Origin of the sequence: Micromonospora sp. NPDC047812, assembly GCF_040704175.1 — a bacterium.
In the GTDB taxonomy this organism is placed as follows: Bacteria; Actinomycetota; Actinomycetes; order Mycobacteriales; family Micromonosporaceae; genus Micromonospora.
Genome location: NZ_JBEYRY010000001.1, coordinates 401,346 through 456,983 on the forward strand (window position 1 = coordinate 401,346; position 55,638 = coordinate 456,983).

Consider the following 55,638-nt stretch of genomic DNA (forward strand, 5'->3'; position numbering starts at 1 on the left):
CAACGAGTGCGGCGAGCTGTTGTGCGTGCCCGGAGGGAACAGGCTCGTCGCGCTCGACCCGGCGACCGGCGCGCTCCGGTGGGTCGGCGAGCAGTGGCTCGGGGTGCTGTCGGCGCGGGGCGGCCAACTCCTGGCGATCGCGCCCGGTGGCGGCGGCGAACGGTTGGGCGTGCTCGACGCGGTGACCGGTCGGGAAGTGGCCGACCTGGGCACCTGGCAGCTGATGCCCTGGTACGCCGACGAACGGCTCCTGGCCGTGCGACCGGCCGTCGCCGGTGGCGGGCTGGTGGTGGCCGAGCTGGACCTCGCCGCGGGTCGGGCCAGGGTGCTGGACGTGCTCCGCGACGTCTCCGGGGACTGCCGCAGCCGGGCCGACACGGTGGTGTGCCGGCTGCGCACCGGCGAGTTCGGCGTCTGGCGCTACCGCGACTGAGCCCGCCGCGTGGCGACCGGTGCCGGGCGCGCCGCCGGGGTCACCAGTTGGGCTGCTCCGGCGCCGGGGGGAGCGGCACGCCGGGCGGCCGGAGCACGTACGCCACCCCGCCGCTGCCACCCTGCCAGGCGGCCTCGAACCGGTCCCGGTCGACGGTCCGGCGCACCGCGTCGTCGTCGGGGGCGTACGGGTCGTTGAGCACCGGCGCGCCCGTGGCGGTGAAGCCCACCAGCACCATCAGGTGCCCGGCGGTGTCGTAGTCCAACCCGGGCACCTCGCCCTTCCGGAACGCGGCGGAGACGATCAACGGGATGCCGGCGGCCACGAACGCCTCCGCCTCGGTCAGTGACCGCAGCCGGGTGACGAAGGCGTCCACACCGTGCAGGCCCGCGTACGCGGTGTTGAACGGCCAGTTGCCGGCCCCGGCGAAGGCGTGGTCGTAGCAGTTCCGTGCGGCGTGCACCACCACCGGGCGGGGGCCGGCCGGGTCCACCCAGGCGTACCGGGCCGGGGCCGGGGCGGCGTCCCAGAAGGCCAACACCATCGAGGTGCAGGTGGGGCTGCACCACGAGTCCCCGCCGCCGCCCCACTGCGGGTGGGCGCCGGCGTGCAGCCGCTGCGAGTAACGCGGCACCTCCAGCACCGTGCCCCAGGCGACCGGGGTCGTCGCGGCGGAGCCGCCGCCAGGCGTCGGGACCGGCGCGCGGGACCCGGGCGCGGCCACCGGGGCGGGCCCGGCCCCTACCGTCGGGGCGCCCTCTGCGGTGGGCCGGGACGGCCCGGCCGCGGCCGTCGGGCGCGGGCCCGCGGCGACCGCCCCGACCGCGCGCAGCACCGGGGTCGCGTCGGCGTCCTCCGGCCGGAGCAGGGTCACCCGGACCTGCCAGCCGGTGACGGTCGCCCCCGTGACCACCAGCGTGTCCGTGTCCACCCGGGCGTCGGCGTCGCGCTGCCCGGGCACGGACGTCCGGCGGATCGCGTGGTCGTCGGCCGCCCAGTCGGCGAGGACGTACCACCCGGTGGCCGGTGCGTCGTCGCGCCAGCCCCGCAACTCCACCCGCAGCCAGCAGCCGTCGGGGGTGTCCCCGTTCCACGAGGGCACCACGTCGCGCACGGCGAAGTCGACCGGCACGGGCGGGGACGTCCAGCTGCCGGCCGCGTACCGGCGGGTGCGGCCGTCGGCGTCGGTGCGGTCGAGCCGGTCGACCGGGTCGGCCAGTTCGAGGCCCCGCCCGCCCGCGCGCAGCCCGGACAGGCTGCCCAGCCCGGCGTCGCCGGGGAGGCGGAAGCCCCGGTAGGTGACGTCCCGCCGGATCGTCGGCGCCGCGTCGGTCATGCGTCTTCCCGTCCGTCGTGAAGGTTGCCGCCAAGAGCATCGCGTACGACGAAGGTTTTCTGCAACGGGGTCGGACCGGGACGGCGGGTGCGGCCCGGTTTGGCCGCCGGCACTAGGTTGTGGGTGGTCAGGGGCGCGAGGAGGCCGGGATGCGGGTACTGGTGGTCGAGGACGAGCGCAACCTCGCCGACGCGATCGCGCGGGGGCTGCGCAAGCGGGGCATGGCGGTGGACGTCGCCTACGACGGCGACAGCGGCCACGAGATGGCGTTCGTCACCCGGTACGACGTGGTGGTGCTGGACCGGGACCTGCCCGGCATGCACGGTGACCAGATCTGCGCCGAGCTGGCCGCCTCCGGCACGCTCACCCGGGTGCTGATGCTGACCGCCAGCGGCACCGTCGCCGACCGGGTGGAGGGGTTGCAGCTCGGCGCGGACGACTACCTGCCGAAGCCGTTCGCCTTCGACGAGCTGGTCGCCCGGGTGCAGGCGCTCGGCCGCCGGGCCACCCCTGCCGCGCCGCCGGTGCTCGAACTCGCCGATCTGGTCCTCGACCCGGCCCGCCGGGTGGCCACCCGGGGCGGCCAGCCGGTCGACCTGACCAACAAGGAGTTCGGCGTGCTCTGCGAGCTGCTCAAGGCGCGTGGCGCGGTGGTCTCCAGCGAGGAGCTGCTGGAACGCGTCTGGGACGCCAACACCGATCCGTTCACCACGATCGTCCGGGTCACCGTGATGACGCTACGCAAGAAGCTCGGCGACCCGCCGCTGATCGAGACGGTGGTCGGAGCGGGCTACCGCACGGCGGAGGCGTCGGCATGAGCGCGAGGAGTGAGCCGGTTCTGCGAGCCCCGCAGTCGCGAATGAAGGTGGCGCGGTGAGCGCGAGGAGTGAGCCGGTCGTGCGAGCCCCGCAGTCGCGGACGAAGGCCGGCGCCGCGACCCGGCGGGCCCGGCTGCGGCCCACGCTGCGGCTGCGGTTGACCCTGCTCAACGGGGTGCTGCTGGTCGGCGCGGGCGCGATCCTGGTGCTGCTGGCCTGGCTGCTGGTCCGCGACGCGCTGCGCCCGACCGACGAGCTGCTGCCCGGCACCACGGTGGTGCTGGCCGACGGCCGGTCGCTGGACGCCGCGCAGTGGCAGCGCCAACTGGTCGACGCCGCCAGCGCGGAGCTGCTGGCCAAGGGCCTGGTGGCGCTGCTGGCGATCAGCGTCGTCGGGGTGGCCGGCGCGTACGCGGTCGCCGGTCGGGCGCTGCGCCCGCTGCACCAGGTCACCGCCACCGCCCGCCGGTTGGGCGAGACCACCCTGGACCAGCGGATCGGCTACTCGGGCGCCGACGACGAGGTGGCCGAACTGGCGGAGACCTTCGACGAGATGCTGGACCGCATCGCCGCCGCGTTCGAGGCGCAGAAGCGCTTCGTGGCCAACGCCTCGCACGAGCTGCGGACCCCCCTCGCGGTGATGCGTACCGAGATCGACGTGACGCTCAGCGACGACGAGGCGGACGCCGCCGAGTACCGCCGGATGGCCACCGTGGTCCGGGACGCCTCCGAGCGGGCCAACGGGCTGGTCGACGCCCTGCTGGTGCTCGCCCGCAGCGAGGCCCAGGCGGGCCGCCGGCTGGGCCGCCGCACCGAGTGCGACCTCGCCGCCGGCACCGCCAACGCCCTGTCGGCGGTACGCCGGGAGGTGGAACGGATCAAGCTGCGGGTGCAGACCTCGCTGGAGTCCGCGCCGGTCGTCGGCGATCCCGGGCTGCTCGACCGGCTGGCCGGCAACCTGATCGAGAACGCGATCCGCTACAACCACCTGCACGGCCGGCTCTGGGTGCGCACCGGTTCGGACGGGTGCCGGTCGTGGCTGGTGGTGGGCAACACCGGCTTCGAGGTGGACCAGGCCGACGTGCCCGGCCTGTTCGAGCCGTTCCGGCGCGGCGGCCGGGAGCGTACCGGCGCGCGTGGCTCGGGCCTCGGGCTCTCCATCGTCCGGGCGGTCTGCGACGCGCATGGCGGCACCGTGAAGGTGATCGCCCAGCCCGGTGGCGGGCTGGAGGTCACGGTGACTTTGCCGGCGGCGGAGGCCGCCCCGGCCGTCACCGCCCAGGAGCCGGTCGCCCGGCGGTGACGGGCCACCCCGGGGGTTGCGGGGAGGGCGGGCCGGGTGGAAGGATCATCGCGTCAGCTCGAGGACCGGAGGGGGGTGCGTCGATGTTCACCGTCATGATCTCCGCGCCCCGTCTCGCCCGCTGACTCTCCCGTAAACGGGGCGCCTCCATCCTCAGCGGAGGAACCTGTGTATCCACGGATCCACCACGTCAGTTTCGACTGTCACGACACCCATGCCCTCGCCGGCTTCCGGCCGGCGGTGCCCGGGCACGCCCCCGGCGACCCGGCGGTGCTGCCGCCGCCGGGCGGTACCACCCCGAACGTCTTCTTCCCGCAGGTGACCGAGGCCAGGGCGGTCAGGAACCGGGTGCACGCCCGCCCCGGACCGGCCGGCCGTAACCGGAAGCGGGAGGTCGCGCGGGTGCTCGGCCTCGCCGCGGCGGACCGGGCGGGTACGACCATCGAGGAGGTACACCCGTGAGCGTACGGATCCACAACATCAGCATCGACTGCCGCGACACGTACGCGCTGTCCGGCTTCTGGGGGCAGGTCTTCGGCTGCTCCCGCCAGCCGGACGACTTTCCCGGCGACCCGGAGGCCATGCTGCTGCCCCCGGGTGGCCCGGAGGTGCTCTTCGTTGCGGTGCCCGAGGGCAAGGAGGTGAAGAACCGCCTCCACCTCGACGTGGAGCCCACGGACCGGACCCGGGACGAGGAGGTCGCGCGCCTGGTGGCCCTCGGTGCCACCCAGGTCGCCGACCAGCGCCGCGCCGACGGCTCGGGCTGGGTGGTGCTCGCCGACCCGGAGGGCAACGAGTTCTGCGTGCTGCGCAGCGCCGCCGAGCGGGCCGCCACGGCAGGCTGACGCGAAAGGGGCCCGTCCACCGTCGTGGGCGGGCCCCCGGTCGCTGCCGTACGGGTCAGGACCTCTGCTCGACCTGCCCCCGGATGGTGGCGAACTCGGCGTGGGCCTGCTGGCCCGACTTGAAGTAGATGATGACCATGCCGACGCTGCCCTTGTCGCTCCACACGCAGACGCCGAGCGGCACGTCCTGCGCCTTGGCGTCGCCGCACTTGGCCTCGCCGCCGAGCGGGCCCGGGTCCACGGACCTCATCTCGCCCAGCCGCACGTCGCTGGTGCGCGCGCCCCTGATGGTGTCCTCTAGCGTCCTGGCCGGGTCCGGGTTGAAGCCGGACGCGGCGGCGATCATCACGAGGTCCTTGTCGGCGAGGGTGCCGTAGAACCCGCCGACGGTGCTGCTCGCGTCGGGGATCGTCTTGTTGAGTTCCGCCTCGAGCTGCCGGGCGCCGGCCTGGAGGGCCGGGTCGGTCGCCTTGGGCCGCCCGGCGAGGGTCGCCGGGGCGACGACCCGGATCCGGGTGGCGTCGACGGTCTCCTTGACCTCGTCCTTGACGGCGAAGGCGACGATCGCCGCGCCGCCCAGGCAGAGCACCAGCACCACGGCGAGCGAGATCAGCACTATCTTGCCGGCGTTCGACTTCCGCGCGGCCGGCGGGCCGCCGTAGGGCGCCCCCGCAACGCCCCCGGGCGGCGGCTGGGCGAACCCACCGGCCTGCGGCGGGTACCCGCCGGGTGGGGGCCCGTACGCGCCGGACTGCTGCGGCGGTCCGTACCCGCCGGGTTGCTGCGGCGGTCCGTACCCGCCCGGCTGCGGGGGCAGCGGGTCGTACCCGCCGGCCTGCGGCGGTGGCCCGTACCCGCCCGGTTGCTGGGGCGGGTACGAGCCGTACGGACCGCCCCCGCCGTCCGGCGGCGGGTAGGAGTTGGCGGGTGGGTAGGACATCGGTCAGCTCCGGGTCTGCGCGAGGGGATCGGTGGTCCGTGCGGCTCCGCCCGACGTGCCGCGTCCACTGTGGGCGGCGGCGCGCACCGGGCGGATGCCGGTCAGTACTTCTGCTCGATCTGGCCGCGGATGGCGACGAACTCCGCCGCCGCGGCTGCCGACGAGGAGAAGAACATCACGATGAGCCCGACGCTGCCGTGGTCGGCCCACGCGCAGACGCCCAGCGGCACGCCGGCGGACTCGCCGTCGCCGCACTTGGCCAGGCCGCCCTGCGGTCCGGGGGCGATCGCGGTCAGCCGCTTGACCGCCAGGTCCTTCGAGATGCCCTTGAACGCGTCGTCGAGCTCCCCTTCCGGGTTGAGCACGAAGGAGGAGGCGGCGATCACCATGACCATGTTCCGCTCCTCCGCGCTGCCGTAGAAGGCGCCGGCGACGCCGGTCTCACCGTGCACCGAGGACCGCAGCTCGCGGACCATGTCGTCGGCGGCCTTGCGCAGGGTCGGTTCGGTGCTCTTCGGGCGGCTGCCGAGGCTCTCCGGCGTGACGACCCGGATCTGCGGGGCGTCGCTGGACTCCGGCGACGGGGCGGGCTCGGACGACGTGGGGGCGCTCGGCGTGGCGCTCGACGCCGTCCCGGTCGGGGACGCGGTCGGGGTGGGCCGGGGGTCGGCCCCCTGGTCGCCCTCGTAGGCGAGGTAGGCGATGCCGCCCCCGCCGAGGCAGAGCACCAGCAGCCCGACCAGGCCCAGGGTCAGCACCAACTGGTGGGGCCTCGCCGGTCGACCCGCGCCGGGAGCGGGCGGCGGGTAGCCGGCGTACGGGCTGGTGGGGAACCCCGCCTGCGGCGTGACGGGATAGCCGCCGTAGGGCTGGGTGGGGTACGGCTGACCCGACGTGGGCCCGGGGTGCGGCTGACCCGACGTGGGGCCGGGGTACGGCTGGCCCGATGTGGGGCCGGGGTACGACTGGCCCTGCGGGGGCCCGGGGTGCGGCTGGGCCGACGTGGGGCCGGGGTACGGCTGGGCCTGCGGAGGGCCGGGGTGCGGTGTGGTGGGCCAGCCGCCGCCCGCCGGGGGCTGGCCGCCCGGCGAGGATCCCCAGCCGTCGGCGGGCGGTGCCGGGTAGCCGTCCGGCCGCGGCGGGTGGAAGTCGTAGTGCGTGTCGTGCTCCGGCTGCCCGGACCAGGGATCGACCGGCGGTTGGGACATGATCAGCTCCAGGCGAGGGTGCGAACGGGTGATCGTAGCCAGCCACGGCACGGTACCGCTGTCCCGACCCCGACCGTATCGGCCGCAACGACGAACGCGGTGGCCACCTCCATCCAAGCTGGACGGGGCAACCACCGCGAACGCGGGGGGCGGTGTGGATCAGGCGGGCAGGCTGGCCACCCCGTGCGGCAGGAACCGCCGGCCGGTGACCCGCTCCGAGGTGCCGGTCCGGTCCAGGTACGGCGTGATGCCGCCCAGGTGGAACGGCCAACCCGCGCCGAGGATCATGCACAGGTCGATGTCCTGCGCCTCGGCGACGACGCCCTCGTCGAGCATGAGCCGGATCTCCTGCGCCAGCGCGTCGAGCGCGTTCTGACGCACCTGCTCGGCGGTGAGCGGCTGGTCGCCGACCACGAGCAGCTTGGCGACCTCGTCGTTGACCTGGTCGTCGACGACGATCGGCTGACCGGAGTCGGCGATCCGCTTGAGGTTCTCGCTGACGCCGAAGCGGTCCGGGAACGCGGCGTGCAGGGTGCCGCCCACGTGGTACGCGACGGCCGGCCCGACGAGCTGGAGCAGGGCCAGCGGGCGCATCGGCAGGCCCAGCGGGTCCAGCGCGCTGTTCGCCACGTCCAGCGGGGTGCCCGCGTCGACGGCGGCGAAGACGGTGCCGAGGAAGCGGGTGAGCAGCCGGTTGACCACGAACGCCGGGGCGTCGGAGACCAGCACGGAGGACTTCTTCAGCTGCTTGCCGACCGCGAACGCGGTGGCGAGCGTGGCGTCGTCCGTCCGCTCGCCCCGGACGATCTCCAGCAGCGGCAGCACCGCGACGGGGTTGAAGAAGTGGAAGCCGACCACCCGCTCGGGGTGCTCCAGCTCCTCGGCCATCGCCGTGATCGACAGGCTGGAGGTGTTGGTCGCCAGCACCGCCTCCGGCTTGACGATCTTCTCCAGCTCGGCCCAGACCTGCTTCTTGACGGCCAGGTCCTCGAAGACGGCCTCGATGACGAAGTCGGCGTCAGCGAAGACGCCCTTGTCGACCGAGCCGCTGACCAGGCCGTACAGCTTGGCGGCCGTGCCCTTGTCCATCCGGCCCTTGCTGACGGCCTTCTCGATCTGGGTGTGCACGTAGCCGACGCCCTTGTCCACCCGGGCCTGGTCCAGGTCGGTCATGACGACCGGCACCTGGAGGCGGCGGGCGAAGAGCAGGGCGAGCTGGCTGGCCATCAGGCCGGCGCCGACGATGCCCACCTTGGTGACCGGGCGGGCCAGCCCCTTGTCCGGCGCGCCGGCCGGCCGCTTGGCCCGCCGCTGCGCCAGGTCGAACGCGTAGAGGCCGCTGCGCAGCTCCTCGGAGAAGACCAGGTCGGCGAGGGCCTCGTCCTCGGCGGCGGTGCCGGTGGCGAAGTCGGCGTCCTTCGCGGTCTCCAACAGGTCCAGCGCCTTGTAGGCGGCCGGAACCGCGCCGTGCAGCCGCTGGTCGAGGGTCTGCCGGGCGAAGTAGAGCACGCCCGCCCACATGTCCCTGTCGACCTCGGGCCGGGTCACGGTGACCTCGCCCCGGACGACGCCGGCGGCCCACTCCAGGGACCGCTCCAGGAAGTCCGCCGGCTCCAGCAGCACGTCCGCGATGCCCATCTCGGCGGCCTGCTTCGGCTTGAGCATCTTGTTCTGCATGAGCGGGTTCTGGATGATCACCTGGGTCGCCGCCGGGATGCCGATCAGGTTCGGCAGCAGCTGGGTGCCACCCCAGCCGGGGACCAGGCCGAGGAAGACCTCGGGCAGCGCCAGCGCCGCCGCGCCGCCGGAGAGCGTCCGGTAGTGGCAGTGCAGCGCCAGCTCCAGGCCGCCGCCCATCGCCGCGCCGTTGACGAAGGCGAAGGTCGGGACCTCGCTGTCCTTGAGCCGGGCGAAGACCCGGTGGCCGAGCCGCCCGATCTCCAGCGCCTGCTCGCGGTCGGCGAGCTGCGGGAGGCTGGTGATGTCCGCGCCCACGCAGAAGACGTACGGCTTGCCGGTGACCGCGACGAAGGCCGGGTCGGCCGCCAGCGCGGCGGTGATCGCCTCGTCCAGGCTGGTCAGGCCGCCCGGGCCGAAGCTGTTGGGCTTGGTGTGGTCGAAGCCGTTGTCCAGGGTGATCAGGGCGGCCGGCCGGTCCAGCCCCGGCACGTTCACCTGGCGCAGCAGCGCCCTGGTGACGACCTCGTTCGGTGCGGCGAGCGCGCTCACTTGTCTCCCTCCCCCTGAGCCGGCCTGCCGGACTCCGTCCAGTGTGGGTTCTCCCAGATGACCGTGCCGCCCATGCCGATGCCGATGCACATGGCGGTGACGCCGTAGCGCACCTCGGGGTGCTCGGCGAACTGCCGCGCCAGCTGGGTCATCAGCCGGACGCCCGAGGAGGCGAGCGGGTGACCGATGGCGATCGCGCCGCCCCACGGGTTGACCCGCGGGTCGTCGTCGGCGATGCCGAAGTGGTCGAGGAAGGCGAGCACCTGCACGGCGAACGCCTCGTTCAGCTCGAACAGGCCGATGTCGTCGATGGTCAGGCCGGCGAGGCGCAGCGCCTTCTCGGTCGACGGGATCGGGCCGACGCCCATCACCTCGGGCTCGACGCCGACGAAGCCGAACGACACCAGCCGCATGGCGACGGGCAGGCCCAGCTCGCGGGCGACGTCCTCGGAGGCGAGCAGGCTGGCGGTGGCGCCGTCGTTCAGGCCGGCCGCGTTGCCCGCGGTGACCTTGCCGTGCGGGCGGAACGGGGTCTTCAGGGTGGCGAGCTTCTCCAGCGAGGTGTCCCGGGGGGCCTCGTCGACCGTGGCCAGGCCCCAGGCGTTCTCCTCGTCGCGGACCGCCACGGACACCAGGTCGTCCTGGAGCTTGCCGTTGGCGTACGCCTTGGCGGTCTTCTGCTGCGACGCGAGCGCGAACGCGTCGGTGCGCTCCTTGGTGATGTGCGGGACCCGGTCGTGCAGGTTCTCCGCGGTCGCGCCCATGACCAGCGCGGACGGGTCGACCAGCTTCTCGGCGACGATCCGCGGGTTGGGGTCGACGCCCTCGCCCATCGGGTGGCGGCCCATGTGCTCGACGCCGCCGGCGATGGCGACGTCGTAGGCGCCCATGGCGATGCCGCTGGCGACGGTGGTCACCGCGGTCATGGCGCCGGCGCACATCCGGTCGATCGCGAAGCCGGGGACGGTCTTGGGCAGGCCCGCCAGCAGGGCGGCGGTCCGGCCGATGGTCAGGCCCTGGTCGCCGATCTGGGTGGTGGCGGCGATGGCGACCTCCTCGACCCGCTCCGGCGGCAGCTGCGGGTTACGGCGCAGCAGCTCGCGGATGCAGCGGATCACCAGGTCGTCGGCGCGGGTGTTGGCGTACATGCCACCCGCCTTGCCGAACGGGGTACGGACGCCGTCGACGAAGACGACATCCCGAACTTCACGGGGCACTTGAGCCTCCTCTTCGACCTGACCCGGCCTCGGCGCCGGCAGGCGGCACTACGGACCGGACGAAGGTCGCCGGCACGGGCGTGTTCCTCCGGATGCTACTCGCCAGTAACCATCGCTGGCACCCGCTCCCGTGTGGCCCACCCCACACCGCCGGGTCAGGGGACGGGGGCTGGATCGGTGAGGGCCTCCGTGAGGTCGGCAAGGAGCAGGGTGATCTGCCACTCGCGGGCGTTGAAGCCCCGGAGGGTCTCCGCGACGGCCGCCTCCGTGACCTCCTCCGGGGGTACCCAGGCCAGCCGGCGGATCGAGTCGGGGGCGATCAGGTTCTCCGGCGGCAGCTGGTGCGCGCCGGCGATGCGGACCACCACCTCCCGGCAGCGGGCCAGCCGGGCCGCCGCCACCGGGTCCCGTTCCGCCCAGCGGTGCGGCGGCGGGGGACCCTCGACCGTCGGGGCGACCGGCAGCGCGTCCTCGGGCAGCTGCCGCGCGTCGTCGAGCGCGGCCAGCCAGGTGCGGGCCAGCCGGCGCACCGAGCGGCCACCGAAGCCGGGCAGGGTGAGCAGGGTCTTCTCGTCCTTCGGATCCAGCTCCGCCGCCGCGACGATGGCCGAGTCCGGCAGCACCCGCCCCGGGGCGGCGTCCCGCCGGGCGGCGATCTGGTCCCGCGCGTACCAGAGGGAACGGACCCGGGCCTGGGCCCGCGCCCCGCGCACCCGGTGGATGCCCGACGTGCGGCGCCACGGCTCGGCACGCGCCTTCGGGGGCCGGGCGCCGGTGCGGACCAGCGCGGCGAACTCCTCCGCCGCCCACGCGGACTTGCCCTGCCGGGTCAGCTCCTCGTCGAGCGCGTCGCGCAGGTCGACCAGCATCTCCACGTCGAGCGCGGCGTAGGTCAGCCAGGACTCCGGCAGCGGGCGGCTCGACCAGTCGGCCGCCGAGTGGTGCTTCTCCAGGCTGTAGCCGAGTAGCTGCTCGGTCAGCGCGGCCAGGCCGACCCGCTCGAATCCGGCCAGCCGGGCGGCCAGTTCGGTGTCGAACAGCCGGCGCGGGCGCAGACCCAGCTCGGCCAGGCAGGGCAGGTCCTGGCTGGCGGCGTGCAGCACCCACTCGGCCTCGCCGATCACCGTGTCGAGGGCGCTCAGGTCGGGCAGCGGCAGCGGGTCGATCAGCGCCGTGCCGGAACCGGCCCGGCGCAGCTGCACCAGATAGGCCCGCTGGCTGTAGCGGTAGCCCGAGGCGCGCTCGGCGTCGAGGGCGACGGGGCCGGTGCCTGCGGCGAAGCGGGCCACCACGTCGGCCAGCTCGCCGGGTGTGGCCGCCGGCTGGGGTGTGCCCTCGCGCGGGGCGGTCAGCGGAACGGGCCCGTCGGCGGTCGGTTCGGTCCCCGCGGCCTCCGGCTCCGGTCGGGCCGACGGCGGGTGGTGCGCATCGTTTCCCGTACGGCTTTCGGCGGGCCGACGGCGCAGGGGTGGTTCGTCGGTCACCTGACAACCCTAGTGCGCGACGCGACGCGGTGGGTGAAGCCGGTCCGGTGTGTGTCGCCGGGCGACCGCCGGATGTCCCTCCGGAGGCCGGACATAGGGGAAGACAAAGCCCGTTGACGCAGGTACGGTCCATCGGGCCGTTGCGCGGGTACGGCATCATCAGGGTCCCGTGAACGGAGCGGGGCGTATACGGGGAGGGCAAGGCGATCATGACTGCTGGCTACGGGTCGGCGGACAGGGGCCCGGCGGGACAGGGCGACGGCGGGTTCCCGCCGGGGACGGCCCGTCCCGGGCCACTGCCGCCCCGGATCGAGCCGGCCGGCTCCGCGTACCTGCCGCCGGGCGCCCCCGGGCAGCCCGCGGCCGCCCCGTCCCCCCGTCCCGCCTGGTCGCCGCCGGCGCAGCCGGGCCAGTGGGGCGCGGCCCCCGCCAACGCCCCGGCCGCCGCGCCCGCCGCCGGCGGCTGGGGGCACGGCGGCGCGCCGTCCACCGCCCCGGGCCCGTCGACGCCGCCGTCCGGTGCCACCCCGGGGCCCGGCTGGCCCCCCGCGTCCGGCTCGACGCCGCCGGGCGTCCCCGGCCAGCCGCCCGCCCACGGCCACCCGCAGGGCGCCGGGCCGGGCCAGCCGTACCCCGCCGGGCCCGCCCCGGCGACGAAGGGGCGCGGGCTCACCATCACCGCGCTCGTGCTCGCCGGCCTGCTGGCCGTCGTGACGGGCGTGCAGGCGTACCAGATCAACCGGCTCTCGAACCGGCTGGGCGACACCGACAGCAGGATGGCGGCGGCGCAGGCGGCCGACGGCACCCGGCTCGACGGCCTGGAGTCCCGGGCGGGGGCGCTGGAGAAGCAGGCCGGCGCCGCGTTCAACCCGGAGGCCGTGGCCAGCGCCGCGCTGCCCAGCGTGTTCCGGGTCCGGGCCGGCAACTCCACCGGCACCGCGTTCGCGATCGGCAAGCCGGCCGCGGGCGGGGGCACCAACCTGTTCACCAACTACCACGTCGTGGACGCGCTCTGGCAGACCGGCGAGCGGGAGGTCTTCCTGGAGCGCACCGACCAGCGCTTCCCGGCGACCATCGTGCGCGTCGACGAGGCCAACGACGTCGCCCACCTGCGGACCAACGGCAAGTTCACCGGCCTGGTCGCCGCGCCCGCCGCCGTGAAGTCCGGGCAGCAGATCGTGGTCGTCGGCGCGCCGCTCGGCCTGGAGGACAGCGTCACCACCGGCGTGGTGAGCGCCTTCCGCGAGGCCGGCGGTGGCGAGGGCCCGGTCATCCAGTTCGACGCCCCGATCAACCCCGGCAACTCGGGCGGCCCGGTCATCAACGGCAGCAAGCAGGTCGTCGGCATCGCCACCGCCAAGGCCCGCAACGCCGAGGGGATCGGTCTCGCCGTACCGATCAAGGTCGCCTGCGACGGTTTCAAGATCTGCTGACCCCGTCAGCGCCCAACCCCCCTCGGCCCGGCGGAGCATGCCGCGCGGACCAGTACACGTGGAGGAAGAACGACATGTCCCAGCCACCGACCGGGCCGGAGGGCTACCCGCCGTACCCGCCGGCCGCGCCCGGTCAGCCGCCGTCGGGCGGCGCCCCGCACGGCACCACCTACGGCAGCCCGCGCCCGTACACGCCCGAACAGCCGGACGCCGGCCAGCAGTACTCCCCGGCGCCGCAGCAGTACAACCCGGCCCCGTCCGGCGGCTACCCCCAGTCCGCCCCGCCGGCGTCGCCCGGCTACACCCCGGGCAGCGCGTCGCCGCACGCCGGCCAGGTCTCCGGCGGGCCGGCCTTCGGGCAGCCGATGTCCGTGCCCCCGGCCTCCGGGCCGGCGTACGGGCAGCCGTTGTCCGCCCCGCCCGGCTCCGCCCCGCCCTTCGGCGCCCCCGCGCCGGGCGGCCCCGGCAAGAGCCACAAGGTGCTGATCCTGGCCGTCGTGGCCGGGCTGCTCTTCGTCCTGGGCGGGGTGATGACCGGCCTGTTCGTCTCGACCACCAACGAGCTGGACCGGACCGAGAAGAAGATGGCCAGCGAGGTCAGCCAGCGCGACGGCACCATCGCGGCGAACGGCAAGGAGATCGAGAAGCTCAAGACCGACCTCCAGGCGGTCCGGGACAAGCTCGGCGACACCGAGCAGGACCTCACCGGCACCCGTAACGACCGGGACGAGCAGGCCCGGCAGAAGAAGGTCATCGCCAGCTGCCTCGACAAGCTCACCACCGCGCTCGCCGCGGCGGCGAACGGCAACAAGGCGGCCTACGACAAGGCCATCCAGGGCATGGACAAGGTCTGCAACGAGGCCGAGAAGTATCTGTGAGGTGATCCGTCGCGGGGTCAGGCCGCGCCGGCGGGGCGACGCTCCGGCAGCGCGGTCACCCCGGGTGGGGGAAGCCCGGCGGTCGAGGCCAGCAGCGCGCACCAGGCCAGCAGGTGCGGGGCGAGGTCGTCGTCGACCGGCGTCCAGGAGGCGCGGATCTCGATGTCGGCGGCGGCGGGCGGCCCGGCCAGGTCACCGAACCGGGTCGACATGGTCTGGGTGATCGTGCCGCCGATCGCCCGGTGCTCCGCGTCCTGCGCCTCCAGCGCGTCGGTCAGCCACGTCCAGCCCACCCCCGGCAGCAGCGGGTCGGCGGCCAGGTCGACCTCCAGCTCCGCCGTCACGTAGGTGACCAGCCGCAGGGTGCCCTGCCACGCCTCGTGGCCGGCCGGGTCGTGCAGCAGGATCAGCCGCCCGGAGGCCACCTCCTCGCCGTCGCGCAGGACGGTGGCGGAGAGCGCGAAGGCGTACGGGGCGAGTCGCTGCGGCGCGCCGACCTCCTCCAGCACGATCTCCGACCGGGGCGCCGCGGACCGCAGCCCGGTGACCGCGCGGGCGAAGGTCTCCGGGAGCGCGATCGGGGGGGCCATGCCGGCAGCCTATGCCGCCGGTCGGCCGGCCGCCCGAGAGGCGCGCCGATGCCGGCCACGCGGCGGCCGTGGCACGGCCCCGGACGACGCTCCGCGGGCGCCCGCCTCCCGCCGGGCCGACCGGGTCACAAAAGGCGGCGCTGCCCGCTGCCGCCCGTGTCCCGCGTGGCACGATGGCCGCGATGACCACCACGACGACGGGCGCCGACGCCCGAGACGAAGACCCCCGCCGCGGCGGACCGGCCGACTCGCCCTTCGTCCGGGCCTGCCGGCGCCAGCCCGGCCCGCACACCCCCGTCTGGTTCATGCGCCAGGCCGGCCGGTCGCTGCCGGAGTACCGCGAGATCCGGGCCAACGTGGCGATGCTGGAGTCCTGCCGCCGCCCCGACCTGGTCACCGAGATCACCCTCCAGCCGGTACGCCGGCACGGGGTGGACGCCGCGATCCTGTTCAGCGACATCGTGGTGCCGGTCGCCGCCGCCGGGGTGGACCTGGACATCGTGCCCGGCACCGGCCCGGTGGTCGCCGAGCCCGTACGCACCCTGACCGACGTGGAGCGCATCCGGCCGATCACCCGCGACGACGTCTCCTACGTGGACGAGGCGGTCCGGATGCTCGTCGCCGAGCTGGGCGACACCCCGCTGATCGGCTTCGCCGGCGCGCCGTTCACCCTGGCCAGCTACCTGGTCGAGGGTGGTCCGTCGCGGACCCACGCGAAAACCAAGGCGATGATGTACGGCCAGCCGGAGCTGTGGCACGCGCTCTGCGGCCGGCTGGCCGAGGTGACGCTCGCGTTCCTGCGGGTCCAGGTGGCCGCCGGGGTGTCCGCGGTGCAGCTCTTCGACTCGTGGGCCGGGGCGCTGTCGGAGGCCGACTACCGCCGCTTCGTGCTGCCGCACTCGGCGGGCGTGCTGGCCGGGCTGGCCGACGCGGGCGTGCCCCGGATCCACTTCGGGGTGGGCACCGGCGAGCTGCTCGGCGCGATGGGCGAGGCCGGCGCCGACGTGGTCGGCGTCGACTGGCGTACGCCGCTGGACGCGGCGACCCGGCGGATCGGGCCGGACCGGGCGGTGCAGGGCAACCTCGACCCGTGCGTGCTGTTCGCGCCGTGGCCGGTGATCGAGGGCGAGGTGCGGCGGATCCTGGAGCAGGGCCGGGCCGCGCCCGGGCACGTGTTCAACCTGGGGCACGGCGTGCTGCCGGAGACCGACCCCGACGTGCTGACCCGGGTGGTGGCCCTGGTGCACGAGCTGTCCGCCCAGCCGGCCGACCGGGGCTGAGCGGCATGCGGGCGCCGTGGCGGGTGGCGGTGGTCGGCGGCGGGATCGCCGGGCTGGCCGCCGCGGTCCGGTTGCGCGACCGCGCCCCCGCCGGCACCGAGATCACCGTGTACGAGCAGTCCGGCGCGCTCGGCGGCAAGCTGCGCACCGGGGAGCTGGCCGGCTCGGCGGTGGAGTTCGGCGCCGAGTCGTTCCTGATGCGCGACCCGGCCGGGGGCGAGTCCGCCGCCGTGGCCCTGGTCCGCCGGCTCGGCCTGGGCGAGCGGATCGTGCACCCCACCGTCGGGCAGGCCGCGCTGGTCGTCGACGGGGGGCTGCGCCCGATCCCGGGCGGCACGCTGGTCGGCGTACCCGGGGACCTGGAGCGGGTGGCCACGGTCGCGCGGCCGGCGGCGGACGCCGACGTCGACGCCGGTCGTCCGCTGCTCGGCGTGGACGACGACGTCTCCGTCGGCGCGCTGGTCCGGGCCCGGTTCGGCGACGAGGTGGTCGACCGGCTGGTCGACCCGATGCTCGGCGGCGTCTACGCCGGCCGGGCCGACGACCTCTCCCTGACCACCACCATGCCCGCGCTGGCCCGGGCCGCCCGGGTGGAGCACACCCTGGTGGGCGCGGTGCGCGCCGCGCAGGCCGCGGCCCCCCGCGCGCCGGGGGCGCCGGTCTTCGGCACCCTGGCCGGCGGGCTCAGCACGCTGGTCGAGGCCGCGGCGGCGGCCAGCGGGGCGACGATCCGGCGGGGCGCGGCGGTGCGCGAGCTGACCCCGGCCGGGGCCGGGTGGCGGCTGACCGTCGGCCCCACCCGGGATCCGGAGTCGGTCGACGTCGACGCCGTGGTGCTGGCCGTGCCGGCCCGCCCGGCGGCCCGGCTGCTCGCCGGCTGGGCCCCGCAGGTGGCCGGGGGCGTCGGTGGGTTGGACTACGCCAGCGTCGCGCTGGTCACCCTGGCGCTGCCCGAGCCGGAGCTGCCGGAGCTGTCCGGTTTCCTGGTGCCGAGCACCGAGGGCCTGCTCATCAAGGCGTCGACCTTCTTCACCACCAAGTGGGGTCACCTGCGCCGCACCGACGGGCTGGCGCTCGTCCGCGCCTCCGTGGGCCGCTACGGCGAGGAACGGCAGGTGCAGCGCACCGACGAGGACCTGGCCGCCACCGTGCACCGGGAGCTGTCGGCGGTGCTCGGCGTGCCGCTGCCCGCACCGGTCGCCGGCCACGTGCAGCGCTGGGGCGGGTCCCTGCCGCAGTACACCCCGGGTCACTCCGACCGGGTGTCCGCCGCGCGGGCGGTCCTGCGGGCGAGCCATCCGACGCTGGTCCTGGCCGGCGCCGGGTACGACGGGGTCGGCATCCCGGTCTGCGTCCGTTCCGGCGAGACGGCGGCCGAGGAGATCATCACAGCACTGGGAGGATCGGGGACATGACCGAGCAGACCAACGCGGCCCGGCTGCGGGAGCTCAACGACAGCATCCGCTACACGATGTGGTCGGTGTACCGGGCCACCAGCCCGCTGCCGTCGCTGCGCGAGAACGTCACCGGCGAGGTCGAGGCGCTCTTCGCGGAGCTGGCCGGCAAGGACGTGGTCGTCCGCGGCACGTACGACGTCTCGGGGCTGCGCGCCGACGCCGACCTGATGATCTGGTGGCACTCCGCCTCCAGCGACGACCTCCAGGACGCGTACCTGCGGTTCCGCCGCACCACGCTGGGCCGGGCGCTCACCCCGGTCTGGTCGCAGATGGCGCTGCACCGGCCGGCGGAGTTCAACAAGAGCCACATCCCGGCGTTCCTGGCCGGCGAGGAGGCCCGCCCGTACGTCTGCGTCTACCCGTTCGTCCGCTCCTACGAGTGGTACCTGCTGCCGGACGCCGAGCGGCGCGAGCTGCTCGCCGAGCACGGCAAGATGGCGCGCGGCTACCCGGACGTGCGGGCCAACACGGTCGCCTCGTTCGCGCTCGGCGACTACGAGTGGATGCTCGCGTTCGAGGCCGACGAGCTGCACCGCATCGTCGACCTGATGCGCGACCTGCGGGGCTCGGGCGCCCGCCGGCACGTCCGGGAGGAGATCCCGTTCTACACCGGTCGTCGCCGCTCGGTCGCCGACATCGTCAACTGCCTCGTCTGACGCCCGGCCGCCCGCCGGCCGCCGCCCGCCGCACGCCGTCGGCGTGGGACGGGGCGGTGGTGGTCGGCGTTCCGGCCTGTCGAGCTGCCCCGTGGGGTGGGGCAGCGGCCCGGCCGGCGGCGGCCCGCCCGGTGGTGGGGCCCACCGGTGGGGCAGCTCGACAGCGACGTGACGGTGCCGGGGCGCGGGCCGGCCGGGGGCGCGCCCCGGAGGGAGTGGGACGCGACCCCGGCCGGGGTTCCGGTGCGGATCAGACGACGGTGGTGCAGGTGAGCGTCGGCGTGCTGTTGGTGCCGGACCACGAGCCGAGGAAGCCGAACGTGGTGCTCGCCCCGGGGGCCAGTGCTCCGTTGTGGGCCGCGTTGCGGGCGACGACCCACGTTCCGCTGGTGGTCAGGGTCGCGTTCCACATCGACGTGACCTGCTGGCCGTCGGCGTAGGTCCAGTTCACGGACCAGCCCTTGACGGCCCCGCCGCCGGCGGTCACCGTCACCTCACCCTGGAAGCCTCCACCCCACTGCCCGGTGATCCGGTAGGCGGCCGTGCAGGCCCCGGCCGGCGGCGGAGTCGTCGTCGGCGGCGGGGTCGTCGGGGGCGGCGTGGTGGGCGGCGGGGTCGTGGGCGGGGGAGTGGTCGGCGGCGGCGTCGTCGGCGGCGGGTTGGTCGGCCCGCCGGAGAAGTCGACGTCGCTGCACAGGTAGTACGACTGGTCCAGGTGGCTGGCCTGCCAGATGGTGTAGACGACGTGCCGCCCGGTCCGGCCCGGCGCGCTCGCCGGGATCTCGATGGACACGCCGGTGGGCTCCGGCTTCCACCCCGACGCCGGGGTGTTGCCGATCTGGCCGACCAGTTCCAGGTCGTCCCAGCCCAACGGCTCGGTGAGCGCGTCGAACCCCTGCTTCGTCACGTACACCCGGATGTAGTCCGCGCCGTGACTGGCCTGGTCGTACAGGCGGACCCGGAAGTTGCTGGAGACCGGGGCGGTCTTCCAGGCGCCGACCGTGTCGAGGGCGTTGTAGCGACCGCCCTCGGTCCGGCCGCCGGAGCAGAGCTGGCCGTCGGGGATGGCGGCCTGGTGGTTGCCGGCGACGCCCTCGCGGAACAGGCCGTTCCAGTTCCACATGGCGTTGGGGTTGGCCTGCCAGGCCTGCCAGCACATCGGGTCCTCGGTGGCCATCCGGGGATTCTGGAAGTCGCTGCCCCAGCGCTGCCAGCAGCCGTAGTTGCGTGACGCCGGGTCCACCACGGAGCCGTGCGCCGACACGGGGTTGGCCAGGGCCGTGGTCAGCAGCAGCACGGCGGTCGCCGCGACGGCGAGCAGCCATGCCAGGCGGGAGGATCGAAGTTGAGTGGACATGGAGCCCCCGGGGGGAGAGGTCGGACGACGACGCCCGGACGGCCCGGGAGTTGCCCCTCCCGTGCGCGCTGCGTGGCTTCCGCGACGGCTCTGCCCGGAGGCTGTCACATTTATCGGCCTTCGTCAATGCCTTTCCGGCGCATCGGGGTGTGCGGGATGCCGTCCTCGACGTACTCCGGGCCGGCGACGGCGAAGCCGTGGCGGGCGTAGAGGCCGACCAGGTGGGACTGGGCCTCCAGCACGCAGGGGCGGTCGCCGACCAGCTCCAGCGCCGCGGCCATCAGCCGGCCCGCGTGCCCGCCGCCGCGCGCCTCCGGTGCCACCACCACCCGACCGATCCGCGCCACGCCGCCCGGGTCGGCGAGGATCCGCAGGTACGCCAGGGGAGCGCCCCCGTCGTCGAGCCAGAGGTGCCGGGTGCCGGGCTCGACGTCGCGCCCGTCGAGTTCCGGGTACGGGCACGACTGCTCCACCACGAACACGTCGATGCGCAGCCGGAGCAGGTCGTGGAAGGTGCGGGCGTCGAGGTCGGCGAACGGGGCGGTCCTCGTCACGGGGATCTGCGGCACTCCGCGATGGTAGGCCGCGCCCGACGCCCCGCCGGCCGTCGCCCCGCCGGGCGTCCGGTCCGGTGGCCGGCCTCAGGCGGGGCGGGCGCCGACCGCGTCGCGGATCTCGGCGCCCCGGGTGCCCTCCTCCGCGCGGGCGCAGTGCGCGCAGCAGAAGAACCGGCCGGACACCTCCACCCCGTGCCCGACGATCTTGACCTCGCAGTGCTCGCAGATCGGCGCCAGCTTGTGCGCGGCGCACTCGAAGCAGTCGAAGGTGTGCACGTCGCCGCTGACGGTCCGCACCTCGAACGCCATCCAGTAGTCGTTACCGCAGACCTCGCACGTCGCCACGACAGAACCCCCCGAACGCCGACACGGTTTCCCCGAGCGTGCGGCAGCCGAACCGTGCCGGGCGGGCGGAACGGCCCGGGTCACTCCGGGGTGGCGGCGTGTCGCCCCCGGCGTGTCGGGCGTTGTACCGGGTGACCGCGCACGACCCCGGAGGAACACGACATGATCAAGCGGAACAAGCTCTTCGGCAACCAGGTACGGGTCACCTTCAGCCTGCCCCGCGACACCCCGCCCGGCGCGGTCAGCGTGGTCGGCTCCTTCAACGGCTGGGAACCGGGGCGGCACGAACTCGTGCCGCGCCGCGACGGCACCCGGACGGTCACGGTGCGACTCGGCCCGGGGGAGTACCGCTTCCGCTACCTCGCCACCGGCGGCGTCTGGCTGGACGACGAGTCCGCCGACCGGGTGGACGAGCGGGGCAGCCTGTTGCTGCTCTGACGGTCACCCTGCGTACTCGGGCCGATCGATGATTTTATCGACAGGAGTCTTTACTGTTAACAAGCTTTAATTTATGTTGAAGGGCACCTCACCAGGCCGAAGTCCGAAGGAGCTGCCATCATGCGCCGAAGAATCACGATCCCACTCGTGGCGACGGGCGCCGTCGTCTCCGCACTCGCCGTCGCGGCGCCCGCCCAGGCCCACGGCTACGTCTCCGGCCCGCCGAGCCGCCAGGCGCTCTGCGCCCAGGGGCGGGTCCCCGACTGCGGGCAGATCAAGTACGAGCCGCAGAGCGTCGAGGGGCCGAAGGGGCTGCGCAGCTGCCACGCGGGGATCGCCCAGTTCGCCGTCCTGAACGACGACAGCCGGGGCTGGCCCGCCACCTCCGTCGGCAGCTCCGTCACCTTCACCTGGACCAACACCGCCCGGCACGCCACCAGCAACTGGGAGTACTTCATCGGCGGCACCCGGGTGGCCGTCTTCAACGGCGGCGGGCAGCAGCCCGGCGCCACCGTCTCGCACACCGTCGACCTGGGCGGCTACCCGGGACGGCAGAAGGTCCTCGCCGTGTGGAACATCGCGGACACCGCCAACGCGTTCTACTCCTGCGTGGACCTCCAGGTCGGCGGGGGCGGCAACCCGTCGCCCACCCCGAGCCCGACGCGGCCGGCCCCGTCGCCGACCCCGACCCCCACCGCCGCCCCGACCACCCCGCCCGCGCCCGGCGGCAGCTGGACGGCGGGCCGGGCCTACCAGGCCGGCGACCAGGTCACCTACGGCGGGCTGACGTACCGCTGCCGGCAGGCGCACACGGCGATCCCCGGCTGGGAGCCGCCACACGTGCCGGCGCTCTGGTCGCAGGTCTGACCGGACGGGTGCGGCCCGCCGCCCGGCGTCCGCCGCACCCGTCACCCCTCCCCGGATCGGAGTACGCCATGCGACGGCTGCCCACGGTCGCCCTGCTCGCTGCCCTGCTGATCGTCCCCGGCTGCGCCGCGCAGACCACCCCGGCGTCGCCTGCCCCCGCCCCGCCGGGGACGGCCGCGACCAGCGGGACGGGGATGAACGGCCTGGACGTGGTCTTCCTGGCCACGCTGGCGGCACACACCGAGCAGACGCTGGAGATGGTGCGGGTCAGCCGCGACCGGGTGACCGACCCGAAGCTGCGCACCCTCGTCGCGGCCATCGAGGTCACCGAGACCGACGAACTCGCCACCATGCGCGGCTGGCTGACGGATGCCGGGCCGGCCGCCGCCGAGGCCGCCCGCCGGCACGACCACGGGCACCACGGGACCGCCGCCGAGGACATGGCACGCCTGCGGGCCGCCCCGGACGGCGAGGTCGACCGCGTCCTGCTCGACCTGCTCGCCCCGCACCAGGACGCGGCGGCCGACCTGGCCCGGGCGCACCAGACGGTCGGCGCCGACCCGCGCGTACGCGACTTCGCCGGGCGCGTCGAGCGGTCGCGTACGGCCCAGGTCTCGCTGATGGCCGGCCTGGCGCCGGGCCGGCGGGCCTGACCCTCCGGGGGCGCCGGCGCCGGCGTCGGCCGAGACCGTGCCGGCGCCCCCGAGGGTCCGCCGGCCGCCGTCGTCATCGGAGCCGGGGCGACTCAGGCGTCGGCGCGCGGCTCCAGCCGGATGGAGACGGAGTTGACGCAGTGCCGGGTGTCCTTCGGGGTGAAGCCCTCGCCCCGGAAGACGTGACCCAGGTGGCTGTCGCACCGGGCGCAGCGGATCTCGGTGCGGCTCATTCCCAGGCTGCGGTCCTCGATCTCCTTGACCGCGCCGGGGATCGCGTCGTCGAAGCTGGGCCACCCGCAGTGCGAGTCGAACTTCGTGTCGCTGGGGTAGAGCTGCGCGCCGCAGGCCCGGCAGTGGTAGGTCCCGGGCGTCTTCGTGTCGACGTACTCGCCGGTCCACGGGCGCTCGGTGCCGGCCTCCCGCAGCACCCGGAACTCCTCCGGGCTGAGCCGGACCCGCCACTCTTCCTCGGTACGGGGCAGTTCACTCTCCACGGTCATGCCTCCAGAGCCACTCACAGATGCGGATGAAAGTACCCGCACTGAACAGGAACAGGCCGCGCGGCGTGGGAATTCCGGGTACGGCGGGGGCGGCACCGCCACCTCCGGTCGCCCCGCCTTCTGCCGGAAGCCGTCTCCCGGACCGGGCTCGTCACCGACGTGCCGGGGTCGGATGCCTAGGAGGCAGACCGGCTCAGCGCGCGGGAACGACCGTACTCGGCGAGGGCGTGAAATGCGGCCTTGGGCGTCCACGAGCCGTCCGGCAGCACTCGCACGATCCCACGTGCCGCCAGGTCGTAGTCGTGCTCAGGATCGCCGGTGGTCGGTAGGTGCCGGTTCGCGAAGGTGTACACGAACGCCGCCTCCACCCCGCCGGCCTCGTAGTCGCGCAGCAGGTCGACGACGTAGCGCGCTTGGCCTTCCTCGTCGCGCTCCAGCTCCGCAGTCAGCTTCACGGCGCGGCCGTGCTCGTCGTACGTCACCGGTTCTGCCCCGCCGGCCACGTCGGCCGCGCCGCGGAACGTGCAGCAGCCGAATTCGGTCGCGGCGTACGGCTTGCCCTGACCCACCGCCGCCGCCAGGCTCTGGGGGAACACCGTGGAGTTGGTCGCGTCGCGGTAGCCGGCGTCGCTGGCGATGATGTCGAACGGCGCCCAGTCGACGTCCTCGAGCGGGATCGAGGCGTATCCGACGAGGCCACCGAACCGCTCGCGCACCGCGGGTACCGCCTCGGCGAGGAAGTCGTGCACCGCGGCCCGGGCGGCCGGGACCGCCTCCCTCATCCGCATCGGATCGGTGAACAGCGCCATCCGCTCCGCCAGGTCACGACCGGGCAGGAAGCCGTCGGTGAACATCGAGATCTCGGAACCGGTGAGATACACGACCGAGGCGCCGCCGCGCCGCAGCCGTTCGGCCCGCTCGGCGCCGTCGAGCACGAACGCCATGAGCCCGTCGCGGTCGAGGCCGTTGGTGAACGGGCAGTACCACACCTCGAGCCCGGCCTCGGCCGCGAGCCGCGCGGTCAGCTCCAGCCGGTCCTGGACACCGCCGGTGATACGGACCGCGTCGCAGTGCAACTCCTCGCGGATGACACGCAGGTCGTTCCGGACGGTCGCGGGGTCGAACGGCTCGTGAGTGGTGGATCCGGCGCTCACGAAGCCGGTGTCGTAGTTCATGCCGAAGACGCGCATCAAGAGTTCCCCTCCCTCTTACGGTACGTCGCGTACCCTATAAGGTACGTCCAGTACCCTACAAGCCATGGGTACGAGGCGCCGGGGCGAGGAGTTGGAGCAGGCGATCCTGCGGGCTGCGGCGGACGAACTGCGCGAGTCCGGGTACGCGGGGATGACGATGGACCGGGTCGCCGCCCGCGCCGGGACCAACAAGAATGCGATCTACCGCCGATGGCCGCGTCGGGCGGCCCTGGGCATCGCGGCGTATCGCCACCTGACCGACGCCGCCATGCCGAACCCCGACACGGGCAGCCTGCGAGGCGACGCACTCGAGATGCTCCGACAGGCCAACGAGACGTGGTCGTCGCCGCACGGAGCAGTCCTGCGCGGTCTGCTGGCCGCCGCAGCCGACGACCCGGAGCTACTCACCCTCATGCGCGAACGCTCCGGCGCAGACACCATGGACCGCGCCTGGCTCGGGATGCTCGAACGGGCCGCCGCCCGGGGCGAGGCGCCGGCGGCGGCCACCCATCACCGGGTGGCGACGACACCGATGATGCTGCTACGCGCCGAGTACGCGATGCGCGGCATCCCCTCGGTCCCCGACGAGGTGCTGGTCGAGATCGTGGACGAGGTGTTCCTGCCCCTGGTGCGCGGTCGCGGCTGACGCGGCACCGACCGGATCGTCCGCACGGCACCGACCGGATCGTCGGCACGGCGACGGGCGGATCGGATGTCGCCAACGTCGCACTGATGCTCAGCGACACGAGCTCCGCACCGGACAGGCGGCGCCGGAGCGACATCTGACGCCAGGACCCGCCGGCAAGGTCGACCGGCCGGGCCGGCAACGCCACACGCGGGACCCGACGGGGAGGTGTCGGTGACCCTTTCGGGCGGGACTCGCCCGCCAACGGTACGCCGGACGTCGGGGGTGTGGCATATGGTCGCGCAATGGGTGGTACGAAGGCCGCGGCCGAACAGATCGAGGTGGCCGGGCGCGACGTCCGGCTGACCAGTCCCGACCGGGTGATCTTCCCGCAGCGCGGCTTCACCAAGGCCGACGTCTTCCACTACTACCTCGCGGTGGGCGACGGCATCATGCGCGCCCTGCGCGAGCGCCCCACCACGTTGCAGCGCTTCCCGGAGGGCGTCGAGGGGGAGGCGTTCTTCCAGAAGCGGGTGCCCGCGCGGGGCGTGCCGCCGTGGGTGCAGACGGCCACGATCAGCTTCCCCAGCGGGCGGAGCGCGGCCGAGCTCTGCCCGGCCGACCTGGCCCACGTGGCGTGGGCCGCCCAGATGGGCACCATCGTGTTCCATCCGTGGCCGGTGCGTGCCGCCGACGTCGACCGCCCCGACGAGCTGCGCATCGACCTCGACCCGCAGCCCGGCACCGACTTCGCCGACGCGGCCTCCGCCGCCGGCGAGCTGCGCGGGCTCCTCGACGAGCTGGGCGTCACCGGCTGGCCGAAGACCTCCGGCGGCCGTGGCGTGCACGTCTACCTGCGGATCGCGCCCCGTTGGACGTTCACCGAGGTGCGTCGGGCCACCATCGCGCTGGCCCGCGAGCTGGAGCGGCGGCGGCCGGAGCTGGTGACCACCGCCTGGTGGAAGGAGCAGCGGGGCGAGCGCGTCTTCGTCGACTACAACCAGATGGCCCGCGACCGCACGATCGCCTGCGCGTACTCGCTGCGGGCCAACGCCCGGGCCACCGTGTCCACCCCGGTCACCTGGGACGAGCTGCCCGACGTCGACCCCGACGACTTCGACCTGCGCACCGTCCCGGCCCGGCTGGCCGAGCGCGGCGACCCGCACGCCGGCATCGACGACACCGCGTGGGACATCACCCCGCTGCTGGAGTGGGCCGACCGGGACGCCACGGCCGGCCAGGGCGACATGCCCTACCCGCCGGATCACCCGAAGATGCCCGGCGAGCCGAAGCGCGTGCAGCCCTCCAAGGACCGCGACCGCCCCCGCTGACCGTCCCGCGCCGTCACCGCCGGTCGCCGTACGCCTCCACCGCCTCCTTGGCCGAGCGTAGGTCCGCGCCGGTCGCCTTCCGGTACGCGGCGATCGCCTTGATCTTGTCGCCCCGGGCCAGGTGCCGGTCCACCTCCGGCGGCACGGGCGAGGCGTCCACCACGCCCAGGTGGTCCATCACCAGCCGGAGCCGGCGCTCGATCTCGGCGAGCCGGTACGCGGTGCGCGCCTGCTCGGCCCTGCCCGGCAACTGGGCGGCGAGCAGCGCGACGACGGCCACCATCAGGGCGGTGAGGGCGATCTCCATCCGGTGATCGAATCACATCCGCGCACCGCGCACCGCGCACCGCGCACCGCGCACCGTGCTCCCCGCTCGCCGGGTCGGCGACCGGCCGGCGCCTCCGGATAACGATCAAGTAACGGGCGCGAACCTTTCCCGGTCCGTCGCCGCTCTCCCTGATCGTCGGCCCGACAGCGGGCCAGGGGAGGGCGTCGGATGAAGCTGGTGTGGAGGCGGGCCCGCGAGGCGCGGGGGCTGCTGCTCGCCGCGGTGGTCGCGGCCCTGGTGGCGGTCGCGTTGGTCACCGGGCTGTCCGACTACAACCGGCGGGCCGTCGAGGCGGGCCAGCGCGCGCTGCTCAGCGGGGCGTCGTTCGAGGAGCGCAGCGTCCTGGTGAGCGGCGCGGCTGGCCGGGACGCGGCCGAGTTCGCCACCCGGGACCGGGCCGTCCGGGACGGGTTCGCCGCCGGCCTCGGCGGCGCGCCGGTGACCGTCGACTCCGCCCGGTACGGCGGTGGCCGGGAGCTGACCGGTGACCTCGGCACCGTGGTCCGCGACGACGATGACCCGGTCTTCGCCACCCTGGCGGCCCTCGACGACCTGCCCCGCCACGCCGAGCTGAGCAGCGGCGCCTGGCCCGCCCCGGGAGCCTCGCCGTTGCAGGTCACGCTGCCGGAGAAGGTCGCCGGCCTGCTCGGGATGACCGTCGGCGACCGGGTGCCGATGCTGGACCGTCGGTCCGACGAGGCCAGCACCGTGGTGCTCGTCGGGACGTGGCGGCCCCGCGACCCGGCCGACCCGTACTGGCGGCTGGCACCCGGGGTCGGGGCCGGTAGCGCCGCGGACGCCGGCACCTCGTACGGGCCGTTCGTGCTGGACCCGGCGGACTTCGTCGCCACCTACCCGGGCTCGGTGTCGGCGTCCTGGGTCGTCGAGCCGGACCTCGCGGCGGCGGCCGGCGCGGGTCGCCTGCCCGACGTGCGGCAGGCGCTCACCGCGGCCCTCGCCGAGGTGCCCGAGGCGGCCGGGCTGGGCGCCTCCGGCCAGACCGTCACGGCGATCGACCGCCTCCTCGACCGCGTCACCCGGGCCGACCTGGTGGGCCGTTCCTCGCTGGCCACCCCGCTGCTGCTGATCGTCGTCCTCGGCGGGTACGCGCTGGTGCTCGTCGCCGCCCTGCTGCACGAGGACCGGCGCGGCCAGACCGCGCTGCTGAGGGCCCGGGGTGCCGCACGGCGGCAACTGGCCGGCCTGGCGGCCCGGGAGGCGGCCCTGGTCGTCCTGCCCGCCGGCGTGCTGGGGCCCCTGATCGCCGGCGAGGCGCTGCGGCACGTGGGCACCGGCGGCGCCACCCCGCTGACGCTCGCCGCCGGCAACACCACGCTGGTCTGGGCCGCCGCGGCCGCCACCGCCGCCGGCTGCCTCGTCGCGATGGTCGTCCCGACGTTGCGGGGCGCCGGCACCTACGTCGCCGACATGGCGGCCCGGTCCCGGCCCACCCGCGCCGCGAGCGTCCAACGGGCCAGCCTCGACCTGGTGCTGGTCGGCTTCGCGGTGCTGGCCTGGACCCAGCTGCGCCAGTACTCGTCGCCGGTCGCCGGGGCGGCCGGCCGGCTCGGGGTGGACCCGCTGCTGGTCGCCGCGCCGACGCTGGGCGTGCTGGCCGGCGCGGTCGTGGCGTTGCGGCTGCTGCCGCCCGCGACCCGGTTCGCCGAGCGGTTCGTCGACCGCAGACCGTGGACCGCGACCATGTTCGGCATGTGGCAGGCGGGGCGCCGCCCGCACGCCGGCCCGGTGCTGCTGCTCGCCCTCGCCGTCGGCGGCAGCACCCTGGCGTGGTCGCTGGTGACCACGGGCGAGCTGTCGCAGGCCGACCAGGCCGACCACACCGTCGGCGCCGACCTGCGGGTCATCGAGCGCACCGGCTCGGCGCCCGACGGTCGGGCCGGTCAGCTCGCCGCGCTGCCCGGCGTCGGCGAGGCGCTGCCGGCCTGGCGCGACGAGATCCGCCTCGGCCGCGCCGACCTGCCGACGACGGTGGTGAGCCTCGACGCCGCGGCCGCGGCCGACGTGCTGCGACTCAACGAGAGGCTGACCGACGAGCCGGCGCCGGCGCTGCTCGACCGGCTGACCCGGGCGCGCGGCGCGCCGACCGGGGTGGAGCTGCCCGCCGGCACCCGCTCGGTCACCGGCACGGTACGCACCCCCGTGCGCGACGCCGTCACGCCGCACCAGATCGGCCTCTGGGTGCTGCTGACCCGGGCGGACGGGCTGGTCTTCCGGCTTCCGGCGGGGAGCACCGGCAGCGACGGCCGGCCGGCGGCGTTCACCGTCGCCGTCCCCGCCGGGGAGGGCGCCCTACGACTGTCCGGTTTCGAGGCCGACGGCGGGAGCGCGCGCGGGCGGGCGTACCGCCTGGAGGTGTCGGACCTGCGGCTGGTCGGCGCCGACGGCACGGCCCGGCCGGCGTCGCTGGACGGCGGGTGGGTGGCCGTCGACGGCCAGGGCAAGCCGGTCGGCGCGCCGGTCACGGCCGCCGGCCTGAGCGCCGACTGGGAGGTCGAGTACCGCGAGGGCGGCCGGTTCGCGTTCCAGCCGCCGAGCCGGTTCGCTGTGGTGCCGGCCGGCGAGGACCGGCCGGTGCCCGCGCTGATGACCCCGGCCGTGCGCGACGCGTTGAGCCTGGAGGTCGGTGAGACCGTCGACCTGGTGCTGTCCGGCGCGACGGTGCCGGTCACGCTGGTCGGCGAGCTGGACGAGGTGCCGTCCACGGCCGGCGAGGGCGTGCTGCTGGACCTGCCGGCGGCGGCGGAGTGGCTGATCCGGGACCGGGGCGGCGTCCGACCGGTCGGGGAGTGGTGGCTGAGCACCGACGGCGGCGGCCACGCCGAGGCGGCCCGCGCGGCGGCCGGCCTGACCGGCGCCACGCTGCTCGACCGGCGGGAGGTGGCCGCGCGGGCCGCCGACGACCCGTACTGGCAGGGGGCCCGCACGGGGTTGCTCGCCGCCGCGCTCGGCTCGGTGCTGCTGGCCCTGGTCGGCCTGATCGTCGACGTCTGGGCGACCGCCCGGCACCGGCTCGGGGAGTTCGCCGTGCTGCACACGCTCGGCGCCAGCCCCCGGCTGCTGGCCCGGGCGCTGCTGGCCGAGCAGACCTTCCTGGCCGGGATCGGCGTCGGTGTGGGCCTGCTGCTGGGCGCCGCGGTCGGCGCGACCATGGCCCCGCTGGTCATCCTCACGCCGTCCGCGGGCCGGCCGGTGCCGGAGGCCGCCTTCGTGCTGCCCTGGCTGCCCATCGGCCTGACCGCGCTCGGCCTGCTGCTGGCGGCACTCGCCTTCAGCGCGTTCATCGCCCTCGGCATCCGGCAGCGGGTGGCTGTGGCGCAGCTGCGGATCGGGGGAGACCGGTGACCGGGAGCGTAGGGACGACCAGGAGCGGAGACGGGGCGTGGTGAGCATCGGGGCGGTCGTCCGCCGGGTCCGGGCGTACGGCGGGCAGTTCCTGCTCCTCGCGGCGCTGACGCTGGTCGCCACGCTGGTGATCAGCGGGGTGCCCAGGATCGTCAACGGCCACGCCCAGGAGGGCCTGGAGGCCCACCTGGGTGCCGTGCCGCCGCAGCAGCGGGACGTGACGTACTCGTCCGGGCCGCTCGCCCCGGCGGACAACGGCACCTCCGTGGTGGCCGCGCACGAGGGCGACCTGGCGGCGATCGAGAGCGCGATGCCGCCGGTCGTCCGGCGGATGGTCGAGCAGCGGTGGTACGCCGGGGAGACCCCGGCCAGCCTGGTGCGGGGCCCGGACCTGGCGGCGAAGAACCTCCTGGTCCATCTCGGCCTGCGGTCCGTGACCGGGATCGAGGAGGCCGGCACGCTGGTCGAGGGGCGCTGGCCGGCCGACACGCCGAAGGACCAGCCGGTGCAGGTGGCGCTGGCCGCGGACGTCGCCGGCAAGCTGAACCTGCGGCTCGGCAGCCGGCTCACCCTCGCCGCGCCGGAGCCGCTCACCGCCGACTCCCCGCCCCCCAGCCAGCTCACCGTGGTGGGCCTCTTCCAGCCCCGTGACGCCGCCGACGGGTTCTGGGACGGGCTGCCGCCGCTGCTGCGCGTCGTCGAGCCGGTGGGGGACGGCCAACCCTTCATCGCCGTCGGCGTCGTCGACGGCGCCGCGCTGAACCGCCAGGCCGTCGCCGGCTGGCCGCTGACGTTCAGCTGGCGTTACCGCCTGGGCGCCGACGGCGTCGACGCCCGCGAGCTGGACCAGGTGATCGACGGCCTCCAGCAGATGACCCGGGAGGCGGGCGGCCGCAACCTCGTCCAAGGGCTGGACATCCCGCTGCGGCAGTTCTCCGCCGAGGTGGACAGCGCCCGGACGGTGCTCGGGGTCATCGCCGCGGGCGTACTGGCCACGCTGACCGGGCTCGTCGTGCTGGCCGCCGGGCTGCTGGTGCGCCGCCGCCGCTCGGAGTTCACGCTGCTGCGTGCCCGGGGCGGGGCGGCCACCACGAGCGCGGGCCGCAGCCTGACCGAGGCGCTGCTGGTGGTGCCACCCGCCGGCGCGCTCGGCTGGCTGGTCGGTGGCCTCGCCCCGGGGGCGGCGGGGGAGACCCTGTGGTTCGCCGTCGCCGCGACCGTCCTGGTGGCGTTCGCGCTGCCGGTGGCCACCCTTACCGCGTCCAGGGGCGGTGCCGGTCGGCGCGACCTGATCCGGTCGCGTCCCTCCGCGCGTCGCCTCACGGTGGAGGCGGGACTGCTGGTCCTCGCGGGCCTCGCGGTCGTGCTGCTGCGCCGCCGCGGCCTCACCCCCGGGGAGGTCGACCCGCTGCTGGTCTCGGTGCCGGTGCTGCTGGCCGTCGCGGCGGCGGTGGTCGCGATGCGGTTGTACCCGTGGCCGCTGCGGCTGGTCAGCCGGCTCGCGGCCCGGGCCCGGGGCAGCGTCGCCTTCCTGGGCACGGCCCGGGCCGGCCGCTCCGTCGTCGCCATGCCGCTGGTGGTCGTCGTGCTGGCCATCGCGACCGCGGCGTTCTGCGCGGTGACGGCCGCCGGGATCGAGGCGAGCCGGGACCGCGCCGCCAGCCGGGTGGTCCCCGCCGACGCCCTGATCCTGGGGGACCGGATCGCCCCGGACACGGGCGCCGAACTGGAGCGGCTGCCGGGGGTCCGCGCCGCGAGCCCGGTGCTGTACGAGGCGGGCCAACGCCTGGCGAAGGACGCGGTCGGCACCGAGACCCGCCTCGGCGGGGTGACCGTGCTCATGGTCGACGGTCCGGCCCTGGCCCGGATCGTCCGCGAGTCCGGCGTCGACGTGACGGTGCCGGCGGCGCTGCTCGCCCCCGCCGGGGGAGGCGGCCCGCTGCCCGCGGTGGTCTCCCCGACGGTCGCCGCCGAGCTGGCCGACGCCGGCCTCGACGGCTCCGCCTTCGTCAGCGCCCAGGGCCAGCGGTACGAGTTCCGGGTCGCCGGGCAGGCGGAGAGCTTCCCGCTGCTGCGCGCCGACAGCAGCCGCTTCGTCGTCCTGCCCTGGCAGTCCCTGCCCCGGCGGGACTACGCCGCCGTGCCGACCGGCTTCCTGGTGGCCGGCGACGGCCTGGACGGCGACGCGCTGCGCCGGGCCGGCGACGCGGGGCAGTCCCGCTTCCAGACCGGCGGGGCGGTCACCGGCCGGGAGCGCCCGCGCGGCGTGGAGGTGCTGACCTTCGCGGACACCCGCCGGCAGGTGGGTGAGGGCGGCGCGAACGGGGTGCTCGCCTTCGGCTTCACCGCCGGCGCGGCCGGCGGGACGGCCCTCGGCCTGCTCGCGATCGCCTTCACGGTGCTCGCCGGTGCCCGCGAGCGCGGCCAGGTGCTCTCCCGGCTGCGCACCCTCGGCCTGTCGCGACGCCAGTGGCGCGGGCTGCTGCTGGTGGAGCTGGTTCCGCTGGTGGGCGTCTCGGTGGTGACCGGTGCGCTGGTCGGCACGGCCCTGCCGCTGTTGCTCACCCCGGTGCTCGGACTGTCCGCCTTCACCGACGGCGTCGAGGTCCGGGTCGCGTTCGAGCCCGGCCTGGCGGCTGCGGTCGTCGCGCTCGGTGCGCTCGCCCTCGGCTTCGCGGTCGCCGTCGAGGCCCTGAACAACCGCCGGATGCGCCTCGGCGAGGTGCTCCGGCTCGGAGAGGAGAACTGACAATGACCGCTACCGCGGAGACCACCGCCGTGCCGGACCTGGCCGCCCTGCAACAGCGGGCCGCCCAGCGTGCGGCCGAGCGGGCCGGCGGCCGGGACCGGTTGCGCGGGCACATCGTCTGCGACGGGCTGGTCCGGATCTTCAAGACCGAGGGGGTGGAGGTCGTCGCGTTGCAGGGGCTCGACCTGGTCATCGACCGGGGCGAGCTGGTGGCGATCGTCGGCGCCTCCGGTTCGGGGAAGTCGACACTGCTGAACATCCTCTCCGGGCTGGACACGCCCACCGCCGGCATCGCCCGCGTGGGGGAGTACGACCTGCTCAACCTCTCCACCCGGCGGCGACTGAGCTACCGGCGGAGCATGGTCGGATTCGTCTGGCAGCAGACCGGCCGCAACCTGCTGCCGTACCTGACCGCGCTGGAGAACGTCGAGCTGCCGATGCGGCTCGCCGGGCGGCGCGGCGGGCGCCGGGCCCACCGCGAGCGGGCCCGGGAGCTGCTCGACATGGTCGGGGTCAGTCACTGTGCCGACCGGCGGCCCGGGCAGCTCAGCGGCGGCGAGCAGCAGCGCTGCGCGGTCGCGGTGGCGGTGGCCAACGATCCCGAGGTCCTCTTCGCCGACGAGCCGACCGGTGAGCTGGACGAGGCGACCGGAGCCGACGTCTTCGCGACGCTGCGCACCATCAACGCCGAACTCGGCGTCACCATCGTGGTGGTCACCCACGACCACGCCGTGGCCAACCAGGTCCGCCGGACCGTTGCGATCCGCGACGGCCGGACCGCCTCCGAGGTACGCCGGACCGCGCGGATCGGCGCGGACGGCAGCCCCGAACTGGTCAGCGAGGAGTACGCCGTGCTCGACCGCAGCGGCCGGATGCAGCTGCCGGCGCCGTTCGTGGACGCGTTGTCGCTGCGGGACCGGGTGCGGCTCAACCTGGAGCCGGACCACGTGGAGGTGCGCCCGGGCGACCGGCCGCAGGACGAGCGGGAGACGCCGCGGTGAGCGGGCGGGTCGTCGTGGCGCTGGACGGGCGGGAAGCCGCCGCGGCGGGCGGGCGGGAAGCCCGCGCGCTGGGCGGGTGGAAGGCCCTCGCCGTGGGCGGGCGGGGCATCAGTCGGTACCGCGCGGTCGATCCGGTCGACCGCGCCGAGCACAGCGGGGCGGGATCATGAGCGAGCACGACGTGACGTCGGACGGACGGTCGGCCGGGGCGGTGGCGGGCGCCACGGTCACCGACGAGGTGGTCCGCGTCGAGGGGGTCAGCCGCACGTTCGGCCGCGGCGAGCACGCGGTGCACGCCGTACGGGACGTGTCGTTCTCGGCCGGGCGGGGCGAGCTGGTGGCCGTACGCGGTCGCTCCGGGGCGGGCAAGACGACCCTGCTGAACCTGGTGGGCGGGCTGGACCGGCCCGACTCGGGCCGGGTGGTGGTCGCCGGGCACGACGTCACCGGCGCCGGTGAGAAGGAACTGCTGGAGCTGCGCCGCGGCACGGTCGGCTTCGTGTTCCAGACCTTCGGGCTGGTGCCGATCCTGTCCGCCGCCGAGAACGTCGGCGTACCGCTGCGGCTGGCGCGGGTCCCGGCGGCCGAGCGGGAGGAGCGGGTGGCGGTGCTGCTCGAGCTGGTGGGTCTCGGCGGGCACGCGGGCCAGCGCCCGTACGAGCTCTCGGGCGGGCAGCAGCAGCGGGTGGCGGTGGCGCGGGCCCTGGCCAACGAGCCGGACCTGCTGATCGCCGACGAGCCCACCGGTCAGCTCGACTCCGAGACCGGCCGGTCGATCATGGACCTGCTCCGGGCGGTCGTGCACGCCCGGGGCATGACCGCGCTGGTCGCCACCCACGATCCGGCCCTGATCGACCTCGCCGACCGCGTCCTCACCCTCCGCGACGGCCACCTCCTCCCCGCCTGAAACCGCCCCCACCACCCATCCCTGGCTCCCTCCACGGCCCCGCCCGCCCCGCCGGCCCTCGGCCCCGCCCCGCCCGCTCCGCCCTCGGCCCCGCCCGCCCCGCCCTCGGCCCCGCCCGCCCCGCCCGCCCCGTCCGCTCGATCATGCAGTTGTGGTGGGAGTTCCCAGGTGCTTCATCCCTTTTGTCGAGCACCAGAACTGCATGATCGACGGGCCGCGGGGCGGTGGGCCGTGGGCGGCGGGGGGTGGCGGTGGGCTGGACGGGAGAGGGAGAGAGGGTTAGAGGGGGAGCTTCATGCCCTCGTGGGTGGGGAGGAAGCCGAGGTTGAGGTAGAAGCGGTGGGCGTCGTGGCGGGTCTTGTCGGTGGTGAGCTGGACCAGGGCGCAACCACGCTGCTTCGCCTGGTCGACCGCCCAGGTGATCATCTGCCGGCCGAGGCCCCGCCCGCGTAGGTCGGAGCGGACGCGGACCGCCTCGATCAGCTGCCGTTCCGCGCCGTGCCGGCCCAGGCCGGGGATGTAGGTGAGCTGCATACAGCCGAGCAGCTCACCGTCCGCGTCGGCCACGATCAGCTGGTTGCGCGGGTCGGCGTCGATGTCGGCGAACGCCTTCTCGTACCGGGCGTCGACCTCCGTGAAGTCGCGGGTCCTGCCGAGCACGTCGTCGGCGAGCAGGGCGATCACGGCGGGCAGGTCGGCTCGGACGGCCTCGCGGAAGATCACGTCACTCATGCCGCTCAGCGTGGCACAGTGAGCTGGGCCGATGGGCGGGCAGCGCTGGCGTACGGGGGGCAACATGACTGTCCATGGACGTCCTGCTGTTGCCGTTCCGGTTGATCTACCGGGGGCTGGTCTGGTTCGCCAACTCGCCCCGTACGTTGATCATCTCCTACCTGGTGATGATCGTGGTGGCCGGCGTGATCTACGGCCACGTGGAGAAGCGCAGCCCGGCGGACGCCATCTGGTGGGCGGTGGTGACCGCGTCCACCGTCGGCTACGGCGACATCTCCCCGGTGAGCTGGCAGGGCCGTACCCTGGCCGCGCTGCTCATCTCGACCATGGTGCTGCTGGTCATCCCGTTGATCACGGCGCACTTCGCCAGTCAGCTCATCGTCGACGACGACGCCTTCGAGCACGAGGAGCAGGAGCAGCTCAAGGCCGACGTGCGCCGGATGCGGGCGCTGCTGGAGGAGATCGCGGCCCGGCAGGGCATCGACCTGCCCGACCTGCCGCCGGCACGACCGGTCAGCGGGCCGGGCAGCGCAGCCCATCCCTGGGCACGACCAGGTCGATCAGGTAGGCGTCGACCGCCCCGGTGACGCAGGAGGTCTGCGGGTACGCGGTGTGCCCCTCGCCCTCCCACGTGAGCACCCGGCCCACGCCCAGCATCGCGGCCAGCGCCGGGGTCTGCTCGTAGGGCGTCGCGGGGTCGCCGGTGGTGCCCACCACCAGGATCGGCGGCGCCCCCGTGGCCGGGCCCGTCGGGTACGGGTCGCGCCCCCCGGGCCACTCGGCGCAGGAGAGCAGGCCGACGGCCAGGGCCGGCCCGAACAGCGGGTACTTCGCCCGCCACTGCGACTGGAGCTGCCGGATGCGTTCCCGGCTCGGCTTCTGCTCCTCGTCGGCGCAGTTGACCGCCAGGTTGGCGTCGAACATGTTCGAGTAGTGCCCGTCGGAGTCCCGGTCGGCGTACGCGTCGGCGAGGCGGAACACGTCTGCCGGGTCGCCGCCCTCCAGCTTGTCGATGGCGCGGGCCAGCTCCTGCCACCCCGACTCGGTGTAGAGCGACGAGATGATCGCGTAGAAGACCCAGCCCGCGGTCGCCTCCCGGCCGTCGTCCCCGCGCACCGGGGACACCCGCGCCTTGTCGATCGCCGAGGTGACCGCGCCCCGGGCGTCGGGGGCGATCGGGCAGCGCCCGGCGTTGGCCGCGCACCACGTGGTGAAGTTGCCGAAGGCCCGCTCGAAGCCCTTGGCCTGGCCCTCCGAGCCGGCGATCAGGTCCTGCTCCGGGTCGACCGCGCCGTCGAGGACCAGCGCCCGTACCCGCTGCGGGAAGAGCTGGGCGTAGGTGGCCCCGAGCAGGGTGCCGTAGGAGTAGCCGAGGTAGGTCAGCTTGTCGTCGCCGACGGCGGCGCGGACCGCGTCCATGTCCCGGGCGGCCTGCTCGGTGCCGTAGAGCGGCAGCTGGTCGCCGTAGCGGTCGCCGCAGCCGCGCCCGATCCGCTGGCTGAGCGCGACGAAGCCGTCGAACGACTCCTGGCTCTCCGGGTCGGGGTCGTAGCCGAAGCTGGCGTCCAGGTCGGCGTCGGGGATGCACTTGACCGGGCTGGAACGGGACACCCCGCGCGGGTCGAAGCCGACGATGTCGAACCGGTCGGTGATCGAGGCGGGCAGGCCCCCGAACGCCGGTCCGAAGGAGAGGTAGACGGCCGTGTCCACGCCGGAGCCGCCGGGCCCGCCCGGGTTGATCACCAGCGAGCCGATCCGGTCGCGCTGTTTGGTCGACCGGGCCCGCAGCAGCGCGATCTCGAAGGTCTGCCCGGTGCCCGGCCCGGCGGTGGCCCCGCCGCCCGTGCCCGTGCCCCAGTCGCGCGGCACCTTGATCCGCGCGCACTCGTAGCGGATGTTCGGCGCGCCGCGCCCGACCAGCTCCTCGGCCACCTCCGGGCAGGCCCGCCAGGTGGGCGCCGTGCCGGGGGCGGCTGCCTCGCCGCCGGCCTCCGTCCGAGGGGCGATCGCCGGGATGGTGCAGCCGGCGGCGACCAGCGCGGCGGCGGCCAGCCCGGCGAGGGTGAGCCGGAACCGGCGGATCCGGTCGGGGGTGCGGGTCACGAGCGGGCCTCCGTGTCGGGTCGACGACCAGGCTACGCCGGACCGGCGGCGGACCCCACGGTCACCGTGGGATCGCCGCGCAGCACCTGGTCCACATCGAACCGTACGGGCCGGTCGAGCTGGTCGTAGCGGCAGGAGCGGGGATCACGGTCGGGCCGCCAGCGGACGAACCGGGCGGTGTGCCGGAACCGGTCGCCCTCCATGGCGTCGTAGCCGACCTCGACCACCAGCTCGGGGCGCAGCGGCTCCCACTCGAGGTTGCGGGCGCCCGTCCAGCGGCTCACCCCGCCGGGGAGGCGCTGGCCGCGTTCGTGGTCGCCGTGCACCCACGGGTGGTCGGCGCCGACGTCACGGTAGGGCTCCAGCTCCTCCAGCAGCTCCGCGCGGCGGGCCATGGTGAACGACGCGCTCACCCCGACGTGGTGCAGGACCCCGTCGTCGTCGTGCAGGCCGAGCAGGAGCGAGCCGACCACCGGGCCGGACTTGTGCCAGCGGAAGCCGGCCACCACCACGTCGGCCGTGCGGGCGTGCTTGACCTTGAACATGAGCCGCTTGCCCGGCTCGTAGGGCAGGTCGGCCGGCTTGGCGATCAGGCCGTCCAGGCCGGCGCCCTCGAAGACGTCGAACCAGCGGTGCGCGGTGTCGGCGTCGGTGGTCACCTGGGTGACGTGCACCGGCGGGCGCACCCCGGCCAGCGCCGACTCCAGCCGGGCCCGACGCCGGGGGTAGGGCTCGTCGAGCAGCGTCTCGTCGTCGAGGGCGAGCAGGTCGAAGGCGACGAAGTCGGCCGGGGTCGTCTCGGCCAGCAGCTTGACCCGGGACGCGGCCGGGTGGATGCGCTGGGCGAGCAGCTCGAAGTCGAGCCGGGGCTGCCCGCCCGGGCCGTCGCGCCGGATCACGATCAGCTCGCCGTCGACCGCGCACCGCGCGGGCAGCTGGCGGCGGGCCTGCTCGACCACCTCGGGGAAGTAGCGGGTCATCGACTTGCCGCCGCGGCTGGCCAGCTCCACCTCGTCGCCGTCGCGGAACACGATGCACCGGAAGCCGTCCCACTTCGGCTCGTAGGTCATCCCGGGCGCGGTGGGGATCCGCGGGACGCTCTTGGCCAGCATCGGCTCGACCGGCGGACTGATCGGCAGCTTCACGGCGACAGTCAACCAGACCGCACCGACAGTCGTGAGGCAGAACACGTTCGGCCGGCGGGCGGCGTGTCCGGCCGCGCGCCGCTCGTGCCGCACCGGGCGAATCGCAAAAGCGCAGGTCAGAGCTACCTTCGCGGGGTGTCGGAGTGGGTGTGCGGGTGTTGCGGGCGGTGGCGGGTGAGCGTCGAGCTGATCCGGGGCCGCTACCGGTACCGGCTGGTGCGCCGCTATCCCCGGCAGTTCGGCGGGGGCAAGGACGTGCTCGGCGAGGCCGGCACGGTGGCGGAGCTGGAGGAACTGCTGCGCCGGCGTACCCCTCTCGGGCTGGCCGACCTGCGCGAGGCCGCCTGACCCGGCGGCGGCCGGGCCCGGCGGACACCCCGGCGATCCGCCGGCCCGGCACCGCGGCGGGCCGGCCGGCGGACGCCCCGTCACGATTCCGTAGCCGGCGTCGTCGAGACTGGCAGCGGCGCCGTCGGGCGCCGACACGGGGAGGAGGCGCGATGCGGTTCGAGGCCGGTACGGAGGTGGCCGCCGGGGCGGGACGGGTCTGGGCGGTGCTGGTCGACGTGGAGCGGTGGCCGGAGTGGACGCCCTCGGTGCGCCGGGTGCTACGGGGGGAGGCGGGGCCGCTCGCGGTGGGCGCCACCGCCCGGCTGGAGCAGCCGAAGCTGCGACCGGCGCTGTGGCGGGTCACCGAGCTGACCGAGGGCCGGTCGTTCTCCTGGGTGTCCGGCAGCCCGGGGGTGCGCACGCTCGGCGAGCACCGGGTGCTGCCGCTGCCCGACGGGCGCAGCCGCGTCGAGTTGGCCATCACGCAGACCGGGCCGCTGGCCGGGCCCGTCGGCTGGCTCTACGGCGACCTGATGCGCCGCTACCTGCGGCTGGAGGCCGACGGGCTCAGGCGTCGCTGCGAGCGGGACTGACCGCCTTCTCCAGCAGGGCGAGCCGGATGCCGTTCGCGTCCGGCCGGTGCCCGACGACCCGGTAGCCGTGCCGCTGGTACAGCCGCAGGTTCTGCGCGCTGTCGGCGCCCGTGAGGAGCGCGAAGCGGCGTACCCGGGCGGCGCAGACCGCCTCCACGGCGCGCAGCAGCCGCCCGCCGACGCCCCGGCCCTGCTGGTCCGGGGCGACGGAGAGCCGGCCGACGTGCGCGGTGTCGCCGTCGACGTGCGCCCGGACGGAGCCGACCAGCCGGCCGCCGAGCCGGGCGGTGAGCACCGTCGCCGGCCCCGCCAGCGCGGCCCGCACCTCGTCCAGGGTCTCGGTCAGCGGGGGCAGGAACGGATCCGCGTAGTGCTGTGCCTCGGTGAGGAACGCGGCGCGCTGCACGGTGAGGATCTCGCCGGCGTCGGCGACGTCGGCGGGGGCGATGCGCGGCTCGGTGATCACCTCGACAGCCAACCACAGGCCACCGGGCGGGCCGCCCGCACCGCCCGTACGCTGGCGGTCGTCCCGTCGAGCCGTGGGGGTACGTCGTGCCGGCACTGACCTATCCGCACGTGGGCGCCACCGAGACCGGCGAGCTGCCGCCCGGCTGGCGGCACGTGCGGCACCGCGTCCGGCTGCCCGACTCCTGCTTCGCCGCCGCCGGGGACGCCGTGCTCGGCTGGCGGCTGCACCGGGCCGCCGGCATCCGGATCGCCGCCACCGCCGAGCGGGCCGCCCCCGGGGTCCGGGTGGTCTCCGGGCTGGGCGTCGGCCCGCTGCGGCTGGCCGCGCCCTGCGAGGTGGTCTGGGCCGTCGACGACGGGCGGCGGGCCGGCTTCGGGTACGGCACGCTGCCCGGGCACCCGGCGCGCGGCGAGGAGGCGTTCGTGGTCAGCCGCGACGCCGCCGGCCACGTCTGGTTCGAGGTGGTCGCGTTCAGCCGGCCGGACCGCTGGGTCATGCGCGCCGCCGGGCCCGCCGGTCGGGCCTTCCAGCGGGCGTACGCCTGGTGGCTCGGCCGCACCCTGCGCCGCCTCTGCGCGCGCCCCTGAACCGCACCCGTCGCCAGCCGTCGTCGCGGCCCGCCACGACGACCCGCGTGCCGGCCAGCACCGAGCTGCACAGCGGCGGCATCCCCGGCGCGAAGCCCGACGGGCGGCGGGACCCGGTCAGAACCGGGCGAAGGAGCGGATCGGCATCCGCGGGCCGTACTTCGGCGCCTGCACGCCACCGGCCGCCAGCAGCACGCAGACCCGCCCCCGGTGCCCCCGGAACGGCTCCAGCAGGGCCAGCATCCGGGCGTCGTCGCCGCGCGGCTCGCCCGCCAGGGCCCAGGCCACCGTGTTCGGCACGTGGAAGTCGCCGACGCTGACCGCGTCCGGGTCCCCGTACGCGACGCGCACCACCTCGGCGGCGGTCCACGGGCCGATGCCGGCGATGGCGGTCAGCCGGCGGGTGGCCTCGGCGGAGTCCGCGCAGCGCTCCAGCCGGTCGGCGACGGCCGCCGCGCGGCGCAGCGTCTCGGCCCGGCGCTGCTCCACGCCGAACGGGTGGAACACCCAGTACGGGGTGGCGGCCACCGCCGCCGGGTCCGGCGGCAGCAGCAGCGGCTGCATCGGTCCGGGCGCCGCCTCGGCGAAGTGCCGCACCGTCGCCGCGTACGCCCGGTACGCCTCCTTGCCGGTCACCTTCTGCTCGAAGACCGCCCGCAGCAGCCGGGGGAAGACCTGCCCCGTGGCCGGCATGCGCAGCCCCTGGTGCTGGGCCGCGAGCCGCGCCACCACGGGGTGGGCGGCGGCGAGCGCCGCGAACCCGCCCACGTCGTCCCGGAGCCCGGCGACCGCGTCCGCCCACTCCACCACCCGGTCGGCCCCGGGACCGTAGCCCTCGGCGAGCAGGGCGCCGCCGGCCGGCCGCAGGGCGAGGGTGGCCGGACCGTCCGGGGTGCGGGCGGCCCACCAGAAGGTGCCGGCCGCGACGCGCGCGCAGGGGTCGTACGGGCTGAAGGTCAACGCCCGGACCGACGCGGCCAGCCGGTACCCGGCGGGCGGGCGCAGCTCCCGACGCGCGGTGGGTTCGGTCCCGGTCACCCGCACATGCTGTCACGTCCCCGGCCCGTGACCGGCGACACCGCCGGGCGCGCCCGGTCCGGCGATGCCGCCGGTCCGGCGTCGTGGCCGGTCCGGCGTCGTGGCCGGTCACCGGCCGCGCCCTCCCCGGCCACGACCGGCCACCGGGTCCCGTGGGTCAGTACGAGTAGTTCGAGTCGCCCTGCCCGGCCTTCTCGTCGGACGGCGGTGCGACCGGCTTCGGGGTGCCCGTCGGCAGGCAGCTGAGGTTCTTCCTGCCGTCCGGGGCCACCACGAACCAGGTGCCCCCGACGCCCTGGCCCTTCCACTGGCCGGGCTTCCTGTCCCCGACGTAGCGGTAGAGCGGCCAGCCGTCGAGGGTGATCTGCCGGCTGCCGTCCTGGCGGGTCACGGTGCCGACCTTGTCGTCGGAGACGCCGTTGAGCTCCGGGTTGCCGTCGGTCAGCGCCGGGGGCCACACCTGGGCGCACTTGTCGACGCAGTTCGACGAGGGCGGGTCGTTGGTGTCCTTGTCGAAGCGGTAGAGGATCCACCCGTCCTGGTCGGTGACCACGCTGCCCATCCGGGCGACCTTCCGGCCGTTCAGCTCCTCGGTCAGGTCCGCGTCGGCGGGCGGCGCGGCCGGGGACGGCGAGGTCTCCGGCTCGGGCGCCGCGGTGGACTCGGCGGCGGTCACGGCGACCGGCTCGGCCGCGCCCGGGTTGGCCCCCTCGTAACCCGCGGGAGCGCAGGCCGTCAACGCGACCATCGCGCTCGCGACGATGACGGTTCGCTTCATCTGTGCCACGTGCCCTCCTCGTTTTATGGCGTTCACCGGTTGATACGGAGGGGACGTTGTCGAGGTTGAATTCGTAATCGTGGTCGATGTCACGGAGAACCGTTGAACCGAACGGCCCCGGAATTCGTTTCCCGCGACGAGACGAAATTGCGCCGACACGATTCCGGAAACGGCACGGCGGATCGGCGCCGGTCGTCGTGCTGGCCGGCGCCGATCCCGCGGCGGGTGTTACATCTGCACCGTGACCAGCGGGTTCGCCACCCCGCCGGCGTCCACCGACTGCACCTGGAACTGCTTGATGTCATCGAGTCGCGTCGACGTCGACGCCGACAGGCTCAGCTTGTCGGGGCGCGCGTTGGTGCCGTACCCGGTGCCGGGCACCGACCACGTGGAGATCACCTCGGTGCTGTTGTTCTTCCGCACCACGACGAGCCGGCACGTCCGGGGACCGGGCAGCTTGGCGAGGATGAAGTCCACGCCCGTGCCGAAGTCCTTCGACACGACGAAGAAGGTCGCCTCGACGCCGGTGGTCGCGTCGACGACGTTGACCGGGTCGCCCTCCGGCAGCGTCCCGCCGATGTCCGGGTCGTTCGGATCGCTGGAACGGCTGGCCGTCGGCGGGACGACCGGCGCGGTGGCGGTCGGCTCGGCCACCACCTCGGGGGCGCTGTCGCCGGCGATGCTGGCGAAGCCGAGCCCGGTCGCGCCACCGAGGACCAGCACCGCCGCCGCCGTGGCGAGCAGCTGCCGGAACCGGTTGCGCCGCCGGTGGGCGCGGACCGCGACCAGCGTCCGGTCCAGCAGGGCCGGGTCGGTACGGGTCTGCTCCAGCGCGGCCATCGTCTCGCCGTCGATGTCGGAGAGCAGGCCCACGACCGGCACCATCGTCTCCAGCTCGGCGGCGCACGCCCAGCAGGTGGCGAGGTGCTCCTCGAACCGTTCCGTGTCGCGCGCGTCCAGCACGCCGAGCGCGTACGCCGCGACGTCCATGTGGTCCGCCCGGCTCATTCCGTCACCCCCCGTTCGTGCAGAGCCGTGCGCAGCGCGCGCAGCGCGTAGTAGACCCGCGACTTGGCGGTGCCGAGCGGAAGGCCCAGCTCCTCGGCCGCCTCCGGCACCGTCCGCCCCCGGAAGTACGTGGCCACCAGGATCTCCCGGTGCGACTGGCTCAGCGTACGCAGCGCGTCCGCCACCGTCATCGTGCGCAGCACCCGGTCGGTGCTGTCCGCCTCGGCGAACGCGGTCAGGTCCCGGTCGTACGTCTCGGCCGGCCGGGCCTGCTCGCTGCGGTGCTCGTCGATGGCGATCCGCCGGGCCACCGTGACCAGCCACGGCCGCAGCGAGCCCTGCCCCTGCACGCCCAGCCGGTGCGCGTTGCGCCACGCCCGCAGCAGCGTCTCCTGGACGATGTCCTCCGCCCGCTGCCGGTCGCCGCCGGTGAGCCGCATGACGAACGCCAGCAGCGGCCCGGCGTGCTCGGCGTAGAGCAGCCGGATCAGCCGATCCGAGTGACCCGCCTCGGTGGACGGTGCCGCCTGGTGGCGCCCCGGGGCGGATCTCGGCGTCACCGGCCCATTCTGGCGAGGCGCCTGGCGGGCGTCGACCCCGCGTGCCGCCGCGCCCGGCCGGGACTGGGACCGCGCGGACATCCAGTCCGGTCGTGCCCTGTCGCCGTGCCAACCGGCCGCCACCGCGTGCATGCAGACCTCCGGGTGTCCGATGACATCGGCCGCCTCCCACGGGCACGGCCGCCCGTTGGTACGCAGCGCCCGGACGAACGGATCAACGGCGCGCGGAAAAGATTCCGCCTCCGCACCCGCCACACCGGTGGGCGGCGCGGCCACCTCGCACGCGCGAGGCTCCCGTCAACGGCGCACGGAGAAGATCCCGGGCGGCGGCGGGGTCGAGTCGGTGGCGTCGGCGTCGCGGACGACCGGCGCCCCGCTCGCGAAGCGGTCGAGTTCCTCGCCGGCCAGCACCCGGCCGGGGAACCAGTCCCCGGCGGCGCGCCGGGTCAGCTCCGGCACCGGCGGCTCGACCCGGCCGGCCACCAGCACCAGGTTGCCGTACCGCCGCCCGCGCAGCACCGCCGCGTCGCCGACCAGGCAGGCCCGGGGCAGCACCGACCGGACCGTGGCGACCTGCCCCCGGGCGTGGCGCAGCGGCGGGCCGTCGGCCACGTTGGCCAGGTGGAACCCGGTGGGCCGCAGCACCCGGGCCACCTCGGCGGCGTACTCCGCCGAGGTCAGGTGGGCCGGGGTGCGGGCGCCGGCGAAGACGTCGGCCACCACGACGTCGTAGCTGGCGTCCCGGCTGGCGGCGAGCACCGCGCGGGCGTCGGCCACCCGCACCTTGAGCCGGGGATCCGGCTGCCACGGCAGGGCCTGCCGGACCAGCTCCACCAGCGCGCCGTCCACCTCGACCACACGCTGGGTGGAGCCGGGCCGGGTGGCCGACACGTAGCGGGGCAGGGTCAGCGCGCCGCCGCCGAGGTGCAGCATCCGCAGCGGCGCGCCGGCCGGCGCCACCAGGTCGATCGCGGCGGCGAGCCGCCGGACGTACTCGAACTCCAGGTGCGTGGGATCGGCCAGGTCCACGTGCGACTGCGGGGCGCCGTCCAGCAGCAGCGTCCACGACCCCGGCCGGTCCGGATCGGGCACCAGCTCGGCCTGGCCGGTGTCCACCCGCGCGGCCACGGTGTCGGCCGCCCGCTTGCGGCCCATCAGCGCCTGCCCCGGGCGGCGGCGGTGAGCACCCGGTGCAGCAGCCGCGCGTCGCCGAGCAGCGCCCGCAGCCGGCGCTCCAGACCGGCGATCGGGATCAGGTTCTGCGGCGCCCGCGGGTCCTTGTAGGGGGTGGAGGCGAACCGGGGCAGCGTGACCAGCGACAGGTCGGCCAGGCCCACCGCGTCGTCGATGTCCAGCTCGGCGGAGCACTCCATCCGGACGATGCCCGCCCACGGCGCGCCGAGGGCCACCGGCAGCCGCAGGTACCACGACCAGCCGCCCCAGGCCGTGCCGAGCCTGAACACCGGGGAGCGCTCGCCGGCCGCCAACCCGGTGACCACGGCGGTCAGCCGGGCGTCCAGGTATTGGCTGTGCTGCGTCTTGATGTAGCCGACCGTGCGCGGCAGCTGCCGGCGGTTGCGCAGCGGGCCGTCGACCACCAGCAGGTCGCCGTCCGTGCGGGCCGCCCCCGAGACCTCCACCTCGAGCGCGGTCAGCGGCCCCTGCACGGCGGCCGGGAGCTTGTTCAGCTCGCCCGTGCCGCTGACCCGGTGCACCGGATAGCGGACGCTGCCGGCCACCACGTCCACCGCCGAGGGACTGGCGGTGAACAGCCCCCGACCGACCCGCGCGCCGGCCAGTTGCGCCGCGCCGCGCTCCAGGTCGCACCGGACCACCCCCGCGGCGTACGACGCGGCCAGGCCGGGGAAGGACGCCCCGTCCTCCTCCGCCGTCCACACACTCGCGTCGATCCGGCGCACCCCGTCGACGAGCAGCACCACGTCGGGGGCCCGTACGCCGGGGCGCGGCCCGATCGCCCGCCAGTCGACCGCCGGCAGCTCGGCGTCCGGGTCGACCTGGGCGCTGCTCGGCGCGGCGGGACCGCCGCCGGACGCCTCGAACGAGGCGCCGTACGCCGGATCCCACGCGTCGACGAAGAACCGGGGATCGGTCACCGCAGCGGCCCTCCCGTCGCGGACGCCGGGGCCCCGCTCACCGACCGGTCCGTTCCACGCGCGCCGACCGGGCGTCCTTGCTGACCTCGAAGCGGACCGGGATGCGTTCGGCCAGGGCGGGCACGTGGGTGACCACCCCCACCATCCGGTCGCCCCGGGCGGCCAGGTTCTCCAGCGTGGCGGCCACCGTGTCGAGGGTGGCCGCGTCGAGCGTGCCGAAGCCCTCGTCCAGCACGATCGACTCCAGGCTCGCCGCCGTCGTGGACATCCCGGCGAGCTGCTCCGACAACGCCAGCGCCAGCGCCAGCGATGCCTGGAACGTCTCGCCGCCGGAGAGGGTGCGCACGCCCCGGCGCAGCCCCGCGTCGTGGTGGTCGACCACGAAGAACTCGCCCTTGTCGTGCACCAGGTCGTACTGCCCGCCGGAGAGCTCCCGCAGGATGCCCGAGGCGCCGTCGACCAGCAGGTCCAACGCCTCGGCGAGCAGCCACCGCTCGAAGTTGTTGGCCCGCAGGTGCCCCGCGAGGGCCCGTGCCACCTGCGCCTCGCGCTCGTAGCCGGCCCGCTGCTCGCGCAGGTCACCCGCCTGCTCCCGGCGCCGCTCCAGCTCGCGCAGGTCGGCCTCGGCCCGCTCCAGGGCGCGGTCGGTGGCGCGCAGCGGATCGTCGGCGGGCGGCAGCCCGGCGGCGGCGAGGACGCCCGCGATGCGCTCGCCGACGCCCGCGGCCACCGCCTCGGCCTGTGTCACCGCCGCGGCCCGCCCGGCCCGCTCCGCGCGGCGGCGCGCCGCCTCCTCGCCGGCCCATCCGGTCAGGGCGGCCCACGCGGCGCCCAGGTCGTCCCGGTCCGCCGTCGGCGGCCCGAACCGGGCCAGCCCGTCGCGGGCCGCGTCGAACGCCCGCCAGGTCGCCCGCAGCCGCTCCTCGGCGGCGTCCACCGCCGCCCGGGCCCGCCGGGCGGCGTCCCGGCCGGCCCGCACCGCCGCCGCCGACTCCTCCAGCGCCCGGCGCAGCCGCGCGTGGTCGTCCAGCTCGCGGCGCAGCACCGCCGGCTCGGCCGCCCCGGCCAGCTGGTCGTCCAGCTCGGCCAGGCGGGCCTGCACCTGGTCCTGCCGGGCCCGCGCGCGCAGCAGCACCCGCTCCAGCTCCCGGGCCGCGCCGTCGCGCTCCTGCACCACCGCCTGGGCGGCCTTGCTGGCGGCCCGCGCCGCCCGTCCCGCCGCCGTCGCGGCGGCCACCGCCGAGTCGGCCGGCACCGCCGGCACCGCCGCGACGGTCTGCTCGCAGACCGGGCAGGTGGCCCCGTCGCGCAGGTGCGCGCGCAGCGCCACCGCCTGGTCGGTCGCCTTCGCCTCCTCGTGGGCGCGGAAGGCCGCCTCCAGCTCCGCCTCGGCCCGCTCGGCCGCCGCCCGCGCCTCCGCCAGCGCCGCCACCGCCGCGCCGTGCTCGGCCTGCGCCCCGGTCACCGCCGCGCGCACCGCCGCCGCCTCGCCGGCCAGCTTCTCCCGGTCGGTGTACGCCCGCAGCAGCAGCCGCAGCGCGCTCTCGTCGCCGGCGGCGGCCAGCTCGCCGCGCAGCTTCTCCTCCCGCTCCTCGGCCAGCGACACCGTCGTCGCCGCCTCGTCCGCGCCGGCCCGCGCCGAGGCGACCGCCCGGGCCACCTCCGCCACCCCGTCCGGCGCGCGCACGGCGGCCAGCACCGCCAGGTCGGCGTCGAGGGCCGCCAGGGCCGCGCCCGCCTCCCGCGCCGTCGCCCGGGCCGCCTCCAGCTCCGGTACGGCGCTCGCCACCGCCCCGGCCAGCTCCCGCATCCGGTCGACCCGCCCGGTCGCCGCCTCCAGCGCGGCGTCGTCGACGTCGGTGAGCCCGGCGAGCGCCTGGTCGACCGCCTCCAGCTTCGCCTCGGCCTGCGCCGCCCGCGCGGTCGCCTTCTTCTGCACGTCCTCGTAGACGCCGAGACCGAGCAGGTTGACCAGGATCTGCTGCCGGGTCGCCGGCTTGGCGTGCAGGAAGTCCGCGAACTGCCCCTGCGGCAACACCACGCAGCTGGTGAACTGCTCGTACGGCAGCCCGACCGCCTCCAGCACCGCCTGCTCCATCTCGGCGGGGGTGCCGGCCACCGCCTCGCCGAGGTCGTCCGGGCTCAACCCGGTGTCGAGCTTGGTCACGTCGAAACCGGCCGGCATCAGCTGCAACCCGGCGTTGGCCGTCTTGACGTTGCCCCGGCCGTCCCGGCGGACCACCCGCGTCGCCACGTAGCGGGAACCGGCGGACTCGAAGACCAGCCGGACCCGCGCCTCGGTGGCCGACGGGGCCAGGGCGTTGGACAGGCCCCGGGCCCCGCCCCAGCGGGGCACCGTGCCGTAGAGGGCGAAGCAGATGGCGTCCAGCACCGTCGACTTGCCGGAGCCGGTCGGCCCCACCAGCGCGAAGAAGTCGGCGTCGGTGAAGTCGACCGTGGTCTCGTCGCGGAAGACGGTGAAGCCCGCCATGTCCAGCCGCATCGGCCGCATCAGTGATCGACCTCCTCGAAGAGCTCGTCGAAGAGCTCCCGCACCCCGTCGTCGGTGTGCCCCCGGCTGTCGAGGTAGTCGGCGAAGAGCTGCCGGGGCGAGCGGCCCGCCCGCTGCGCCACCCGGGCGCCGCTGCCCGGGGCGGGCACCAGCTCCGGGTCGATCCGGATCTCCAGGGCCGAGGGGAGCAGCTCCTGCACCTCCTCGCGCAGCCCGGCGCGCGGCTGCTCCCGGACGTACACCCGCAGCCAGGCGTCGTCCGGCACCTGCGTCTCGGCGAGCTGGGCCAGGGTGCCCCGGACGGTGCGCAGCGTGGTGGCGGCGGTCACCGGCACCTCGCGGATCTGCGCCGCCGTGGTCGCGGTGACCTCGACGACGGTCACCGACGGCACGTTCTCCTGCTCGCCGAAGTCGACCGCCAGCGGGCTGCCGCTGTAGCGGATCGGGCAGGGGCCCTGCACCCGCTGCGAGCGGTGCAGGTGACCCAGCGCCACGTAGTGCGCCGTGCCCGGGAACACGGTCGCCGGCACCGCGTAGCCCAGCACGGTGTGCGCGTCGCGCTCCCCGCCGCCCGTGGTCGCGCCCACCACGGTCAGGTGGGCGGTGACCAGGTGCACCCGGTCCGGTTCGGTGAAGCTCTCGGTCAGCCGGCCCAGCACCCGGCCCAGGTGGTCGGCGTACGTCTGGGTGGTCTCGGCGGCGGTCAGCTCGTACATCTCCACGGCGCGGATGGCGTAGCGCTGGGAGAGGAACGGCAGCGCGGCCAGCCGCCAGCGCTCACCGCCGGCGGTGGTGCCGTCGATGACGTGCTCGTCCGGGTTGTCCCGGACCCCGCCGCGCAGGGTGATCCCGGCGGCCTCGGCCCAGGGCCGCAGCGCGTCGAGGGCCTGGCCGTTGTCGTGGTTGCCGCCGATGGCCACCACGTCGGCGCCGGTGCGGCGCAGCGCGGTCAGGGCCCGGGTGACCAGCCGGGTGGCCTCGGGCGACGGGGCGGCGGTGTCGTAGAGGTCACCGGCGACGATGACCAGGTCGGGCGCCTCGGCGCGGGCGACGTCGATCACGCCGGCCAGGACCCGCTTGTGCTCCTCGGCCCGCGACTGCCCCTTGAGGACCTTGCCGACGTGCCAGTCGGAGGTGTGCAGGATCTTCACGGTGCCAGCCTTTCGTTCGCGGCTGCGGGGCTCGCAAGCTCACTCCTCGCGCTCACCCGTGCCAGCCCTTCGTTCGCGACTGCGGGGCTCGCAAGCTCACTCCTCGCGCTCACCGGTGTCTCCCCTAGAACGGGATGTCGTCGTCGCTGGTGCCGCCGCCGGAGCCGACGACCGCGAACGGGTCGACGGACTGGGTGATCGACCGGAGGGTCTCGGACGGGGCGCGGCCGGCCTCGGAGACCCGGGTGGCCCAGGCCGGGAACGGGAACTCCAGGCAGAGCGGCACCGGGATGTCGGGCTGGTTGACGAACATCGTGCCCGGCTTGGCCAGCAGCGCGCGCTGCCGCTGGGCGGGCGGCAGGAAGCCGTACTCCGGGCGGGACGCCTCGGCCGGGTCGAGCCGGCCCACCACCCGGATCGCCGAGTTGGTGACGATCCGCCGCTCCACCTCGCTCGCCGTCTGCTGGGCGCCGACCAGGATCACCCCGAGCGAGCGACCCCGCTCGGCGATGTCGAGCAGCACCTCCTTGATGGGCGAGGAGCCCTCGCGGGGGGCGTACTTGTTGAGCTCGTCGAGCACCACGAAGAGCAGCGGCTTGGCGGTGCCGGACTTCTCCTTGCGCTCGAACTCGCTCTTCAGCGTCACGCCGACCACGAACCGCTGCGCGCGGTCGGGGAGGTTGTGCAGGTCGACGACGGTGACCTGGGCGCTCTCGGCGGTGTTGATCGAGTGCGGGCGGCGGGTGGCCAGGTCGCCCCGGATCAGCCGGGACAGGTCCTTCTTGCTGCCGATCAGCCGGCGGGCGAACGCGTTGACCGTGCCGAGCCCGACGGCGCTGCCGGCCCAGTCGGAGCGGGTCTCGTCGTCGTTGAGCTGGTCGACGACGTGGTCTACCAGGTCGGCGTACGAGCCGAGCCGCACCCCGTCGATGCTGATGCCGCCGTCGGCGGGCTGGGCGTGCCGGGCCAGGTGGGCGGTGACCGAGTGCACCACCATCGTGTACTGCTGGCGCTCGTCGTCGGCGTCGGCGAACACGTAGGGCAGCAGGCGGTCGGCGCAGAACTCGCTCAGCGTCCAGTAGAAGCTGTCGACGCCGGTGAGGCGGCTGCTCACGTCGGGCGTGCCGGAGGAGTCGCCCACCCGGGGCGGGGCGTAGACCCGCACGTCCGGGAACGCGCCGGCGACCAGGCCGAGCTTCGCGTACGCGGCGCGGGTCGGGTCGTCCAGCCGGGTGTTGGGATGGTCTAGGAAGAGCAGGTCCTCGCCCTTGACGTTGAAGATGAGCGCCTTGGCGTTGACCGCGTCGCCGCCGAGCACCCCGGACCGGAAGACCGAGTAGAGCAGGAAGGTGGCGAAGCTCGTCTTCGTGGCGACCCCGGAGATGCCGGAGATCGACACGTGCGCGCCCCGGCTGCCGTCGAGGAAGTCGGCGTTGAGGTAGACCGGCACCCCGTCGCGGCCCATGCCCATCGGGATGCGCCGCTCCATCCGGTCGAAGTGCAGCGCCCGGGCGCGGGCGTCGCCCTCGGCGCGGTGCACCACCGCACCGGGCGACGGCGGCACGTAGAGCTCCGGATCGACGCGGGTGGTCGTGATCTCGGCGGCCTCCTGCACCTGGGCGGGCAGCGTGCCGTCGGCGATGGCGAAGACGTCGGAGTCGAACTGGGCGCCCTCGTGCCGGGCGCGGACCTGGGTGACCACCCCGGCGATCGTCACCGGCTCGCGGTCGGGCAGCTCCCGCCGGGTCACCACGACGTCGTCGAGCTGGAGGTAGCTGCCGGGGGAGACCGCGGTCCAGAACTGCAGGGGGGTGGCGTCGGCGGTGCCCAGCACCCGGCCGACCACCTCGCCCGGGCCGTCGAACCCGTCGTCAGTCATCGGGCAACTCCGGTCGGCTGGTCGTCGCGGTCGGGGCACACGCCTGCATCCTGCCCGAGGAGTACGACACGTTGCCACGCGACGCGGCGGACGCCACGCCGCCGCCGACGGCGCTCAGCCGCAGGGTGCCCGGCCGACCACGGTCAGTCGCGGGCGTAGCGGAGCATGAGCACCCCGTCGGCGGCGGCGAGCACGTGTCGCAGCGGCAGGTGGCGCACGTCGCTGGCGTCGCCGGCGGTGATCCGCCCCGGGCCCGCGCCGGCGAGCAGCGGGGCGACGGTGAGGCAGACCTCGTCCACGAGATCGGCGGCGGTGAGCGCGCCGAACAGGTGCGGGCCGCCCTCGCAGAGCACCTGGCCGAGGCCGCGGCGGCGCAGCTCGGCCAGGCCCGCCGCGAGGTCGACCCGGTCGTCGCCGCAGCGTACGACGTCGGCGACCCCGGTCAGGCCGGGCGGGGCCGCGGCGTCGGCCCGGGTGAGCACCACGGGCCGCACCGGCGCGTCGGCGAACGCGGCCTGCGCCGGGTCGAGGTCGAGCGAGCCGGAGACGACGACCAGCGTCGGGTACTCGGGCAGGCCGTGCTCGCGGCGCCACGCCCGGCGGCGCTCGTTGAGGCGTACCGCCCGGTAGCCCTCGTGCCGCAGCGTCCCGGCGGCCACGACCAGGGCGTCGCAGAGCATGCGCAGCAGCCCGAAGACGCGCTTGTCCGGCTCGCCGGAGAGCCCGGCGGAGTAGCCGTCGACGGAGACGCCGCCGTCCACGCTGGTCACGAAGTTCACCCGCAGGTGGGGACGGTCGGACCGGCCGTAGAGCGCGGTGAGCGCGGCGTCGTCCAGCGGCCGGGCCGACGGCTGCGGCCAGAGCGCCGAAATCGGGATTCCGACGCTCATTCGCCGGCCGGACCGGTGACCGGAGGGGTGGGTCGGGGGGTACGGTGCTGGCAGTCGCACCAGTTCCGCCCCGGACAGTCGTCGTGCCGCCTGGCCCGGCACGCTCGGCAGATCATGCCCGCAGCCTATGCCGAGGAAGGATGGGACAGCATGCCGCGTCAGATCTTCCAGCTGAAGATTTCCCTGGCCGGGGTCCGACCGCCCGTCTGGCGCAGGGTGCTCGTCCCGGGCGGCTACACCCTGGACCGGCTGCACCGGGTGGTGCAGCACGCCATGGGCTGGCGGGACTGCCACCTGCACTCGTTCGAGATCGAGGGCCGCCAGTACGGCGAGCCCGACCCCGACGGCGAGCTGGCCCTGCACGACGAGTTGGACGTCCGCCTCGACGCGGTGGTCGGCAAGGGCAGCCGCTTGCACTACACGTACGACTTCGGCGACTGGTGGGAGCACGGCCTGGTGGTGGAGGACGCCTTCACGGCCGACCCGGACGAGCGGTACCCGTCCTGCCTGGACGGCGAGCGGGCGTGCCCGCCGGAGGACGTCGGCGGCCCGGCCGGCTACCAGGCGCTGCTGGCCGCGCTGGCGGACCCGGGCCACCCGGAGCACCTCCAGGCGCGGGACCGGGTGGGCGACCGGTTCGACCCGGCCACCTTCGACGCGGGGCGGGCCGGCACCCTGCTGCGCCGCTTCTGCTGAACCGTTTCGGCTGAGACGCCTCCCGCCCGCACCCGGCGTGCCCGACGGGCTGCTCAGCGTGTCCGTCGCCCCCGGCCGGGCGCACTGAACCGCTTCAACGCGACGGATGCCCAGGTGGCGCCGCGCGGCGGGCCGGCCCGTGAACGTGCGGCGGTCGGGGCGCACGCACTCGCGGTAACGATCTGGGAACGCTCCCAAGGGCCTATTGACACCCCTGACACCCGCCGGCAATCTCATGGGAGCGCTCCCGCGAACGTGGCACGACTCACCCGCGCCCCGCTCCGGACGTCGACCGCCGGCCCCGACCGGCGCCGACGGCGCGCACGGCACCCCCCACCACACCCAGTCAGCCTCACCACCGAAAGAGGGGTCTCCGATGAGCCTCACCACGCGGCGCACCCGCATGGCGGCTGCCGCCCTGGCCGCGATAACCGCCATCGGCGGTCTCGCGGCCTGCGGCAAGGACGACGACGCGCCCGCGGCCGGCGAGAAGCCCGCCAAGCTGGTCGTCGACACGTTCGGCGAGTTCGGTTACGACGAGATCATCAAGCAGTACGAGAAGGACACCGGCATCAAGGTCGAGCTGCGCAAGACCGCCCAGCTCAACGAGTACCGGCCGAAGATCGTGCGGGCGCTCGCCACCGGCAAGGGCGCGGCCGACGTGGTCGCCCTGGAGGAGGGCATCCTCAACGAGTTCAAGGCCAACCCGGCCAACTGGGCCGACCTCGCCCCGCTGGTCGCCGACCACAGCAAGGAATACCTGCCCTGGAAGTGGGAGCTGGGCAAGGCGCCCGACGGCCGGCTGATCGGTCTGCCGACCGACGTCGGCAGCCTCGCCGTCTGCTACCGCCGTGACCTCTTCCAGGCCGCCAAGCTGCCGGTCGAGCGGGACCAGGTCGCCGCCCTCTGGCCGGACTGGAACGCCTTCATCGAGACCGGCAAGAAGTACCGCACCGCCACCGGCAAGGGCCTGCTCGACTCGGTGACCACCGCCGCCAGCGCGGTCATGTTCCAGCAGGGCGGCGAGCTGTTCTACGACAAGGACGACAACATCGTCGCCGACAAGAGCGCGGCGGTGAAGACCTCCTGGGACACCGCGGTCGCGATGGCCGACGCCAACATCACCGCCGAGACGGCCACCTGGTCGCCGGAGTGGTCGGCCGGCTTCAAGCAGGGCACATTCGCGGCGACCTTCTGCCCGTCCTGGATGCTCGGCATCGTCGCGGACAACTCCGGCCCCGAGAACAAGGGCAAGTGGGACGTCGCCCCGGTGCCCGGCGGCGCCGGCAACTGGGGTGGCTCCTGGCTCGGCGTGCCGACCCAGAGCAAGTACCCCAAGGAGGCGGCGAAGCTCGCCGAGTACCTGACCAACGCGCAGAGCCAGGTGGCGGCGTTCAAGCTCAAGGGCCCGCTGCCGACCAACCTGGAGGCGCTGAAGAACCAGGAGTTCCTCGCCTACACCAACGAGTACTTCAACAACGCGCCGACCGGCAAGATCTTCGGTGAGAGCGTCGCCAAGATCCAGCCGCTGCACCTCGGCCCGAAGCACCAGGCGGTGAAGGAGAACGCGTTCGAGCCGGCGCTGCGCTCGTACGAACAGGGACAGGCCACGAAGGACAAGGCCTGGGAGCAGTTCGCCAAGGACGCCAAGACGCAGGGCGCCTTCTGACCCACCTCGTCGCCAGGTGGCGTCCGGGTCCACACACCCGGACGCCACCGGCGCCGTCCCCGTTCCGCCCCGGACGCCATCGGCGCCGTCCCGTTTTCGCGTAAGAGCGCCTGGGCGTCGGCGCGCGCCCGTGCCGACGCCGGGAAAGGACCCCCCATGAGCCTCTCGGCCACGACGGCGCCGCCGTCGCCCGCCGCACCGCCACCCCGCCCGCCCGCGCGGCGCCGGTCCCGGTCGCACTCGCTGACCCGGCTGGACCTCAAGTACTCGCCGTACCTCTACATCGCGCCGTTCTTCGTGATCTTCGGCATCTTCGGGCTCTACCCGATGCTGCGGACCGCCTGGATGTCCCTGCACGACTGGAACCTGATCGGCGACCACAGCTTCATCGGGGTCGACAACTACGTCGCCCTGGTCAAGGACGAGTACTTCTGGAACGCCACGCTCAACACCTTCGGCATCTTCCTGCTGTCGACCATCCCGCAGCTGCTGCTCGCCCTGTTCCTGGCGAACCTGCTCAACCGCACCTTCCTGCGCGCGCGCACGCTGTTCCGGATGGCGATCTTCATGCCGAACGTGGTCTCGGTGGCCGCCGTGGCGATCGTCTTCGGCATGCTCTTCCAGCGCGACTTCGGCGTGATCAACTGGCTGCTGAGCTTCGTGGGCATCGACGCGGTCGACTGGGACGCCGAGCGCTGGAGCTCCTGGACCGCCATCGCCTCCATGGTCAACTGGCGGTGGACCGGCTACAACACCCTGATCCTGCTCGCGGGCATGCAGGCCATCCCGCGCGACCTGTACGAGGCGGCGGCGCTCGACGGCGCCAGCCAGTGGAAGCAGTTCTGGCGGATCACCCTGCCGATGCTCACGCCGACCTTCGTCTTCGTGGTCATCCTCTCCACGATCGGCGGGCTCCAGCTCTTCACCGAGCCGCTCGTCTTCGCCAACGGCAACATCATCGGCGGCGACCAGCGCGAGTTCCAGACCCTGGCCATGTACATGTACGAGCTGGGCATCGAGAACCTCAACACCGCCGGCTACGGCGCCGCGGTCGCCTGGG

The 55,638-nt window shown here is 75.0% G+C and carries 54 protein-coding genes (2 of these 54 running past the window's edge); 27 read left to right on the plus strand and 27 right to left on the minus strand.

Annotation, left to right across the window (positions count from 1 at the left end):
• Positions 1–433, plus strand: the end of a protein-coding gene (locus tag AB0883_RS01780) for a PQQ-binding-like beta-propeller repeat protein (protein WP_366638624.1). Its footprint begins 854 nt before the window's first position; the window shows 433 of its 1,287 coding nt (coding positions 855–1,287); its start codon lies off the left edge, out of view; its stop codon occupies positions 431–433.
• 40 nt (positions 434–473) lie between these two features.
• On the opposite strand, the gene AB0883_RS01785 is transcribed toward AB0883_RS01780, so the two are convergent.
• Complete coding sequence (locus AB0883_RS01785) at positions 474–1,769, minus strand: C39 family peptidase (protein WP_366638625.1); 1,296 nt, start codon at positions 1,767–1,769, stop codon at positions 474–476.
• A 149-nt stretch (positions 1,770–1,918) separates the two neighbouring features.
• On the opposite strand from AB0883_RS01785, the gene AB0883_RS01790 reads away from it, so the two are divergent.
• From AB0883_RS01790 to AB0883_RS01805, 4 genes are all read left to right on the plus strand, one after another.
• Entirely contained in the window at positions 1,919–2,587 is a 669-nt protein-coding gene (locus AB0883_RS01790) for a response regulator transcription factor (RefSeq protein ID WP_366638627.1), read from the plus strand.
• Between the two features lie 133 nt (positions 2,588–2,720).
• Positions 2,721–3,890, plus strand: a complete 1,170-nt coding sequence (locus tag AB0883_RS01795) for a HAMP domain-containing sensor histidine kinase (protein ID WP_366640229.1) — start codon at positions 2,721–2,723, stop codon at positions 3,888–3,890.
• Positions 3,891–4,058: 168 nt separating this feature from the next.
• Positions 4,059–4,352, plus strand: a complete 294-nt coding sequence (locus AB0883_RS01800) for a VOC family protein (RefSeq protein WP_366638628.1) — start codon at positions 4,059–4,061, stop codon at positions 4,350–4,352.
• Entirely contained in the window at positions 4,349–4,735 is a 387-nt protein-coding gene (locus AB0883_RS01805) for a VOC family protein (RefSeq protein WP_366638630.1), read from the plus strand. The genes AB0883_RS01800 and AB0883_RS01805 overlap by 4 nt, the downstream gene beginning before the upstream one ends.
• Positions 4,736–4,790: 55 nt before the next feature.
• Here the strand turns inward: AB0883_RS01805 and AB0883_RS01810 are convergent, their stop codons facing one another.
• The 5 genes from AB0883_RS01810 to AB0883_RS01830 all read right to left on the minus strand — a co-directional run bounded on the left by AB0883_RS01810 (position 4,791) and on the right by AB0883_RS01830 (position 11,813).
• On the minus strand, positions 4,791–5,675 hold the full coding sequence (locus AB0883_RS01810; RefSeq protein WP_366638632.1) for a hypothetical protein: 885 nt from the start codon (positions 5,673–5,675) through the stop codon (positions 4,791–4,793).
• Between the two features lie 101 nt (positions 5,676–5,776).
• Complete coding sequence (locus AB0883_RS01815; protein ID WP_366638634.1) at positions 5,777–6,883, minus strand: hypothetical protein; 1,107 nt, start codon at positions 6,881–6,883, stop codon at positions 5,777–5,779.
• A 159-nt stretch (positions 6,884–7,042) separates the two neighbouring features.
• A complete protein-coding gene (locus AB0883_RS01820; RefSeq protein WP_366638636.1) occupies positions 7,043–9,112 on the minus strand; it encodes a 3-hydroxyacyl-CoA dehydrogenase NAD-binding domain-containing protein in 2,070 nt (689 codons plus the stop codon).
• Positions 9,109–10,329, minus strand: a complete 1,221-nt coding sequence (locus AB0883_RS01825; RefSeq protein ID WP_366638638.1) for a thiolase family protein — start codon at positions 10,327–10,329, stop codon at positions 9,109–9,111. The genes AB0883_RS01820 and AB0883_RS01825 overlap by 4 nt, the downstream gene beginning before the upstream one ends.
• 155 nt (positions 10,330–10,484) lie before the next feature.
• Complete coding sequence (locus AB0883_RS01830) at positions 10,485–11,813, minus strand: ribonuclease D (RefSeq protein WP_366638640.1); 1,329 nt, start codon at positions 11,811–11,813, stop codon at positions 10,485–10,487.
• 209 nt (positions 11,814–12,022) lie between these two features.
• On the opposite strand from AB0883_RS01830, the gene AB0883_RS01835 reads away from it, so the two are divergent.
• Both AB0883_RS01835 and AB0883_RS01840 read left to right on the plus strand, forming a co-directional pair.
• On the plus strand, positions 12,023–13,246 hold the full coding sequence (locus AB0883_RS01835; RefSeq protein WP_366638641.1) for a trypsin-like peptidase domain-containing protein: 1,224 nt from the start codon (positions 12,023–12,025) through the stop codon (positions 13,244–13,246).
• 74 nt (positions 13,247–13,320) lie between these two features.
• A complete protein-coding gene (locus AB0883_RS01840; RefSeq protein WP_366638642.1) occupies positions 13,321–14,124 on the plus strand; it encodes a hypothetical protein in 804 nt (267 codons plus the stop codon).
• A 17-nt stretch (positions 14,125–14,141) separates the two neighbouring features.
• Here the strand turns inward: AB0883_RS01840 and AB0883_RS01845 are convergent, their stop codons facing one another.
• The gene (locus tag AB0883_RS01845) at positions 14,142–14,714 is read right to left on the minus strand and encodes a DUF3000 domain-containing protein (protein ID WP_334605751.1); all 573 of its coding nucleotides are present in this window, start codon (positions 14,712–14,714) and stop codon (positions 14,142–14,144) included.
• A gap of 182 nt (positions 14,715–14,896) precedes the next feature.
• Here AB0883_RS01845 and hemE point away from each other — a divergent pair, with 182 nt between their 5' ends.
• From hemE to hemQ, 3 genes are read left to right on the plus strand one after another with little or no spacing between them, the layout of a single operon-like run.
• Positions 14,897–15,994 carry a uroporphyrinogen decarboxylase gene (gene hemE, locus AB0883_RS01850; protein ID WP_366638644.1) on the plus strand — a complete coding sequence of 366 codons (1,098 nt, stop codon included), beginning with the start codon at positions 14,897–14,899 and terminating at the stop codon, positions 15,992–15,994.
• A gap of 5 nt (positions 15,995–15,999) precedes the next feature.
• Positions 16,000–17,409 (plus strand): protoporphyrinogen oxidase, encoded by a 1,410-nt coding sequence (gene hemG, locus AB0883_RS01855; protein WP_366638646.1) that lies wholly within the window; start codon positions 16,000–16,002, stop codon positions 17,407–17,409.
• Positions 17,406–18,107 (plus strand): hydrogen peroxide-dependent heme synthase, encoded by a 702-nt coding sequence (hemQ, locus tag AB0883_RS01860; RefSeq protein ID WP_366638648.1) that lies wholly within the window; start codon positions 17,406–17,408, stop codon positions 18,105–18,107. The genes hemG and hemQ overlap by 4 nt, the downstream gene beginning before the upstream one ends.
• 250 nt (positions 18,108–18,357) lie before the next feature.
• Here the strand turns inward: hemQ and AB0883_RS01865 are convergent, their stop codons facing one another.
• From AB0883_RS01865 to AB0883_RS01875, 3 genes are all read right to left on the minus strand, one after another.
• Positions 18,358–19,464, minus strand: a complete 1,107-nt coding sequence (locus AB0883_RS01865; protein WP_366638650.1) for a lytic polysaccharide monooxygenase — start codon at positions 19,462–19,464, stop codon at positions 18,358–18,360.
• Positions 19,465–19,574: 110 nt separating this feature from the next.
• A complete protein-coding gene (locus tag AB0883_RS01870) occupies positions 19,575–20,024 on the minus strand; it encodes a GNAT family N-acetyltransferase (RefSeq protein WP_366640231.1) in 450 nt (149 codons plus the stop codon).
• A gap of 81 nt (positions 20,025–20,105) precedes the next feature.
• On the minus strand, positions 20,106–20,366 hold the full coding sequence (locus AB0883_RS01875; RefSeq protein WP_121395918.1) for a Prokaryotic metallothionein: 261 nt from the start codon (positions 20,364–20,366) through the stop codon (positions 20,106–20,108).
• Positions 20,367–20,528: 162 nt separating this feature from the next.
• On the opposite strand from AB0883_RS01875, the gene AB0883_RS01880 reads away from it, so the two are divergent.
• The 3 genes from AB0883_RS01880 (at position 20,529) to AB0883_RS01890 (ending at position 22,324) form a co-directional block, all read left to right on the plus strand.
• Entirely contained in the window at positions 20,529–20,804 is a 276-nt protein-coding gene (locus AB0883_RS01880) for an isoamylase early set domain-containing protein (RefSeq protein ID WP_366638651.1), read from the plus strand.
• 120 nt (positions 20,805–20,924) lie between these two features.
• Positions 20,925–21,671: a lytic polysaccharide monooxygenase gene (locus tag AB0883_RS01885; RefSeq protein ID WP_366638653.1), complete on the plus strand. Its 747-nt coding sequence runs from the start codon at positions 20,925–20,927 to the stop codon at positions 21,669–21,671.
• Positions 21,672–21,739: 68 nt separating this feature from the next.
• On the plus strand, positions 21,740–22,324 hold the full coding sequence (locus AB0883_RS01890; protein WP_366638655.1) for a DUF305 domain-containing protein: 585 nt from the start codon (positions 21,740–21,742) through the stop codon (positions 22,322–22,324).
• A 92-nt stretch (positions 22,325–22,416) separates the two neighbouring features.
• On the opposite strand, the gene msrB is transcribed toward AB0883_RS01890, so the two are convergent.
• Positions 22,417–22,827 carry a peptide-methionine (R)-S-oxide reductase MsrB gene (gene msrB, locus AB0883_RS01895; protein ID WP_366638657.1) on the minus strand — a complete coding sequence of 137 codons (411 nt, stop codon included), beginning with the start codon at positions 22,825–22,827 and terminating at the stop codon, positions 22,417–22,419.
• Between the two features lie 176 nt (positions 22,828–23,003).
• Positions 23,004–24,017, minus strand: a complete 1,014-nt coding sequence (locus tag AB0883_RS01900; protein ID WP_366638659.1) for a hypothetical protein — start codon at positions 24,015–24,017, stop codon at positions 23,004–23,006.
• Between the two features lie 67 nt (positions 24,018–24,084).
• On the opposite strand from AB0883_RS01900, the gene AB0883_RS01905 reads away from it, so the two are divergent.
• Both AB0883_RS01905 and ligD read left to right on the plus strand, forming a co-directional pair.
• Positions 24,085–24,666, plus strand: coding sequence for a TetR/AcrR family transcriptional regulator (locus AB0883_RS01905; protein ID WP_366638661.1), 582 nt, complete (start codon positions 24,085–24,087; stop codon positions 24,664–24,666).
• A gap of 284 nt (positions 24,667–24,950) precedes the next feature.
• On the plus strand, positions 24,951–25,976 hold the full coding sequence (gene ligD / locus AB0883_RS01910) for a non-homologous end-joining DNA ligase (protein ID WP_366638663.1): 1,026 nt from the start codon (positions 24,951–24,953) through the stop codon (positions 25,974–25,976).
• Between the two features lie 13 nt (positions 25,977–25,989).
• Here the strand turns inward: ligD and AB0883_RS01915 are convergent, their stop codons facing one another.
• The gene (locus AB0883_RS01915; RefSeq protein WP_366638665.1) at positions 25,990–26,283 is read right to left on the minus strand and encodes a hypothetical protein; all 294 of its coding nucleotides are present in this window, start codon (positions 26,281–26,283) and stop codon (positions 25,990–25,992) included.
• Positions 26,284–26,472: 189 nt separating this feature from the next.
• On the opposite strand from AB0883_RS01915, the gene AB0883_RS01920 reads away from it, so the two are divergent.
• The 5 genes from AB0883_RS01920 to AB0883_RS01940 are packed head-to-tail and all read left to right on the plus strand — an operon-like array spanning position 26,473 to position 34,324.
• Positions 26,473–29,667 carry an FtsX-like permease family protein gene (locus AB0883_RS01920; RefSeq protein WP_366638666.1) on the plus strand — a complete coding sequence of 1,065 codons (3,195 nt, stop codon included), beginning with the start codon at positions 26,473–26,475 and terminating at the stop codon, positions 29,665–29,667.
• A 37-nt stretch (positions 29,668–29,704) separates the two neighbouring features.
• The gene (locus tag AB0883_RS01925; protein ID WP_366638668.1) at positions 29,705–32,416 is read left to right on the plus strand and encodes an FtsX-like permease family protein; all 2,712 of its coding nucleotides are present in this window, start codon (positions 29,705–29,707) and stop codon (positions 32,414–32,416) included.
• A gap of 2 nt (positions 32,417–32,418) precedes the next feature.
• A complete protein-coding gene (locus AB0883_RS01930) occupies positions 32,419–33,417 on the plus strand; it encodes an ABC transporter ATP-binding protein (protein WP_366638669.1) in 999 nt (332 codons plus the stop codon).
• Positions 33,414–33,587 (plus strand): hypothetical protein, encoded by a 174-nt coding sequence (locus AB0883_RS01935; protein ID WP_366638671.1) that lies wholly within the window; start codon positions 33,414–33,416, stop codon positions 33,585–33,587. Before AB0883_RS01930 ends, AB0883_RS01935 begins: the two co-directional genes overlap by 4 nt.
• Positions 33,584–34,324 carry an ABC transporter ATP-binding protein gene (locus AB0883_RS01940; protein ID WP_366638673.1) on the plus strand — a complete coding sequence of 247 codons (741 nt, stop codon included), beginning with the start codon at positions 33,584–33,586 and terminating at the stop codon, positions 34,322–34,324. The genes AB0883_RS01935 and AB0883_RS01940 overlap by 4 nt, the downstream gene beginning before the upstream one ends.
• A 279-nt stretch (positions 34,325–34,603) precedes the next feature.
• On the opposite strand, the gene AB0883_RS01945 is transcribed toward AB0883_RS01940, so the two are convergent.
• Entirely contained in the window at positions 34,604–35,056 is a 453-nt protein-coding gene (locus tag AB0883_RS01945) for a GNAT family N-acetyltransferase (protein WP_366638675.1), read from the minus strand.
• Positions 35,057–35,130: 74 nt separating this feature from the next.
• On the opposite strand from AB0883_RS01945, the gene AB0883_RS01950 reads away from it, so the two are divergent.
• Positions 35,131–35,643, plus strand: a complete 513-nt coding sequence (locus AB0883_RS01950; protein ID WP_366638677.1) for an ion channel — start codon at positions 35,131–35,133, stop codon at positions 35,641–35,643.
• On the opposite strand, the gene AB0883_RS01955 is transcribed toward AB0883_RS01950, so the two are convergent.
• On the minus strand, positions 35,570–37,138 hold the full coding sequence (locus tag AB0883_RS01955; protein ID WP_366640232.1) for an alpha/beta hydrolase: 1,569 nt from the start codon (positions 37,136–37,138) through the stop codon (positions 35,570–35,572). The genes AB0883_RS01950 and AB0883_RS01955 overlap by 74 nt on opposite strands.
• A 53-nt stretch (positions 37,139–37,191) precedes the next feature.
• Positions 37,192–38,304: an ATP-dependent DNA ligase gene (locus tag AB0883_RS01960; protein ID WP_366638679.1), complete on the minus strand. Its 1,113-nt coding sequence runs from the start codon at positions 38,302–38,304 to the stop codon at positions 37,192–37,194.
• A 135-nt stretch (positions 38,305–38,439) separates the two neighbouring features.
• On the opposite strand from AB0883_RS01960, the gene AB0883_RS01965 reads away from it, so the two are divergent.
• On the plus strand, positions 38,440–38,652 hold the full coding sequence (locus AB0883_RS01965; RefSeq protein WP_121395905.1) for a hypothetical protein: 213 nt from the start codon (positions 38,440–38,442) through the stop codon (positions 38,650–38,652).
• A 152-nt stretch (positions 38,653–38,804) separates the two neighbouring features.
• Positions 38,805–39,227 (plus strand): SRPBCC family protein, encoded by a 423-nt coding sequence (locus tag AB0883_RS01970; RefSeq protein WP_366638681.1) that lies wholly within the window; start codon positions 38,805–38,807, stop codon positions 39,225–39,227.
• On the opposite strand, the gene AB0883_RS01975 is transcribed toward AB0883_RS01970, so the two are convergent.
• Positions 39,202–39,693, minus strand: a complete 492-nt coding sequence (locus AB0883_RS01975; RefSeq protein ID WP_366640234.1) for a GNAT family N-acetyltransferase — start codon at positions 39,691–39,693, stop codon at positions 39,202–39,204. The two genes, AB0883_RS01970 and AB0883_RS01975, sit on opposite strands and share 26 nt — an antisense overlap.
• A gap of 86 nt (positions 39,694–39,779) precedes the next feature.
• Between AB0883_RS01975 and AB0883_RS01980 the strand changes: the two genes are divergently transcribed.
• Positions 39,780–40,283 carry a DUF1990 domain-containing protein gene (locus tag AB0883_RS01980; RefSeq protein WP_366638683.1) on the plus strand — a complete coding sequence of 168 codons (504 nt, stop codon included), beginning with the start codon at positions 39,780–39,782 and terminating at the stop codon, positions 40,281–40,283.
• A gap of 117 nt (positions 40,284–40,400) precedes the next feature.
• On the opposite strand, the gene AB0883_RS01985 is transcribed toward AB0883_RS01980, so the two are convergent.
• From AB0883_RS01985 to AB0883_RS02030, 10 genes are all read right to left on the minus strand, one after another.
• Entirely contained in the window at positions 40,401–41,321 is a 921-nt protein-coding gene (locus AB0883_RS01985) for a DNA-3-methyladenine glycosylase 2 family protein (RefSeq protein WP_366638685.1), read from the minus strand.
• 157 nt (positions 41,322–41,478) lie between these two features.
• On the minus strand, positions 41,479–42,108 hold the full coding sequence (locus AB0883_RS01990) for a hypothetical protein (protein WP_366638686.1): 630 nt from the start codon (positions 42,106–42,108) through the stop codon (positions 41,479–41,481).
• A 219-nt stretch (positions 42,109–42,327) separates the two neighbouring features.
• Complete coding sequence (locus tag AB0883_RS01995; protein WP_366638688.1) at positions 42,328–43,107, minus strand: zf-HC2 domain-containing protein; 780 nt, start codon at positions 43,105–43,107, stop codon at positions 42,328–42,330.
• Positions 43,104–43,799: a sigma-70 family RNA polymerase sigma factor gene (locus tag AB0883_RS02000; protein WP_366638690.1), complete on the minus strand. Its 696-nt coding sequence runs from the start codon at positions 43,797–43,799 to the stop codon at positions 43,104–43,106. The genes AB0883_RS01995 and AB0883_RS02000 overlap by 4 nt, the downstream gene beginning before the upstream one ends.
• 165 nt (positions 43,800–43,964) lie before the next feature.
• Positions 43,965–44,822, minus strand: a complete 858-nt coding sequence (locus AB0883_RS02005) for a fused MFS/spermidine synthase (RefSeq protein WP_366638692.1) — start codon at positions 44,820–44,822, stop codon at positions 43,965–43,967.
• Positions 44,822–45,781: a hypothetical protein gene (locus AB0883_RS02010; RefSeq protein WP_366638694.1), complete on the minus strand. Its 960-nt coding sequence runs from the start codon at positions 45,779–45,781 to the stop codon at positions 44,822–44,824. Before AB0883_RS02010 ends, AB0883_RS02005 begins: the two co-directional genes overlap by 1 nt.
• Positions 45,782–45,818: 37 nt before the next feature.
• A complete protein-coding gene (locus tag AB0883_RS02015) occupies positions 45,819–48,293 on the minus strand; it encodes an SMC family ATPase (protein ID WP_366638695.1) in 2,475 nt (824 codons plus the stop codon).
• A complete protein-coding gene (locus AB0883_RS02020; RefSeq protein WP_366638697.1) occupies positions 48,293–49,444 on the minus strand; it encodes an exonuclease SbcCD subunit D in 1,152 nt (383 codons plus the stop codon). The genes AB0883_RS02015 and AB0883_RS02020 overlap by 1 nt, the downstream gene beginning before the upstream one ends.
• Positions 49,445–49,568: 124 nt before the next feature.
• Positions 49,569–51,323: an ATP-binding protein gene (locus tag AB0883_RS02025; protein WP_366638699.1), complete on the minus strand. Its 1,755-nt coding sequence runs from the start codon at positions 51,321–51,323 to the stop codon at positions 49,569–49,571.
• A gap of 143 nt (positions 51,324–51,466) precedes the next feature.
• Positions 51,467–52,213 (minus strand): pyrimidine reductase family protein, encoded by a 747-nt coding sequence (locus AB0883_RS02030; RefSeq protein ID WP_366638700.1) that lies wholly within the window; start codon positions 52,211–52,213, stop codon positions 51,467–51,469.
• 150 nt (positions 52,214–52,363) lie between these two features.
• Between AB0883_RS02030 and AB0883_RS02035 the strand changes: the two genes are divergently transcribed.
• From AB0883_RS02035 to AB0883_RS02045, 3 genes are all read left to right on the plus strand, one after another.
• Entirely contained in the window at positions 52,364–52,909 is a 546-nt protein-coding gene (locus tag AB0883_RS02035) for a plasmid pRiA4b ORF-3 family protein (RefSeq protein ID WP_366638702.1), read from the plus strand.
• 376 nt (positions 52,910–53,285) lie between these two features.
• Positions 53,286–54,578 carry an extracellular solute-binding protein gene (locus tag AB0883_RS02040; protein ID WP_121395891.1) on the plus strand — a complete coding sequence of 431 codons (1,293 nt, stop codon included), beginning with the start codon at positions 53,286–53,288 and terminating at the stop codon, positions 54,576–54,578.
• A gap of 156 nt (positions 54,579–54,734) precedes the next feature.
• On the plus strand, positions 54,735–55,638 hold the 5' portion of the coding sequence (locus AB0883_RS02045) for a sugar ABC transporter permease (RefSeq protein WP_366638704.1). 68 nt of this gene lie beyond the right edge of the window; 904 of the gene's 972 nt are visible here — the first part of the coding sequence; its start codon is at positions 54,735–54,737; the stop codon falls past the right edge of the window.

What these genes read in the sequence shown, in the direction of transcription:
- AB0883_RS01785 (WP_366638625.1), bottom strand. Translation starts at nt 1,769, where the DNA reads ATGACCGACGCGGCGCCGACGATCCGGCGGGACGTCACCTACCGGGGC.
- AB0883_RS01790 (WP_366638627.1), top strand. Translation starts at nt 1,919, where the DNA reads ATGCGGGTACTGGTGGTCGAGGACGAGCGCAACCTCGCCGACGCGATC.
- AB0883_RS01810 (WP_366638632.1), bottom strand. Translation starts at nt 5,675, where the DNA reads ATGTCCTACCCACCCGCCAACTCCTACCCGCCGCCGGACGGCGGGGGC.
- AB0883_RS01815 (WP_366638634.1), bottom strand. Translation starts at nt 6,883, where the DNA reads ATGTCCCAACCGCCGGTCGATCCCTGGTCCGGGCAGCCGGAGCACGAC.
- AB0883_RS01835 (WP_366638641.1), top strand. Translation starts at nt 12,023, where the DNA reads ATGACTGCTGGCTACGGGTCGGCGGACAGGGGCCCGGCGGGACAGGGC.
- AB0883_RS01840 (WP_366638642.1), top strand. Translation starts at nt 13,321, where the DNA reads ATGTCCCAGCCACCGACCGGGCCGGAGGGCTACCCGCCGTACCCGCCG.
- AB0883_RS01845 (WP_334605751.1), bottom strand. Translation starts at nt 14,714, where the DNA reads ATGGCCCCCCCGATCGCGCTCCCGGAGACCTTCGCCCGCGCGGTCACC.
- hemE (WP_366638644.1), top strand. Translation starts at nt 14,897, where the DNA reads ATGACCACCACGACGACGGGCGCCGACGCCCGAGACGAAGACCCCCGC.
- hemG (WP_366638646.1), top strand. Translation starts at nt 16,000, where the DNA reads ATGCGGGCGCCGTGGCGGGTGGCGGTGGTCGGCGGCGGGATCGCCGGG.
- hemQ (WP_366638648.1), top strand. Translation starts at nt 17,406, where the DNA reads ATGACCGAGCAGACCAACGCGGCCCGGCTGCGGGAGCTCAACGACAGC.
- AB0883_RS01865 (WP_366638650.1), bottom strand. Translation starts at nt 19,464, where the DNA reads ATGTCCACTCAACTTCGATCCTCCCGCCTGGCATGGCTGCTCGCCGTC.
- AB0883_RS01880 (WP_366638651.1), top strand. Translation starts at nt 20,529, where the DNA reads ATGATCAAGCGGAACAAGCTCTTCGGCAACCAGGTACGGGTCACCTTC.
- AB0883_RS01885 (WP_366638653.1), top strand. Translation starts at nt 20,925, where the DNA reads ATGCGCCGAAGAATCACGATCCCACTCGTGGCGACGGGCGCCGTCGTC.
- AB0883_RS01890 (WP_366638655.1), top strand. Translation starts at nt 21,740, where the DNA reads ATGCGACGGCTGCCCACGGTCGCCCTGCTCGCTGCCCTGCTGATCGTC.
- msrB (WP_366638657.1), bottom strand. Translation starts at nt 22,827, where the DNA reads ATGACCGTGGAGAGTGAACTGCCCCGTACCGAGGAAGAGTGGCGGGTC.
- AB0883_RS01900 (WP_366638659.1), bottom strand. Translation starts at nt 24,017, where the DNA reads ATGCGCGTCTTCGGCATGAACTACGACACCGGCTTCGTGAGCGCCGGA.
- AB0883_RS01905 (WP_366638661.1), top strand. Translation starts at nt 24,085, where the DNA reads ATGGGTACGAGGCGCCGGGGCGAGGAGTTGGAGCAGGCGATCCTGCGG.
- ligD (WP_366638663.1), top strand. Translation starts at nt 24,951, where the DNA reads ATGGGTGGTACGAAGGCCGCGGCCGAACAGATCGAGGTGGCCGGGCGC.
- AB0883_RS01915 (WP_366638665.1), bottom strand. Translation starts at nt 26,283, where the DNA reads ATGGAGATCGCCCTCACCGCCCTGATGGTGGCCGTCGTCGCGCTGCTC.
- AB0883_RS01920 (WP_366638666.1), top strand. Translation starts at nt 26,473, where the DNA reads ATGAAGCTGGTGTGGAGGCGGGCCCGCGAGGCGCGGGGGCTGCTGCTC.
- AB0883_RS01930 (WP_366638669.1), top strand. Translation starts at nt 32,419, where the DNA reads ATGACCGCTACCGCGGAGACCACCGCCGTGCCGGACCTGGCCGCCCTG.
- AB0883_RS01940 (WP_366638673.1), top strand. Translation starts at nt 33,584, where the DNA reads ATGAGCGAGCACGACGTGACGTCGGACGGACGGTCGGCCGGGGCGGTG.
- AB0883_RS01945 (WP_366638675.1), bottom strand. Translation starts at nt 35,056, where the DNA reads ATGAGTGACGTGATCTTCCGCGAGGCCGTCCGAGCCGACCTGCCCGCC.
- AB0883_RS01950 (WP_366638677.1), top strand. Translation starts at nt 35,131, where the DNA reads ATGGACGTCCTGCTGTTGCCGTTCCGGTTGATCTACCGGGGGCTGGTC.
- AB0883_RS01970 (WP_366638681.1), top strand. Translation starts at nt 38,805, where the DNA reads ATGCGGTTCGAGGCCGGTACGGAGGTGGCCGCCGGGGCGGGACGGGTC.
- AB0883_RS01995 (WP_366638688.1), bottom strand. Translation starts at nt 43,107, where the DNA reads ATGAGCCGGGCGGACCACATGGACGTCGCGGCGTACGCGCTCGGCGTG.
- AB0883_RS02000 (WP_366638690.1), bottom strand. Translation starts at nt 43,799, where the DNA reads ATGCACGCGGTGGCGGCCGGTTGGCACGGCGACAGGGCACGACCGGAC.
- AB0883_RS02005 (WP_366638692.1), bottom strand. Translation starts at nt 44,822, where the DNA reads ATGGGCCGCAAGCGGGCGGCCGACACCGTGGCCGCGCGGGTGGACACC.
- AB0883_RS02015 (WP_366638695.1), bottom strand. Translation starts at nt 48,293, where the DNA reads ATGCGGCCGATGCGGCTGGACATGGCGGGCTTCACCGTCTTCCGCGAC.
- AB0883_RS02025 (WP_366638699.1), bottom strand. Translation starts at nt 51,323, where the DNA reads ATGACTGACGACGGGTTCGACGGCCCGGGCGAGGTGGTCGGCCGGGTG.
- AB0883_RS02030 (WP_366638700.1), bottom strand. Translation starts at nt 52,213, where the DNA reads ATGAGCGTCGGAATCCCGATTTCGGCGCTCTGGCCGCAGCCGTCGGCC.
- AB0883_RS02035 (WP_366638702.1), top strand. Translation starts at nt 52,364, where the DNA reads ATGCCGCGTCAGATCTTCCAGCTGAAGATTTCCCTGGCCGGGGTCCGA.
- AB0883_RS02040 (WP_121395891.1), top strand. Translation starts at nt 53,286, where the DNA reads ATGAGCCTCACCACGCGGCGCACCCGCATGGCGGCTGCCGCCCTGGCC.